The sequence below is a fragment of the Phocaeicola sp. RTP21198st1_B8_RTP21198_201120 genome (assembly GCF_040929485.1).
Classification (GTDB): domain Bacteria; phylum Bacteroidota; class Bacteroidia; order Bacteroidales; family Bacteroidaceae; genus Phocaeicola; species Phocaeicola dorei.
Genome location: NZ_JBCOCI010000039.1, coordinates 1 through 44,624 on the forward strand (window position 1 = coordinate 1; position 44,624 = coordinate 44,624).

Below are 44,624 nucleotides of genomic sequence, written 5' to 3' on the forward strand. Positions count from 1 at the left end.
ATTTGATATAACATCAACCTTTAAAAACAAATAGTGAGTTAATAAAGAAGCAAAAATGAAAAACATGAAGAAAAATCCAAAACAAAACAGGGAAAGCAGCCTTATGCGTAGTCCCCTTATTTTAGGATTATCAATGGTCCTATGCATACCGGTTGCCTATTCGCATGCAAAGTCAAGTAACATAGTGAACAATGAATCGGTTCAATCGATCCTGCAAGGACGTACTATCAAAGGTCAAATTATTGATGAGAACAATGAACCTTTAATTGGAGTATCCGTCACTGTAAAAGGCGCAAATACTATAGGAACCATCACTGACTTTGACGGAAATTATACATTGGATGTACCCGCAGGAAAAAACAGTCTTGAAATATCTTATATAGGATATAAAACCCAAGAAATAACCATTGGCAAAAACACACAATTGAATATCAAAATGCAGCCTGATACTCAAACATTGGATGAAGTGGTAGTGGTAGGATACGGCACTGTAAAAAAGAGAGATTTGACTGGAGCTGTTGCTTCCGTAAAAAGTGAGGATATTGTCCGAATGCCAACCAGCAATGTACTAGAGGCTATTCAAGGACAGGTGGCAGGTTTGGATATCACTCGCAGTAGTGGAGAAGCCGGTTCCGGAGTGAACATGACCCTACGTGGCACACGCTCCATCAATGGTGACAATAGCCCGTTATTCATCATTGACGGCATGGAAGGCTCTTACGATGAATTGAATCCGAATGATATCGCTTCTATTGAAGTACTGAAAGATGCCTCCTCTACAGCTGTTTATGGTGCTGCCGGAGCAAATGGAGTTATCATCATCACCACCAAAACTCCTAAAAAAGATAAATTCTCCATCGATCTGGATGCCTACTATGGTTGGAATGTCATCTCCAGCTTCCCCGAAGTAAATCGTGGAGAGGATTACATTAACTTCCGCAGAGAAGCACAAAGAACGGTAGGTGCCTGGAACAGCCCGGCCGATGACGGGAATCTTTTTCCCAGCTATATGCAAAAATATATAGACAACAATCAATGGGTGGACTGGTTTGATTTAGCTTCACAAACCGGTATCACCAATAGCTACAATCTAAGCACATCTTATTCTAATGACCGGGTCACCTCTTATTTTTCTTTAGGATATTACAATTTGGAAGGATTATTGAAAGGAGACGAACTGGAACGCTACTCGGCACGTGCCAAAATAGATTTTAAAGCCAATGAAATGGTAAAATACGGACTAAACCTATATGCCATGTATTCTGAAAATGACAAGCGTTACAGCCGTATATGGAACCGTATTCTCTGTATGCCACCATTGGGTACTCCTTATGATGAAGACGGCAATCTGGTAGACTACCCGTTGGGAGACGGCAACATGAATCCTTTGGCGGATATGGGAGAAGACCAATATGTAAATAATGTGAAGACATTGAGCGTAGCCCCACAGATTTATGTAGAATTGACTCCACTAAAAGGACTTTCATTCAAAAGTCTGTTAGGCGGATATTTCCGGAATGTGAAAGAAAGTAAGTATACCGGCACAAAATCATATCAGGGACTAGAAAGCGGACTAGTTCAGGCCACTATCCCAAACACCTTCACTTATAATTATAAATGGCAGAATATTCTGACTTATAACTTCAAAATAAAAGAGGATCACGATTTCACAATAACCGGAGTCACTGAATGGTCAAAAGACCAAAAAGAAAAAGCGACCGCCACTGCCAACAAATTTGATACGGATTCTTATCTATACCATAATTTAGGTGCCGCAACCGGTACACCCACAGTTTCTTCTTCTTATGTAGGTAGCCAAAAAATGTCCTATGTCGCCCGCATTAACTATAGCTATAAAGGACGTTACCTATTGACATTAAGCAGCCGCTGGGACGGTTCATCCATCTTGGCAGATGGAAACAAGTGGGATATGTTCCCCGCAGGAGCTATTGCCTGGCGCATTAGTGATGAACCCTTCATGCAGAATGTAAAAGCTGTTTCCAATCTGAAATTACGCGCCAGTTACGGTGTCACCGGTAATGCCGGTGCTTCAGAATACGCCACATTAGATTACAGCCGCACAGGCATTATCGGATTTCAAGATGTAGGAGTCCCTTATAGCGGTTATTCCCAATCTATCGCCAACAAGAGTCTGGGATGGGAAAAATCTTATATGACAGATCTGGGATTCGACTTGGGATTATTCAGTGACAGACTGAACGTGGCGTTCGACTGGTACCGGACAGATACTAAAGATATTTTATTCGAGAAAAACCTGCCCTATGCAACGGGAGGTTATGGCTCCTCTCCTTTCAAAATATGGTCTAATGTAGGCGAAACACGTAATACAGGTGTGGAATTAAGCATTACCAGCCGTAACTTTGTCGGACCTAAATTCCAATGGAGCACCACACTGGCATTCTCAACCAACAAGGAAGAAGTGATAAAAACAACCAGCGAAGGCCCGCTTCAGTTCGGAGACTACTACCTGATTCCCGGTGAGGCAATCAAAACTTATTACGGATACAAGTATGCCGGAATATGGGGTACAGCCGAAGCAGAAGAAGCAGCCAAGTACAGTCAGAAACCCGGACAAGTCCATATCGCAGAAAATGGTACTCCCGATTACAAACTGAATGCGGATGACTATTATGTTCTAGGAAGCGCTACACCGAAATGGTCGGGCAGTTTACTTAATAATTTCAATTATAAGAATTTCGACCTAAGCATTTTGTTGATTGCCCGGTGGGACTGGACAATCCCTTACGGTCTGACCGGATGGTATCGTACAGACGGTCTGACGCCTTCACCTACTGTATGTGACTACTGGACTCCTGAAAATCAAAGTGCCCGCTATCCCCGTCCGGATGCAAGTATTACAAACGGACAGGACCCGTATCAACAATGGGCTAATTATTTTGATGGTTCCTACTTGAAAGTAAAAACTATTTCACTAGGTTATACATTTCCCAAAAAATGGTTGGATGCCGTAAAGATTAACAAAATGCGTATATATTTTACCGCAAACAATCCGTTCATTTTTACAAAGTGTGACTACTTACAAAACTATGATCCCGAAAAGGGAGGAAATGATGACGACGCACCGTTGTCTAAACAATACGTATTTGGCGTTAATATCTCATTCTAAAAACTTATACTGATGAAAAAACATAAATTACTCTCTATATCAGCCGTAATCATGATGTTGTCTGTCTACGGCTGTAGCCTGGATGAATTTAATCCCTCCGGCATCTCTACAGAACAAGAATGGTCTACCCCGGCAGGCTATGAAAAGAAAGTGAACGACTGTTACTTTGACCTGGTCCGCATAGTTTATGGTCAGGCAGAAGACACCTATCTAATGGTTGCAGAAGGTGGAACAGACATTTGGCAAGATACGAATCCCGATGGTACCAACGGTAACTGGAGCAAACTACTCCGTTATGAAGATTACGGTGCTTCCAACGGTATGTTGAATGAAGGATATGCGGGTTTCTATGGTATATTGAGTGCATGTAATGCAGCTGTCCATTATGCCGACAAAGTGGAAGGTCTAAGCGAAACAAGAATCAACGAGTTGGTCAGCGAAGCAAGGTTTATCCGTGCCCATGCCTTATATAATATTGTAGAGCAATGGGGAGGTAAATACCTGCCATTGGAGCCTATGAACAGTCCTATTTCCGTTCTTCCTTGCAGTTCGGTTAATGATTTTTATAAAGTAATTCTGGAAGATCTGGAATTCGCCATGAAAAATCTTCCTATCACACAGGAAGTAAAAGGGCACGTGACACGTGCAGCCGCTTATCATTTATATGCCAAAGCCTGCCTCACCTTCTCGACCTACACAGATGGTTTAGGCAATACTACTGCCTTGACGGAAAGCGAAAGTAAAGCCTATCTGGAAAAAGCGAAGACAGCGGCAGATTATCTGATTCAAAATGCAGGCTCACTGGGGGTCAAGCTCTATGATAACGTAGAAGCTGTATTTGATGAGAACAATAACAAAAATAATGAAGAAGCACTGTTTATTGTCTGCCACTCTACCATTACGGCTTATAATCCTCGTGGAAACTATTTCAACCGTGTATGGAAACACTCCGAAGCATACAATAACAATACCTCAGGTATCTATCTTTCGGGCATGACACCCAGTTACGCCACAAATATCAACGGATACGAAGTTCCCAAACTGGCTAAAGGTAACTGCTATATGGAACCAAGCAAGTATATGCTTGATCTATATGGAGAGAAAGACGGTCGCTATAAAGCTTTCTTCAAAGACACTTATTATGTGAATAACGCTACGAACAGTACCAAGAACGGATATACATGGAACGAAGCCGATGCACAAAGATACGGTCTATCCACCAGCAGAGTCGGTAATTCTGCCTATGATATCACTTTAGGAGATACGGCTGTCTATTTATCTCGTAAGACCTATACACAAGCCGAAAGAGACGCTTGCCGCTATGCCATTTTCAACTTGGAAGACAACTATGCCAATACAAAAAGTCCTCTGAAGTTTTTCCCAAGTCTGAAGAAAGCAGATTGTCCTAGCCTATATGCCGGTTCAAATGCCTCCAAACCTTATTCCTCAGCAGACTGTATTGTTTATCGTTTAGGAGAAACCTACTTGCTATCAGCCGAAATTGACTGGAGATTAGGCAACAACCAAAGTGCTGCCGAAAGACTGAACATACTTCGGAACCGTGCCTGTAAAGGACATGACCATAGTATGGATATCACAGCTTCGGAAGTTACCCAAGATTTCTTGTTGGATGAATATGCGCGTGAAATGATAGGTGAATGGAACCGTTGGATGACCTTGAAAAGATTCCGTGCTTTCGAGAGCCGTATCACAAAAGCTAACCCGCAAATCACAAAATTCGATAAGAACATTCACTATTTACGCCCCATTCCCACAGCCGAATTATTGCTGATTGATAATGCTAATGAATATCAGAATCCGGGATATTAACCGGTAATGGCAAATATCATTAATAAAAAGACAGCTTGGATAAAATTCACTATCCAAGCTGCTTTTTTAAGAGGGATACTTCACTTACTGAACCATCCCCCTTCTGACCTTAAATTATTCACAAAAGGACTACCGCAAATAAGCAAACAATAATTATCAGCTTTCTTTTTGAACGAACCTATATTACTTAAAATTCAAATATTGCCGGTTTCCCGATACCCCATTCTGTTTTGCAGGACAGAAACGGAAGGAGAACGACATACGTTCAGCCGGAATCAAATAAGGCTGATGAGGATAAGCCCCCCAACTGGTGTCACCACCCACTCCCATCTGTTTCAGGTCAATGTTCCATGTCACCATATCCTTGAACTGGATATCAGATAAATGACGCTGCGATTTACGAAGACCTGGCTCATCTAAATCTTCTGTAGGGAACAGATAAGCACTGGTGCTGACATAAGGCTGTCCGACAACCATCAATCCCTGTCCGGCGGTATCTGTCAGGCTCATCCAACGGACTTCAGTCTTATTACCGTTTTCCTGCGGACGGTCATACGGGAAATACTGATCGGCCACACTTCCCTTGTACAGACCTACATAAGAAGAAGTATTCCGGTCTATATAATTCTCATGAGGACCACGTCCCAGCCATTCCATCTGACTAAACTGCCTGTTCAGTGTAATACTAACCCCCATCCGAGGCAATAAAGGCAATGTATCGTTACCCGGAATGAAAGTACAGTTCACATCCAAATACCCTTTTCCCGAAAAATGATAGGTAACGATAAAATCAGACTCTCCTACAGGCAACTTATAATGAGAAACAACCTCATAAACTTCTTTACCCAACGCCTTTTGTTTCATGGACAACAGTTTTGCCTGACGCCCCGCATCACGCCACGGACGCAAGGTTTTATTCATGCCATTTCCCATATCATTATCCGTCACAGGACGCCAGAAATTAGGACGTAAAGCTTCTTTTATCAGTTCCGTACTTCCCTCTTTATAAGAAATCAAAGCACCGGTTTCCTTATCAAAACCTACGCTCAGATTACCGGCTGTAAGTGTCAACAACGAAGCCGCATCATCTGCTATCACCGGTGAAGACTGAACCTCAGCAACAAACGGCTGATAAAATGGAAGACTCACCTGGGCATCAGCCAGTTTTGTTCCGGCTTTCAGCAGACCATCCTCATTTTTCAAACTGGCATAGAAATTCAAGAAATACTCCACACCGGGTTTTACCTGTATGGCTGGAAAAGAAGTCTTAAACTTACCCGTCTGCCGAGGAGCCAGGGATACATTATCAATAGTTCCGGTAGCCAAAAGTTCACCATTCCCCTCCAGCTTCCAAGTAAAATTGAAATCACTTAAATCCGTAAAGAAGTACTTGTTACGTAACTCTACCCATCCCTCATGATAATCCAATAAAGAGAATGCTATATTTTGATATACTTTTTTCACTTCATGGATATGCGGCTTCAAGGTACGGTCGGCGGCAATCAGACCGTTCATACAGAAATTGGCAGAACTTGGAGTACCTTTCGGAGCCAGGTCACCTCCGTATGCCCAATAGAATTTTCCATCCGGCGTCTTTGCATACAAGCCCTGATCTACCCAGTCCCAGATATGTCCGCCCTGTAAAGAGGGATATTTCTCTATCACATCCCAATAATCCTGAAGATTTCCTTCACTGTTGCCCATAGCATGGGCATATTCACATAGAATCAGCGGTTTGGACGGAAGATAGAGAGAATGATTGATCAATACATCTATCTTTTTATACATTGGACAGAAAATATCGGTATAAGGTCCCTTTATTCCGTCTTCCGAATGCACGGGACGCTGTGAACGGTCATTGGCATGTACCCATTTATAGGTAGCCGCGAAGTTACATCCCTCACCGGTTTCATTACCCAATGACCAGATAATGACACAAGGATGGTTTTTGTCACGCTCGAACATACGTTCCGTGCGGTCTATGAAAGCTTTCTCCCATTCGGGCTGGTTAGCTAGGCATTGATCGGGCTTATATCCCATGCCATGGCTCTCGATATTGGCCTCATCAACCACATACATACCATAAATATCACATAATTCATACCAGCGGGGATCGTTGGGATAATGAGAGGTTCGTACACTGTTGATATTATTCTCTTTCATCAATTGAATATCACGCAGCATGGATGCCTCATCTACCACATGACCGTTATAAGGATCGTGTTCGTGTCGGTTTACTCCTTTTATATAGACCGGCTTGCCATTTATCAGCAATTGAGCATGTTTGATTTCGGATTTACGGAAACCGACGTATTGGGAAATATATTGTTCCGGTTTGCCATTTACACGCAAAGTAATCAGCAATCTATACAGATTTGGTTTCTCCGCACTCCATAACAAAGGTTCTCTCACTTCCTTTTTAAAATGAAGTTCCCGATCGGCAGCATTCCAACGCTTACGCTCATTGTAGATACTTTTACCCGATTTCTCCAACAGGCTTACTTCCACTTCAGCCCCTTTTATTTTACCTTCTCCTGCTTTGCCCAACTCTACAAAAAGATGAAAGTCAGCATTCTTGTATTCCCCGTCAAGATCGGTAACCACTTCATAGTCACGCACATGAGTTGCGGATCGGGCATACACATAAACATCACGCTGTATGCCGGCAAAACGCCAGTAATCCTGATCTTCCAGATAGTATCCGTCACTGAACTTGAAAACCTGTACGGCTATTTCATTCTCCCCTTGTTTTACATACGGCGTAATATCAAACTCCGAAGGTGTTTTGGAATCCTGAGAGTAACCTACTTTTTCACCATTCACCCACACATAAAAAGCAGAAGCCACTCCTCCGAAATAAAGAATAATCTGACGTTTATTCCAATGGGCAGGAATAGTAAAAGTACGTCTATAAGAGCCAACCGGGCTGTTTTCCACTGCAATCAATGGTGGATTCTTCTTTATACCATACCCACTGCCTACATAAAAAGGATAGCCGAACCCTTGAAGCTCCCAATTGGAAGGAACTTTAATATCATCCCAACCTGAAACATCATATCCTTTTTGGAAGAAGTCCATCGGTCGTTCATCCGAACGGGGTACAAAATGAAATTTCCATGTTCCGTTCAAGGATTGGAAGTAAGGAGATTGTGATTTATCACCCTGCAATGCCAATTCTTTAGTGGGGTATCCCATAAAATTAGCCGCCGAAGGCAGACGATTGATATGAAGCACATCAAAATTCTCCCAATCATTATCCGAACGGGGGTATTTGTTTCTACGCACTTCTACATTGTCTGTGCTCGTTTCGTTAGCGCTCCTGTTTACCGGAGCGCCGTCATATTGGGATTGTGCCATACCTGCCAACGACAAAGATATGGCAATCCCTGTCAATATAGAACGAATTTTCATCATAAATATATCTTTTAATAAATTCGGAGTATCCGCATACTGATTTTTACTTCCACTATCATTGATCCAACAACAATCGCAAAATCAAAGCAGAAGACCAACCAAAGTTGGGTGCATTCAACACTTCACCTGTCAGTGGATTGTAGTTTTCATGAATCGGTCCGTCGGTCATCAGTCCTTGAGCATGTGCCATGAACTTGCGAGTCAGCAAGTCGGCTTCCTCCACATATCCGTAGCGCTTCAATCCGGTTATACCAAAATATACCTGGTTAAACCAAACCGGACCACGCCAATAACCGAAAGTAGGACGCAATGCAGGATGACTTACATCAAGAGTACCTAGCGGCAGGTAAGAGTTGAAATGTTTTTCATCCATCATGATGTTCTTCACACTCTCGGCTTGTTCCGGGGTAGCAATACCTGCCCACAAAGGCAACCACCCCTCAGCCCCCATCACCTTGACAGGTGTACGGTCATTCAAACGAATATCATAAAAGAAACCACTCTCGCTGTCATACATTTTAGTCTGTACATACAGCTTGATTACCTCAGCCTCCTTAGCCAACTGTTCAGAAAGCTCTTGCTTTCCCAAGATAGAAGCCATTTCCGAAAGTGTCAGTTTATCTACATAAAGGAAGGAATTCAAACAAATATTCTCCTGATCCATCGACCAAGCTTTCTCCATCTCATTCTTTAGCATCCGGGTGTCATCAAAACGCACACCGTTATCCATGCCGCTCTCCCAAGCCGCCGCAATCAGTGTACCATCAGTAGAACCATATTCGCAAATGCCATTGTGATCGTGGTCACGCTCAGCATACCACCATTGATGGAACCTATACAATTTATCAAATATTTCGTCCAAAAACGCTTTGTCTCCTGTAACCTTATAGACATTCATGGCTCCCCATGATGCTATAGGAGGTTTGGAGTCGCGCCAATTGTTACGTACCTTATTATAACCGATAAAATCAGGAACCATACCATTCTCTGCTTGATAATCGAACAAAGAAAGCATTTCACTCTTGGCCCCCTCAGGATTGTAGTACACATTACCCGATGCAATTTGCCAAGCATCCCACGACCAACATCCACCGATGAATCCTATATAAGAAGGGAAACTACAACCATGGAAGATATCACCAGCCGGAGTACGCCAATTGGAGTTTAACGTCATCAATGCTTTCACAGCAATGTTCCTGTAAGCGTTTTCTTTCATATAAGGACTGTCGGCAGATAGTACCCGTTGAAGCCCCTGATTCCAACGCTGCGCATTGTCGGCAAAACATTGATCAAAAGGTATGGACTTTATTGCAACATACTCCTTATCTGCCTCTTCGCCTTTCAAGGTCAGTGTCTGGCTGTATTCCGAAGTATAACTTTTGCCGGATTGCAGCAAATAGTCACTCTTCTCAACAACTCGCAAACTGTCGTTCCCCACAGTCATCACTTCATCGGCTGTATGGAAAAGCACGGTAGCCGTCACTTCGTCTACCGGCGGTTCGTTACGCAATGTGATAATCTGGCGATTGGTTCCCCAACGGCGACCGTAGAACGGACAATGGAACCGGACGCCCTTATCCACCTTAGAGGCAATAGTATTCTCTTCGAAAACACCGCCACTCCAAGTCAGCGACACATTCAAAGGTGTGTCACTAAGATTCGTAATAACAGAACGTACAAAAGCAGTGCGTGAAGTAGCAAAACACAACTCAGTAGTGAATTCCAACTGCGCATCTTTAAAATGTTGTATCAACTTTCCGGGTAGATACTTGGCAGTCTGCATATTGCGAACCAAGTCGTACTTTTCACCATTGACCACCAACGTAGGCTGTGCCAACGTTTGGGCAATCCATCCTCTTCCATGCATCGTCATAGGGCCGATGAAGGCACCCGCAAATGCCCTGCTTTGATTTACTGGCAACGCATAGCCACTCCATGCACCCAGATCAGAGAACAAATTGAGATCCCCATCTACAGATTGTTCCGGTACATTTTTCACATTCAACAAATTGGGAAAATCTTCCTGTGTCGTAAACAGGGACTTTTCTGGCTGTGTAGCGACCGGGGTACATGCCCCCAGCCAAAGAATGCTACACATTCCATATATAGGAAATAAATGTTTCATAAACGGTTCTTCCAAAATTATACAAACAAGATTACTTGCTATAGTTCGGATTCTGCTCCCAATCAGGATTCAACAGAAATTCACTATGAGGAATAGGAAACAACTGGTGCTTGGTATCTACATAATTCTCAACAAATGGTTTATTGTGAGCTTTCAGCGTTTCTTCTACAATACCCCAGCGAACCAAGTCATACCAGCGTGAACCTTCCAATGCCAACTCGCAAGGACGTTCTTTGTCTTGCAGATGTTTCAAGACTTCGGCTTTACCCATGGTAAGCGGCAATGCCGGTACATTGACACGTGCACGAACCTTATTTATTATGTTAATGGCCTCTGTTGTTTCACCCTTGTCATTTAGACATTCTGCATAAAGCAGCAATACATCGGCATAACGGATAACGGAAACATTAAAGAAACTATAGTCCCAATAATCACTCATACCCTCGGTATAAGTAACATATTTGTGCCAGAAGATTTCTCCTTCTTTGTGGTAATCCTTAAAGGATTTTCCATTCTCATAATAAAAGGGACGACACTCGGGATCGTCAAAAATAAGCGTATGAAGTGCACGGTCGCTAGACTTACCGTCTATAGTCTTATCAGCCAATAACGTCTGACACATCCAGTCCGTAGGATAAGCTTCTTCATATGCATCCAGTCCAGCCATAGGTCCCAAATGAACAGTAAACAAGTTATATTCATACTGTCCGCCTGAACGGTCTCCGGTAAACTGGATCTCAAAAAGAGACTCTTTATTGTTCTTGTGCATACCGTCAAAATTATCAGCCCAATTCTCCATCAAGCCAAAAAGACTTCCTTCTTTATCAATGATCTTCTTGAATTCAACTTCGGCTTTATTCAATTCTTTGCGAAACATATAGAACTTACCCAAAAGAGCCGCTGCCGTATAACGCGTGACACGTCCTTTTTCACTTTCCTCATAACTTTCGGGAAGGTCGTTCTGTACTTCTTTCAGTTCGGTCTCAATCAGACTTACCAATTCTCCCGGATTGGCCTGTGGCGGATAGAACTCTTCATCCGTACCTACCAATGCCTCCTTATAAATAGGAACTCTCTCACCAAAGTTCACATACAAACGATAATAAAAGTAAGCACGCAAAAAACGAGCTTCGGCTATGGACTGCTTCTTCAAGGCATTGAGTGATTCCGAGTCACCAGGTACAGTGGGAATGTTGGTCAAACATTGATTGGCATAGTTAATACCTTTATACAAATTAGTCCACTCCGTCTTGACTACGGAGTTAGTGGGTTCCACATTGAATGATGAAATATTCATCCAACTCGTCACATCATCTCTGTGGGTAATCTCATCACTTCTGTATCCGTCTATTACTATATAGCGTTCAAACGGTATCGCCCAAGATGCATTCGGCTGCAAAGCTCCGTATACACTAGTCAATCCTTTCATAATATCCCCTTCACTCTTCCAGAAAATACTAGGTGATAAAGCATTGGGATTAGAGTCTTCATCCAAGAAATCAGTGCAAGAGGAAAAAGACATTCCGCTCAGAAGAGCTGCATATAATAATATGTTTTTGAATTTCATAATCTTCGTATTAAATTTAATTAGAAACCGAATTTAAGACCCATCATAAAGTCACGACTCAAAGGAATGGCTGCATAGTCGTATCCCATCTGTCCGACTGAAGAACCGGTTGAAGGATCATAGCCTTTGTAGTTGGTAATAGTGAACAAACGGGTAGCGCCTACATAAATACGCAAGTTACTCAAGCCCATTTTCTTACAATATTTAACCGGCAGATTATAACCTATCTGCAAATTATTCAGACGCAGATAGTCACCATTCTCTACAAAACGAGTAGAAGTACGAGAGTTCTTATTAGGATCACCAGACACGGCACGTGGAATATCAGTATCAGGATTTTCAGGTGTCCAAGCATTCAAGGCATTCTTACCATAGTTGAACACATGGTCCATACGCTCCAACTGATATTTAGTATAGTTATAACGCTTAGCACCAAAGTCACCGTAGAAATTGGCTACCAAGTCAAAGTCTTTATAAGCCAAGTTAATGTTGAATCCCAATGACACCTTCGGTGTACCACTACCCACTTTCACGCGGTCGTTTGTATCAAGCATACCATCTCCATTCTGATCTATGAAACGGATATCACCCGGTTTAGCCACAGGTTGCAAAGGCTGCCAGTTGCCGTTTTGGTCCTTATAGCCATGAGCTGTGTTCCATTCGTCCACTTCCGCTTGATTTTGGAAAATTCCGGCAGTTTGATATACCCAGAATTCACCTATTTCACCACCTACATAAGTACGCAGAGCACCATACTCATAGAGATAATCAGGATTGGCCATAGATTTCAACACACTCTTATAGTGAGATAAATTCAAATCCAAATCGTACTTCAAACCTCCGGCTTTGCCATGATAAATAGCTTGCATTTCAAAACCGGTTGTGCGCAACTTACCATCGTTCACCAAGATAGAAGAATTATAACCGGTAGCCAAACTGATGTTACGGCTAGACAGCATATCACTGGTGTTCTTAATATAAGCCTCCGCAGAAAGCTCCAGTTTATTGTTCCATAAACTAATGTCTACACCGATATTCTTATACACCGTCGTTTCCCACTTGATATCGCTGGATGGAAAAGCAGTGATAGCATATCCCATAGAAGTTTCACGACCATCAAAAGGATAGTTCAATGCATGATTATTATAGCTCAAAGTAGGAATATATCGATAAAGACCTATGTTCTGATTACCTAAAGCACCGTAACTTAAACGAAATTTGAACATGGAAACAGTTTCTTTCAAATTTTCCCAAAATGGTTCATTAGCAATGTTCCAACCCAATGATACAGAAGGGAAGAAACCCCACTTGTTGCCTTTCGCAAAGCGTGAAGAGCCATCATAACGGAAAGAAGCCATAATCATATAGCGCATCATATAGTTGTAGTTCACACGGCCAAAGAGAGAGCGGAGAGCACTGCGAGTCTTAGTACCACCTACAGAATAGTTACTTTTAGCATGTCCCATCAAGCTCATACTATTATTCTCAAAATCAGAACCGGAAGCACTAAGATCTTCATACTTATTTTCTTCCTGAGAAAGTCCCAATAAAAGAGAAAGATTGTGTTTTTCAGCAATGGTCTTGTCATAATTAGCTGTCAATTCCAACAAATCGTTGGTAGTCTGCGAACGTGATTCAGACAAACTAGCCATCGTATTCCGTTTGGCCGCTCCAATCTCGTAGGTAGGTTTGAAAAGACGAGATTTGCCAAAGTACATATTGCGGCTAGCATTGAATTTCACGATAAGCCCTTTAATCGGCTCGTACTGCAAATAACCGGAAGCTGCGATATAATCGTTAGAGCTTGTATTATCAATCAATTTATTGAAAGCAACCTGATTACCGGCGTCAGACATGCCCATACCAGAGATGGCACCACCATAACCGCCATCATTGTTCTCATCATAAAGGAACGCTAACGGCTCCATATTCGTCACCTGATAAATGGAGGAGAAACCCGAATTGGATTCCAAATCGGCCGACCAACGACTATAACTTACCGATTCACCCATTTTAAACTTACCACGGGTAACATCAGAGTTCAAACGGAAACCGAACTTTTCATCTCCGGTAGCAATAGTCACACCGTCCGTCTTACTATAGAAAGCAGAAAGAGACACATTGGAATTAGCACTACCTGCCGTGTAACCGATGTTATATTTTTGTGTAAAACCACGTTGGTAATACTCTTTCTGCCAATCAGTATCAGCAAACTGGCTCGGGTCTCTCTCGTACTCGCTGATATATTTAGGCCAGCGGCTCTCGTCCGTACCTGCATTTATTAATGCCATCTTACGTACTTTAATAAACTCAGCTGAATTACAAACTTCCAGACGCTTCGGCACGGCACTCAATCCCCAATAACCGGAAAAAGTAATCTTCGGAGCTGAATTCATCGTACCACGATGTGTTTCAATCAAAATAACACCAGCTGCCGAACGTGAGCCATAGATAGCGGCAGTAGCAGCATCTTTCAATACGGAAATCGATTTAATATCTTCAGGATTAAGATAAGACATATTACCCGGGACACCATCGATAATCACCAGTGGACCGTTACTTTCGCTGTTCTCGCCATCATCATCTTTCCAAGAAGTCACACCGCGCACCTGCAAAGTGGCAGAAGAACCAGCAGCACCGCTGCCAAAGTTTACCGACAAACCTGGAGCCATACCTTGCAATGCCATCTCTGCATTTGCAGTAGGAATCTTAGACAATTTATCACCCGATACTGATGTTACCGAACCTGAAACATCAGACTTTTTCTGTGTACCATAACCAATTACAACCACCTCATCCAAAGTCTTGGTATCTTCTATTAATACGATTTTTATAGTAGACTGATTACCTATTTTCACAGTCTTTGTGGTATAACCTACATAAGAAACAATCAATTCAGTTCCCTTGCCGATAGATAAAGTAAAACGACCATCCAAATCAGTAATCGTACCGTTTGTAGTACCTTTTTCCAATACACTGGCACCAATGATAGGTTCACCCTGCTCATCGGCTACAATACCATTTATAGATTTCTGTTGTTTCACAGCTTCTACTTCGGAAGCCGCCTGCTTATATAATACAATATGACGATTTTCTATTTTATAATCGATACCTGATTTCGAAAACAACTGATCTAAAATCTGGTTTATCGTTTTATTTTCTACTTTAATGGATACTTTTCTATTGACATTGATTTGATTCAGATTATAGGTAAAATAGAATTCCCCTTTTTTCTCAATAGCATTAATCACATCATGCACCGTAGTATTTTCCATATCCAAAGACATCTTCACATTCTGTGAATAAGCGACACCTGCCCAACACGGGATAGTTCCCAATAATAGAAAAAGAACAAAGAATTTCATAATTAACAATGTTTTTCGTAGCCATAGTGATTTTTGCTCACCCAATGGTGTGCATTTCATAATATTATCCATACATTTGTAATTGATTAGTTTGTAATAAATTATAAGGTTACTCATTAATCCGGGTCGAAAGATGGTGGTGCGTCTTCGACCCTTCATTTTTTTGCAAGGGTTTTACTTCATAGGCATCCGTTGTTTTTCAAAGTTTCACATACTGTTATTTTTTATATAGGTATACCGTTTTCTTTTCAATTCTATAATCCACCCGTCTGGTTTCTTTCAGCAATTCCATCGCCTGGGCTATGGTCAAGTCTTTCCTAAAATGGCAAGTGAAATATTCTTCAACCAGCGAACTATCCATAATCCTGATTTTCACATCATACCGACGTTCTATAACCTTTGCCATTTCTTTCAAGGTCTTGTTGTCGAATCTCAGGTCACCAGTAGTCCAACTATCCACATTTGCCTGCGCCGAACTCCTTATTAACACCAAGCCGTCACTAACGGTGTAATATACCTGGTCATTGGGTGACATCCTTTCCTTACTTCTGTCATCTAAGGTTGACACTTCTACCGAACCTTCTTTCAAAGTAATCCAACTCGGTTCATCCAAGTAGGCTTTTGCATTAAATTTTGTACCCAACACCCTGATATTCAACATCGGCAATTTCACCGTAAACGGACATTTTGGATTATGCGCCACCTCAAAATAGCCCTCTCCTTCCAATGTGACCGTTCTATATTTTTCCGAAAACTTAGCCGGATAAGAAAAACGGCTCTCAGCGTTCAGCCAAACTGTTGTCCCATCACTCAGCAATAAAGAAACCCGTTGGCCTTTCGGAACCACTACCGTATTGTATGCTTCCGGTTCCTCTTTCGTGATATAGAACAAGTTTGTTGCAAAAAGACAAACAGTAACCAACACAGCCGCATACTTCCACCATTCCCCGATGGTGAATCTCTGTACCGGTTTCTCTCTTTTCTCTGCCTGCTTACTCAAGCCAAGCTGTCCGCTCAGTTGCCGATAAGCTTCATCCATACGTCCTTTATCCGAAAAACGCATTTCAGTTTTCAGACCCCAGATTTGCTCCAGCTCAAATAAACGCTGACGGCTATCTTTCTCCTTCAACCACTCTAAAACCTCTTTTTCTTCGGTTGCAGTACAATGCTTATTAATATATCGAATTAAAATATCGTCCTTCATTTACTTTCTTTATTGTCTTTCATTATTAAGACAATTAACCAAGAAAGAACTACGGGGTTAAAAAGAAGAAAAAATGCTTTTTTTTGCATTTTATTTTTTACAGACTCCAGAAAAAGCCTGCATGAAAGTATTAACGAAGCAAAAACAACAGGCAGAACAATACCTCCTTCAAATCCTCTCTCAAGAATTTTGTGGCTTTCTGTACATGTTCTTCCACCGTACGGGATGAAATATGCATAGCCTCCGCTATCTCTTTATAAGTCATCTCTTTAAAATAAGACAATTCGAAAGCCTGACGACATTTAGGAGGTAATTTAGAGATGGAAGCTTCCAACAATTTCCGGATGTCACGCTCAACCACCTCATTCCACAATTCATTGGCATCCGATCCTGCCAGCTGAAAGGCCATGCGTTCTTCCGCCAAACGCACCTCCTCCTCATGCCCCAGCACAACAGCTTGGTGCTTCAGATAATTCAGGCAATTATTCTGTGTACATTTATAGAGGAAAGAATGAATGGCATTAGGTGTCAAGGTAGACTTCTGTTCCCAATACATGACAAAAACACTTTGTACAATATCTTCAGCAATATGTTCAGGCACAAAACGGCAAGCTACAGACATCAGACGAGGATAGAAAAGATTAAAAAGAAGACGAAACTCCGCCTCGTCTCCTTTTTGTACTTTATTTATATCTATAGAAATTGTTTGCATCTCCACCTCCAATCCAAAGTTAACAGATGCAAAGCTAATTTATTTTTCCAACTCCTGCAAACTTTCCATTTTCTTTGTTTCCAGGAACTCATAGATGCCACAGAGATGTTCTTTTACCTTTTTATTCCCAAATTCATACACTTTCGTCACTAATCCGTCCAAAAAGTCACGGTCATGAGACACAACAATCAATGTGCCGTCAAAGTCCACCAAAGCTTGTTTCAGGATATCTTTGGTTTTCATATCCAAGTGATTAGTAGGCTCATCTAAAATCAACAGATTCACCGGTTCCAACAATAGTTTGATCATGGCAAGACGAGTACGTTCTCCACCACTGAGCACTTTCACCTTCTTCATGGAAGCTTCGGGGCCGCCAAACATAAATGCACCCAACAAGTCTCGTATTTTATTACGGATCTCCCCTTTCGCCACATCATCTATCGTTTGAAAAACCGTGAGGTTCTCGTCCAATAAAGAGGCTTGATTCTGAGCAAAATAACCAATCTGCACATTGTGTCCCAGCGTTAAAGTCCCTTCATGCTCTATCTCACGCATGATACACTTTACCAAAGTAGACTTACCTTCACCATTCTTGCCCACAAAAGCCACTTTATCCCCTCTCTCGATGGTCAATGAGGCATCCTTGAAAACTACATGGTCACCATAGGTCTTTCCCACCCTGTCCATAATGACCGGGTAATTTCCACTTCGTGGAGAAGGCGGGAATTTCAACCGCAATGCTGAGGTATCTTCTTCGTCCACTTCAACCAATTCTAATTTCTCAAGCATCTTCACACGGCTCTGCACTTGCAAAGTTTTACTATAAGTTCCTTTGAACCGTTCTATGAAATCCTTGGTTTCCTGTATCATCTTCTGCTGTTCCTCATATTGCTTCATCTGTTGCTCGCGTCGTTCTTTACGCAATATCAGATATTGGGAATAGTTCACTTTATAATCATAGATGCGCCCCATCGTCACTTCAATGGTACGGGTTGTGATATTATCTACAAATTTACGGTCGTGGCTGATGACAATTACCGCTTTGGCACTATTGACCAAGAAATCTTCCAACCACTGGATGGATTCAATATCAAGATGGTTAGTGGGCTCATCCAGCAATAATACATCTGGATTCTGGAGCAATAATTTAGCCAACTCAATACGCATACGCCAGCCACCACTGAAATCACTGGTAGGGCGATTGAAGTCCTCACGCATAAAACCAAGTCCCAGCAAAGCCTTTTCCACATCTTCTTCAAAATGGGTAAGATCAATGGAATAAAACTTCTCACTCATGGCAGAAATTTTCTCGATTAACTCCATATATGAATCACTTTCATAATCGGTACGCGTTTCAAGTTCCTTATTTATGGCTTCTATTTCTGCCTCCATAACATGAAGATGCGAGAATGCCTGAGAAGCTTCCTCGAATACAGTACGCCCATCCTCTGTCATCAGATGCTGAGGAAGATAAGCTATCACACAATCCTTAGGAGCCGACACCTTTCCACGACTAGGTTGCCGTACACCAGCCAAAATCTTTAATAAGGTAGACTTACCCGCACCATTTTTCCCCATCAAGGCAATACGGTCTTTCTCATTTATCTGAAAAGATATGTCACTAAACAAGGTGGTACCGCCAAACTCAACGGTCAATCCATCTACTGAAATCATATTTATTCTTTTAATCAGCAAGAGGGTGCGCCAAAAAATGATTCAAGCTACCATTTTTTGACACCCCCTCCTACAAGTTATACTTTATTGTTTTTATACTTTTTGCCAATATCAACTTGCCAATATTAATATCAATAATTGGGCAGTCAGAATACGAAGGAACATGGATACCGGATACACAGTAGAATAACCTACCGCCGGAGCATTATTACCTGCTGTCTGATTAGAATACGCCAATGCGGGGGGATCTGTGTTACTACCTGCAATAAGCCCCATCAACATGAAATAATTCATCTTGTAATGCCAGCGTGCAACCGCTCCCATTATTAATAAAGGTATAACTGTAATGAGGAAACCACAACCCACATACAACAGACCATCTCCATCGACAACCGTATTCACAAAATTCGCACCAGCCTTTATCCCCACACTGGCAAGGAACAAAGCAATACCAATTTCACGCAACATCAAATTGGCACTCATAGTGGTATAAGTCACCAATTTCAATTTATATCCGAAACGACCTATCAAAATAGATACAATCAACGGACCACCGGCCAAACCCAATTTTACCGGAGTAGGAATACCTGGAAATGCAATAGGCAGACTACCAAAGAAAATCCCCAAGAAGATACCCACAAAAATAGTCACGATATTAGGATGATCCAAACGTTTCAATGAGTTACCCATCAAATTGGCAACACGTTCCACCGCATCCTGAGGACCTACCACCATTACACGGTCACCTACCTGCAAGGTTAAGTTACGTGAAGCGAAGATATCCATACCTGAACGGTTGACACGAGTCACATTCACACCATACATACTACTGAAATGAAATTCCCCCAATTGCTTACCATTCATTTTAGGTTGTGTAATCAAAATACGGCGGGATACCATCGGAGTATCCTGCTTTTCCCAATCCACTTCAATTTTAGGACCGATAAAAGCAATAATGGCTTCCGCATCATCCTCTGCACAAACCACAAACAACTGATCACCAAGATGGAAAACAGTATCACGATTAGGAATACTGACATGACCGTTCTGCAAAATACGTGAACAAACAAAATCACGCCCCATGAAGTCTCTGACCTGAAGCAACGTTTTTCCTGCCAATGCCTCATTATGAACTTCCAGGTGCATCATACGAGGAGTCAGATGAGGATTTGCAGCTTCTTCTTTAGCGATATCCTCTTCCTCCTTTTTCAAATTAATCTGGCAAATGTAGCGGATAGCAATAATAGAACCAATGATACCCAGCACTCCCAATGGATAAGCGCACGCATATCCCATCGCTATCTGCGGGCCATTGTAATTCAGCTGGCTCAACGCTTCGTTGGCAGCACCCAGTCCCGGTGTGTTCGTTACTGCACCACAAAGAATACCCACCATCATAGGCAGCTCTATCCGGCCGTTCAAGCCATAATACAAAGCCACAGCCACAGCAATATTCAATGCGACAATCCCCATTGCTACTAGATTCATTGCAATCCCTCCTTTCTTGAAGGAAGAGAAAAAAGAAGGACCTACCTGAAGTCCGATACAGAACACGAACAATATTAGTCCGAAATCCTGTAAAAATGTAAGTATCTGTGTATTCCCCGTTAAACCGAAATGTCCGCAGACAATACCGGTAAACAAAACAAAAGTAACACCTAACGATACTCCGAAAAATTTAATTTTTCCCAGCAACACTCCTACTGCAATCACAAAAGAATAAAGCAGCACGATATGCGCTATTGAGTTTTCATCAAATAATAGATTTTGTAACCAGTCCATGATATAATACTATGTTTTTATAAAATTGCCGCAAAATTAATGAATTCCCCTCACTCAACCCAACAATTTGAAAACTATTATTTCATGATTCTTATTTATTTTGCAATATCCACTTTGCAATAAGAACATCTTTTGCTTTCGTCAGTTAACAAAATGACAGAAACCTCTCTTTCTCCTTTATGAAAATAGCTAAAAAAAGGATTCTATTTAAAAGGTTTTAGTATATTTGCCCATACTATTGAAAAAGTATGTGATATAATTCTTAAATATTAATACCGAATAAACTATGGCAGATAGTAAAGAGAAACTCTTTTCGGACTTCCCAGCCGTTTCTACGGAACAGTGGATGGAAAAGATTACAGCAGACTTGAAAGGCGCTGATTTTGAAAAGAAATTGGTTTGGAGAACCAACGAAGGTTTTAAAGTAAAACCATTTTATCGCCAGGAAGATCTGGAAGGTTTGAAAACAACCGAAGGACTACCCGGAGAATTCCCCTATGTAAGAGGCACGAAGAAAAACGACAATACTTGGTTCGTGCGTCAAGAAATCAAAGTAGAGTGTCCTAAAGAAGCCAATGCTAAAGCACTGGATATTTTGAACAAAGGTGTTGACTCATTGGGATTCTACGTAAAGAAGAAAGATCTCAGTCCTGAATATATCGAAACATTATTGAATGATATCTGTGCGGAATGCATTGAGTTAAACTTCTCCACTTGTCAAGGACATACGGTGGAATTAGCCAAATTGTTGGTTGCTTACTTCCAAAAGAAAGAATACGACCTGACCAAATTGCAAGGCTCCGTCAACTATGACCCTATGGGTAAAATGATGGTAAAAGGCAAAGACCTTAGCAATTTCATCACTACCGCCAAAGAATTGGTAGAAGTACTGGCTCCGCTACCTAAATTCCGTTGTATCTGTGTCAATGCGATAGAACTGAACAATGCCGGATCTTATATTTCACAAGAACTGGGATATGCATTGGCTTGGGGTAACGAATATCTGAGCAAACTGGTAGAAGCAGGAGTTCCTGCTGCACTGGTTGCCAAGAAAATAAAATTCAATTTCGGCATCAGTTCCAACTATTTTCTGGAAATTGCCAAGTTCCGCGCAGCACGTATGTTATGGGCGGACATCGTAAAAGAATATCATCCTCAATGCAACTGCCAACCCGAATGTCCGAACAAAGCGGAAGACGGCACTTGTTTCTGTGCCTGCAAAATGGTGGCACATGCTGAAACATCCACTTTCAACCTGACTTTGTTTGACGCACATGTAAACCTGCTCCGCACTCAAACCGAAGCGATGAGTGCCGCCTTGGCAGGAGTCAACTCCATCACTGTAACCCCGTTTGACAAGACTTACGAAACTCCGGACGACTTCTCTGAACGTATCGCCCGTAACCAACAGTTATTGCTAAAAGAAGAATGTCATTTCAACAAAGTAGTTGACCCCGCCGCGGGTTCTTACTTTATTGAAAATTTAACAATTTCTATTGCCACACAGGCATGGGAGTTATTCTTGAAAGTGGAAGACGAAGGAGGAATGCTGGAAGCAGTCAAAGCAGGAAAAGTACAGGAAGCGATCAACGCAAGCAACAAGGTCCGCCACGACTCCGTTTCAAAACGCAAAGAAATTCTACTGGGTACCAACCAATATCCTAACTTCAATGAAAAAGCAGGCGAAAAGGCTCCTGTAGAAGCCAAATGTTGTTGTGGAGGCAATCATGACAACTGTGAAAAACCGTTTGCCACATTAAACTTCGACCGTGCTGCCAGCCAGTTTGAAGTACTTCGTTTGCAGACAGAGAAATCCGGCAAACGCCCGAAAGCATTTATGCTAACTATCGGTAATCTGGCCATGCGCCAAGCACGTGCCCAATTCTCATGCAACTTCTTGGCTTGTGCCGGTTACGAAGTAATCGACAATTTGGGCTTCCCCACAGTAGAGGCCGGTGTCGAAGCAGCTATGAAAGCCGGTGCAGACATCGTAGTTATCTGTTCCAGCGATGATGAATACGCAGAATATGCTATTCCTGCATTCAAGGCATTAGATGGAAGAGCCATCTTCATTGTTGCAGGTGCTCCTGCTTGTATGGAAGAGCTGAAAGCCGCAGGCATCGAAAACTTTATCCATGTACGTGTTAACGTATTGGACACATTGAAAGAATACAACGCTAAGTTAGGAATTAAGTAAGGAAGAACAATGAAACCGAATTTTAAAAATATAGATATATATGCCGGATTCCAACCTCAGAATGGTATGGAGTGGCAAAAAGAAAACGGCATCACCGCCGACTGGAAAACGCCGGAACACATTAATGTGAAGCCTGTTTACACTAAAGAAGATTTGGAAGGCATGGAGCACTTGAACTATGTAGCAGGTATTCCTCCTTATCTTCGCGGCCCGTACTCCATGATGTACACTTTCCGTCCTTGGACTATCCGCCAGTACGCAGGTTTCTCCACTGCCGAAGAAAGCAACGCATTCTATCGCCGTAATTTGGCATCAGGTCAGAAAGGCTTGTCTGTCGCATTCGACCTTCCGACACACCGCGGCTATGACCCCGACCATGAACGTGTAGTAGGTGACGTAGGTAAGGCAGGTGTATCTATTTGCTCATTGGAAAATATGAAAGTTTTGTTCGATGGTATTCCTTTGAATAAGATGTCTGTTTCCATGACCATGAACGGTGCCGTACTTCCCATCATGGCATTCTACATCAATGCAGGTTTGGAACAGGGAGCTAAATTGGAAGAAATGGCCGGAACCATCCAGAATGATATCTTAAAAGAGTTTATGGTGCGTAACACATATATTTATCCACCTGCCTTTTCCATGAAGATCATCTCTGACATATTTGAATATACCTCACAAAAAATGCCTAAGTTCAATTCTATCTCCATCTCGGGCTACCACATGCAGGAAGCAGGTGCCACAGCAGATATTGAATTGGCTTATACACTGGCTGACGGTTTGGAATATCTTCGGGCCGGAGTCGCTGCAGGTATAGACATCGACGCATTCGCTCCACGTCTGTCATTCTTCTGGGCTATCGGCATGAATCATTTTATGGAAATTGCCAAAATGCGCGCAGCACGTATGTTGTGGGCCAAAATTGTCAAACAGTTCAACCCGAAGAATCCAAAATCACTGGCATTGCGTACCCATTCCCAGACTTCGGGCTGGTCATTGACAGAGCAAGATCCATTCAACAATGTAGGTCGTACTTGTATTGAAGCTATGGCAGCAGCATTGGGACACACCCAGTCACTGCACACCAACGCGTTGGATGAAGCAATTGCATTGCCCACCGACTTCTCTGCACGTATCGCACGTAATACTCAGATTTATATTCAGGAAGAAACATATGTTTGCAAGAACGTTGACCCATGGGGTGGTTCTTACTATGTAGAATCTTTAACTAACGAATTGGCTCACAAGGCTTGGGAACATATTCAGGAAATTGAAAGCTTGGGCGGTATGGCGAAAGCTATCGAAACCGGAGTACCCAAAATGCGTATTGAAGAAGCTGCGGCACGTACTCAGGCCCGTATCGACTCCGGTGCCCAGACAATTGTCGGCACCAACAGATATCGTTTGGAAAAAGAGGATCCTATCGATATCCTTGAAGTAGACAATACAGCTGTGCGTTTGGAACAAATTGAAAATCTGAAGCGTTTGAAAGAAGGCCGCAATCAAGCAGAAGTAGACAAAGCTTTAGCAGCCATCACCGAATGTGTAAAGACAGGTAAAGGCAATTTGCTGGAACTGGCTGTAGAGGCGGCTCATGTCCGTGCTACCTTGGGCGAGATTTCGGATGCTTGTGAAACAATTGTAGGACGTTATAAAGCAGTAATCAGAACTATATCAGGCGTGTACTCATCAGAAAGTAAAAAGGATACAGACTTCGCAAAAGCTTGCGAACTGACCGAAGAATTTGCAAAGAAGGAAGGCCGCCGTCCGCGTATCATGATTGCCAAGATGGGACAGGACGGACACGACCGTGGTGCAAAAGTAGTTGCAACAGGTTATGCCGACTGTGGTTTCGACGTAGATATGGGACCGTTGTTCCAAACTCCTGCCGAAGCTGCTCGTGACGCAGTGGAAAACGACGTTCATGTAGTAGGTGTTTCTTCATTGGCTGCCGGACATAAGACACTGATCCCGCAGATTATTGAAGAATTAAAGAAATTAGGTCGTGAAGATATTTTAGTTATCGCTGGTGGTGTTATCCCCGCTCAAGACTATGACTTCTTATACAAGGCAGGTGTTGTAGCAATCTTCGGCCCCGGAACTTCTGTTGCCAAAGCAGCTGTTCAGATTATGAACATTTTACTGGACGAAGAGGAATAAACTTTTTCACCTAAATAGTTTATCATTTTAAACAATAGTAAAGAATCTGTTTACACTTATTTTGTGTTTACAGGTTCTTTACTTCATTCAAAACAATGGATTATAGCAATTAGAACAAGTATAAATTAAATCCATTTCTTCTAAATTACTAAAAAAACATCAACAAAATTGATATTAGACAACACAAGTAACACAAAAAGAAAACCAGAAAAGCTATCGGCCTTGTAAAACAAAGGTTATGTTAAGCAAAAAGGTGGTACAAAACTTTCAAGAAAAAGTCTGCCCACCTCCTTTAAGAGAAAATTTATGTGTTAGAGAGAATTATTAATAGTTCTTCGTACAAAGTGAATTAAAGTCTGTTTCAATTTTAGGTATCTCCCACACCCAACCTTGTGCATCTTTATCCTTTTCAAGGAAAGTACAGAAAGCTATATCAAAATTTGATCCACGTTTAATAGACAAATGCAAACGTTTCAAATCATAAAAACGAAAACCTTCACCCCATAATTCCACCCGGCGACTATTCATAATTTCCTCTGCCAAAGCATCACCAGTATTACCTTTCGAGACATAAGAGGGATCGCGGGTTATCTGGAATTTAGTAAACACAGTCTGCGCCTCACTATCTTTTCCTGCACGAGCTAAAGCTTCAGCCTGGGTGAGATACATTTCTGCCAAACGCATAAATGCGACATCACCTACAGCATCGGCTGTAGAACGGGCAGTAAACTTACGGTTTTGATAAGCATTCTTTGCATAACTTGATGACGGAACAGATGCTTCCCCAGTCGGATCCCACCACGCACGCCGTAAGTCTGTTTCAGACATCGTTTCATAAGCATCCACATTTATGCACTTCACTCCCTGACGAATGGCACTGGAGTTAAAGTTCCATGACATATATGCATAATAAGAATAAAAATAAACAGTCTTATCATCGGGAGTCATTGCAGCATACATCGCTTCTTTAGTGTCCGTCGTAATATTGGCAAACCCACAATTCAACTGACTGCCAGTCATCAACTGGTGACCACCTGCTTCAGCTAAAGAAATAGACTTCCCTGCATAAACCGCCGCATTATTATAATCTTGCATGGTCAATGCTACACGTGCCTTCAATCCCCATGCCACCATCTCGCTATAATGATTGACATCATTTACTTTTATTCCACTCAAAAGTATACAAGCCTCATCCAAATCATTATTGATTTTAGCATAAACATCTTCTACGGAATTACGTGCCTGCTCTTCGGCCACAGCTTTTTCACGATAAGGAATTCCATCCTGTGTATTATCCTTGCCGGCTTCATAACGTTTTGCATAAAGCTGTACCAAATTAAAATGAGCCCAAGCACGGATACACAAAGCTTCTCCCTTTATCTGGTCAAACAATTCCTGGCTAGTTATTTCAACTTCCTCCAAACCCGCCAAAATTTTGTTAGCATTCAGAATCCATTGATAATAAATTTGCCAGAACTTATAATTATAACCATTCGTTTCATTCATATTGCATTGCCATCCTAAATAGGCCGCCTTCATCCATGTATTTGTCTGCCAATTCATATCATCAGCCTCTGCATCACGTGACATCATAAAACCGGGTTCACCGCCCAAACACTGATATCCACTTTCCTGAGAAACCATCTCTTTATGAATTCCATTCAATGCTATATAAAGATTATCCAACGAGGTGTTTATTGTCGTTTCTGAAACAGAGGTAGAGGGAATAGTATCCAGATAATCACCGGCACAACCAGATAGGAACATTACTCCAACTGTCGCTAATCCTAATGTTATATTTTTAATTGATCTCATAATTCTTTTATTTTTTAGAATGAAACATTAAGCCCTAACGTGATATTACGGGACGGCATATATTCATTATAAGTTACACCGGAATAATTAGCCATCGGATTCAATCCCTGACGGGCTTTCAACATGAACAGGTTTTCCGCAGTCAGATTCAAACGGGCGCTCTTAAGCATCACTTTGCTCAACCAAGCTTTTGGGAACTGATAGCCAATAGTGACAGATCTTAAATTAAGATAATCCGAACTGGTAAGCCAACGAGTTGAATAAGACTGACCAATATTCGTGGTATGAGCTGCACTATTGTCTATGCGGGGAACCTCAGTAATATCCCCTGCCTGTTTCCATGCTTTTAACAAATCCGGACTTTGTGCATAACCAAATTCAGTCATACTCATCATGGTAGCATAATTAGTATCCAAAACCTGACCGCCCAACTGGTAAGAGAATACAGCAGCCAAATCAAAGTTCTTATAACTTACTCTGACATTAAACCCACCAAACACATCAGGAATAGAAGAACCACTGAAGTCGTATTTAGCATAAGTATACGAATTGGTCAATTCCTTACCATCAATAGTCACTACTGTTTTTTTATACTCATCAAACTGGCTCTGTGTAATGTTTCCATCCCCTGTTCCAATATTCCCTTGATTATATTTACTTACATCAGCCACATATAAACCATCACCGGTCTGAGGGTCTACCCCATGCCATTGACGAAGCCAGAATTCATAAATGGACTTTCCTTCCAACCACTTTTTAGAACCACTGATATATCCATTTTCTTTCATTGTAGCCGGCAGGTTCTTTATCTTATTCTTCACAAAAGTAGCATTGGCCCCAACAGATACACTCCAGTCTTTATTTTTAAATGCATTATAATCCAACTCTATTTCCACTCCTGAATTAGTGACCTTACCAATATTCTGTATAATGGATGTTACTCCGACAGAAGCGGGCTGAGAAACATCAAACAACAAATCCTTGGAATCTTTCTTAAAATATTCAATAGTACCCGTCAAACAGTCAAACAAACCAAATTCAAGAGCAATATCCGTAGATATTTGTGTTTCCCATTTCAATGAGGGATTGGCTATCACCGTGAAGTAGGCTCCAGCTTCTGAACCATTTTTATATCCCAAACCATATAAGGTCTGATAAGGATAATAATCAGGATCACCATCACTATCCAATATATTATCATTACCTGTTTCACCGTAAGAAGCACGTAATTTCAAGTTATTCACCCATTTCACATCCTTCATAAATGCCTCTTCACTAATTCTCCAGCCTGCTCCGAACGACCAGAAATCCCCCCAACGGTTCTCTTTTGCAAAACGCGAGGAACCATCATGGCGATAAGAAAGTGAAGCGTAGTATTTATGAGCATAATCATAATTGATACGGCCAAAGTAACCTTCCTTTTTATAGGTATTTGTATAGGAGCTAAGTGAACTGATATTTACGAAATTACCAAATTCATACATACCCGAAACTGTTTCCTGAGTCTTCATACCATATAAATACTCATACTTATAAGAATAGTTTTCATGTCCTAAAAGAACGTCAAAGTTATGATTTCCGATAGACTTGTTATAAGTTATCAATTGATTAAAGGTCTGAGTCAGCGTCCGGGTAGACATCTGGTTCAAACGGCCCGGTCCTGCAGTACCATCGCCCACATAAGGATTTTCATAGACTTTACGACGATAATCAATATTATTGATAGAGTAATTGGCTGTAAGGTTCAACCCTTCAACCGGAGTCAAAGTGAGATAAGTATGTCCAGTCTGATTAACACGCACTAGTTCACGTTGATTGAACTCTGTTTCAGCTATCGCATCACGTCCATTATTCGACAAGCGAGTTCCTTCATAATCATAAATATATTCACCCGGATCAGTAGTTGCCTTACCATTAGCATCCAAATAAGCACCGGTTTCCAAATCATGTTTATGAACGGGATATATAGGAGCCATGGTACGAATAAAACGTGTAAGGTTACTATATGAACTCGAATTTCCCGAATCTGAAGTTGAATAATTGGATACCGTACGAGTTACTCCCAAATTCAAACCTGTCTTGAACCATTTAGTAGGGTACACATTATAATTCAAACGACCAGAATAACGTTCAAAGTCAGTCTTAATCATATAACCATCGTCATTTAAATAACCAACAGAAGCATAAGTATCACTTTTTTCTGTTTTTGTATTATAACTCAAATTATATTCCTGACGATAGCCGGTCTTGAAAGCTGCATCTTCCCAATCCAAATCATCTCCCCACTTCAATGCATCGGCTGAAGAATTCAGCTTTCCATCAGTTCCGACAATGGCATCATCTGCGACACCAACAAAAGGATTATATTTCAACGTACTTCCAATTTTAGATGTTGCCAATGAGGCCGCCGTTGCGACATCTTTACCAGATGTAATATAGGAATTCTTCAACATCTCCCATTGTAAAGGATAGTAATCATAAATTCCCACCTTTTTATAATCTTTATAAGCCCTGTTTGACCATCCTTGGTTAATAGTCAAGTTTACTCCTGTTCCACCTGACTCTTTACCTTTTTTAGTAGTAATCAAGATAACACCATTACCCGCACTTGAACCATACAAAGAAGTAGATGCCGCATCTTTCAATATAGTCATAGACTCAATATCTGCAGGATTAATATCACCTATGCTACCATTATATATAGTTCCGTCCACTACATATAAAGGAGCATTGGATGCATTGACTGAGCCAAACCCACGAATACGGATAGAAGAAGATTCACCAGGTTGTCCGGTGGCAGCAGTCACCTGAACTCCGGAAGCATTCCCTTCCAATGCAGCTGTAACATTAGTGATAGCACGTTTCTCTATGGATTTGGCCCCTACTGTGGAAGCAGCTCCGGTAAAAGATGATTTTTTCTGTGTACCATAAGCTACTACAACGACCTCATCAATCAATTCTGTATCACTTTGCATCACTACTCTTTGCTCACCACCCTTTATAGCCAATTCTTGTGTTTTCATACCGACAAACGATATTACCAAAGATTTTGCATTGACCGGAACATTGTTTATACTATACCGGCCATTCATATCGGTAATAGTTCCAAGGGTAGTACCTTTCACAAGAACCGAAGCTCCGACAATCGGCTCATTGTCTTCTGCCGAAACTACAACTCCAGTAATTCGGGATACCTGAGCCATTGCCATACCTGTCCATAGGAATAGACAAGTCAACGTAAACAAAACTCTCTTTTTCATAAAAAAACTTTTTAATTTAACGTTCATAAATGCTAAGTTCTCTTAGAACTTAGATAAAAACGTTCAAAAAGAGTTGTTTTGCTGAGTTTGGCAAGCAAAAAGTAAATCCTGTTAGAATAAAATTATTTATTATCCAACATTTTAGCTGCGATATCTTTGGTATTTAATATATTTTCATATCTTTGCAGCAATATTTAATATAAAGTTCTAAGAGAACTTAGGTCATGTTAAACATTGAACTATAAGGTATTGACAATACTCAAAACATATTGTAACACTTTTACATACATCACATATTCTCAGACAAAATGATTTCATTCCAAATATATTGCTTTATTTCCATCCGGAACGTAAGAACAGACAGTTTCTATAATTCTTTCCGTACCAGTTAAAAATCATAGATGCATAATATATGAAACAAAATGAAGTTCCTTGGGGTAGAATTACAATCTACCTTTGTCTACAATCAGCAAGGGCCACGCCGAAAGTCGACGAAGCCCATTCCTAAAATACTCCATTTACCCATCCTTACTCCCCAAAGATAAGTACAATATTTATTCTTCTATCAATTCGTACTTTCCTTCCGGAAACCAGCGTTCCAGTACATTATCCACTTCTGATTCAATCTCAGGAGTCACATAGCGGCACACCTTTTTATAAGCATAAACCAAAGATACCGCTTCATCAATCCAGCCGATAATTGGTAACCGCTTAGCCGAAATCAAATCAATCGGCAATACCAAATACGAAAGTGCCGCCACAATCAACATTTTATCCGAAGAGGGAGTTTCGGGGCTTCGCAATACATAATATAATAGAAGTACAGGACGAGCAGTCGTTCTACTGGTGGCCTTTACGTAATCCGTAATTTTCTCCCACAGGAGCTCATAATCAATCAAGTTTTTTTTCATTTTCATATATGATTTTGTTAAGGGTAATATATCTATTATTTCGATAAATTTATGAACTTAACTTCGTAAGCCAAGCAACTTATGTTCGTGAGCCAAGTTACTTAACTTACTTGCCCCATGAACTTAAGTTCATTAAAATGATTATCTTGTTTATTTTCCGGTACTCATCACTCCGGAATCGTTATCACTATTATTCACCCTCCGTTGGCCTGCTTTAAACTTACGGCCAAACGAGAAATTATAAGAAACACTTGCCAAAAACATTTGCGAGCTCTCCTTCACATAATTCGTTTTTTTATAAGAAGCATATTTATTCCAGTTCTCAGTCTGCTGTTTATAATTATCCGTAAACGGATTAAAAGCTCCCAACCCTACACGCAAATTCTTGTGCGTGTAATACATCACCAATACCTGAATATTCTCCCCCCCTGACAAGGTTTCCCCCCAGAAATTATTCCAATTAGTATTCATCTGCCAGTAAAGAGAGAACTGCTTGTAATTAAAGGATGCTTCAGCATTACAATACCAGTTTGTATAAGTATGAGAATATGTATTACCATGACTCATATAATGGTTTACTCCACCGGTAAACGAGAACTGTAGCATATCCTTAATAGGGCCAACACGCAAAGTCAGACGCCCTGATAATTTCTGCCAATCCTTTTGATTGTCCCATGTCTGTACAATCTTGTCACCGTCCTGATACTTCTCGTCCATAATGGCATTCGGCTGATAATCATACGCCCCCCAAAGATTAGAATAAAATATACCTTTCTGCCATTCGTATGTCAACTCTGTGTGATAACGCAAATAGGCTTTCAAGTTCGGATTGCCTCGTCTGATTTGCAACGAATCCACAATCTGTTCTACTGCACTTAAATCCCCCAATGACGGAGAAGCATTACTGATATCGGATTTCCAACGGACGAATGAATTTCCCGGCAACGTATAATGCAGTACCAAACGAGGATTAAAACTATAATTCTCATACGAATCATCACCACTTTGTTTGTAATAAGAACGAGTAACACCTACACCCAATCTGTAGTCCAATTTATTTACCTTTCCTCTATATTCCCCATAAACATATGTATCCCCTTGATTCATATCCGTCTCATAATAATGACCGTTACGGTATGCATTATTGGCGAAAGACTGGGTATGGCGCAACCCGAAACTCAACGAATTTCCTTTAGAAAATTGCTTCTCATAAACAGCCTCCCCAATTAGAGAATATTTATCTCCTAATACATTATTATTAATATCAGTCAACAACTCATCCTGCAAGCTTTCTTGATACAAACGGCGTGATTTTTCCCTATTATAAGTACCTACCACATTGAATACCAAAAGTTGCTTATTTTTCAATCCCTGTTGATAATAAAGATCCAACGAAGGACGAGACCAACTTTTTTTAGTACGGTCTATCATATCCACCTTATCATCAGAATCGGCAACATTAGTCAATACTCCTTGATAATCCCAATGAGGCTGGCTATTACTTCTCAAACGAAAAGTAGCACTGAACAATGAATTTTCAGTCTGCTGTAAATTATAATTCATACTTAAATTATTCATAAACACAGATCCGTGCCCCGGTTCACCTTCTTCTATACGATGTAATGTTGTTCCGTCCGCCAAATGGAATTCCTCTTCATTATCCCGATACATACCATAGAAATCGCGAGGTCCCATGTAATACGAAACACCAAACTCAGACTTCTTATGGTTCACTTTTCCAAAAACATTATATTCTCCCCACATGGCATTCATCCCCTGAGACAAATCCACTCCAAAGTTTCCCCCCGTTTCCGGACGACGGACAATATAATCAAGCACTACCTCAGCATTACCATAACGCAAACCAGGGTTGTCATGATACTCTATACGAATAATGTCTGATGGCTGTAATGCCTTAATCTCTTCAACTTCTGCTTTCGCTCCATTGATACGAAGCTGAAGTTCTCCTCCCCCTAACACTCCTATCTCATTATTCATGGGATTTATCTGAATACGGGGAAGCATCATCTGTTGCAACAGATTGACTCCATTTGTTGAAATCTTCATTTGCCGTTCAGAAGGAAAAATCAACTTACGATCCGAATGACTGATTTGTCCGGAAGCACTAACTGTTACACCTTCCATAGCCACAGCATCATCTTCCAATAAAATTTCCCTTAAATTTATATTCTGTTTAATTCCGTTTAATACAATAAATTGCGTACGATATCCCACACAGGATAATGCCAATAAATAATCGCCTGCATAGACCTTATTCAGTAAGAAATCGCCTTTGCTATTCGTAATAGTTCCTCCAACAAAAACCGAATCTGCTGTTTGTAAAACTACATTAACATATTCTGCAGCCTTTTTACTTGTCGCGTCTTTCACAGTGCCCTTTATAATTATTTGTTGGGCAAAAACTCCTTGTACCATACTGGCTACCAGTATGACTATCATTACTATTTTTCTCATTTTAAATATTATGATTTTATTCTTTTTACAAGATGGCCTGTCCTGCTTAAAAGTTATTGTTTTACAGTTTAGACGCTAGAAGATGAAAAAAAGTTGCACTTCCCGAACTTTTTGCTTAAAAAAAGGTTATATTTGCAGAAAACCTGTTTCAATAATGAAAAAAATTCTTCTAACATTAGCACTTGCCTTTTGTTGTGTTGCAGGGCAAGGACAAACTACAGCCATACCGGCAGGTGTCAATATTCAAGAGTTAAATACAAAGTGGGCAAAATTCACTCAGTATGCCGAACAAAAGCAAATAAATAAAGCGGTAGAAGAGGGAATACGGGTAAGTACGCTCTTTACTCAAAACAGACAATATAAAGAAGCCTTTGCCACTTGCCGACAAATGGACGCACTGATTTATTATAGTGAGCAAGAAAAAAAATCACCTGAGTACAAATTGCGTTTCATGGTGGGTAAAGAACGCCTGCGTATGTATACGAATCTAAAAAATACAGAACAATGCAAGATACTATTGAAACAACTTCACTCCTATACAGACCTATTAAAATCAGACTCTTTACAAGAAGAACTTCTAATGACGGAAGCCAATTATTATCAAACTTTCGGTATGACAGACAAAAGCTTGGAATGTTACAACATCTTATTCCAAAAGCGCTCTACCGGTAAAGATGAAAAAGGAATAGACCAATGCTATAAAGACATGTTGGGATATGCCGAACAGAATAATAATGCCCCATTGGCTATTGCAATGAGAAAACTTTATACTTCATGGCAAGATTCCATAAAAGCAGTAAAAACAGCCAATGAGCTAAACACACTACAACAAAAATATGAAACCAGTCAAAAAATTTTGCAGGAAAAAGAAGACAAGATTACCACAAATCTAATTATTATCATTGCATTATGTGTGTTATCTGCCATATTAGCTGCCGGATTATTATTTTTAGCTACCTTGTTATTTAAACATATCCGCCAAGTAAAGAAATTGAAACATAGCCTACAGATAGCGAATGAAAACAATGAGCAGAAGTCTAAGTTTATCGGTAATATCAGCGCCCAAATTGAACCAAGTCTGAATACAATAGATGAAGCAACAAAGGGAACAATATCTACCCCAATATTACATGAAAACATCAAGGCACTGAAAGAACTAATGACAGCTATCCAGACGTATATTTCATTGGAAGAAACACGTGAAGAACATTATCCGCTAAAGGAACTGAACATAAATACATTATGTGAAAGTATTATGGAAAAAGCGAAAATAAACTTCAAGTCCGGAGTAGAAGCAGTGGTAAACGTCCCACGTGTAAATATTAAGACAAATGCAGAAGAATTGGAACGCATATTAAACCATTTATTGAACAATGCAGCAGAATATACGAAAAGCGGTAAGATTTCACTGGAATTCAAAAAACGAAGCGCTCATACACATCAATTCATACTAACTGATACGGGAACGGGAATTCCGGTTGAAGCGCGTGAAAGACTGTTCAAGCCATTTGCAAAAATACGTGATTTAACACAAGGGAACGGACTAGGGTTGCCTACCTGCAGCCTTATCGCTTATAAATTAAATGGCACACTGACTTTGGACACTGATTATAAAAAAGGGACCCGGTTTATACTGGAACTTCATGTATAATAGTGTACATTCTCACATATTAACATGGATTATTCATTCTGACAATCAATAAATTTGATTTAATCCGTGTTAATATGTGATGATTTCCTGTATCTCTCCGTTAGTGAGATTATAAATTAATGAGAAGAAAGAGACAACACATCCAATCCTGAAGGGCTTTGGAATACCCTTAATCCGAATTCGGGAAGCACAGCCAACAAATGGTCAAAGACCTCTGCTTGCAAGCGTTCGTATGGAATCCAGTCTTTATTGGCAGAGAAGAAATAAAGTTCTATGGGCAATCCTTGCGGCGTAGGTTGTAATTGACGCACCATCAAAATCAATTCTGTATTCACCCGAGGATTATGACGCAAATAATATTCCAGATAGTGACGAAACACATAAAGATTCACTTCCTCCTTTCCCGTTTTTTCAAAGTCTGACATCCAAGCTTGTTTTTCAAATGTCTTCATTTGCTCCAGTGTACAGAAATGGACTGTATTCATATCTATATTAATAGAACGCTTCACCCTACGTCCACCACTTTCCCGCATACCACGCCAGTTCTGAAACGAATCACTGACCAATGCATAAGGAGGAACTGTGGTTATAGTATTATCCCAATTGCGTACTTTTACAGTGGTAAGGGTCACTTCTATTACTGTACCGTCAGCTCCATATTTCGGCATAGTAATCCAATCTCCCGGTCGAAGCATATCATTGGCAGAAAGCTGGACTCCGGCAACCAATCCCATAATCGTATCTTTGAAAACCAACATCAAAATAGCAGCAGAAGCACCCAATCCTGTAAGAATGTTCACAGGATCTTTATCTATCAATGTACTGACTATAATAATTACCCCTACACAAATCACAATCAGTTTTATCATCTGATATACTCCTTTCAGAGGATGATTTTTCAGCTTCTCATGTTCACTTGAAATGGTATAGAGAGAGGTCAAAAAAGAACAGATCAATTTCATGGCTACAGCCGTGATGTAAACCCAGCATAGCTTCAGTATGAATGTCAAAGTCACAGGCTCATGTGGAAAAGCAAAAGGAAGTAATACATACAATATTATAGGTGGAATAAGATGACACATATTATCCAGTACAGCATCATTGAATAAATAATCATCCCAAGTAGCCTGTGTTCTTGCTGTCAGTTTTTTTATAGTAGGAACTATTATTTTTCTACAAAAGTAATCTGCCACAAAAGCAATGATCAGAATCCCTGCTATCATGACAATACGCTGAGTGATGCCCAGACTTTCCTGATGCACCCCCATCTGTTGCAATAAGTTAGTAAGATCGTTGTTTATTGTATCCATATTTTATACGTTTGCTGCAAAGATAATAAATTCACCACAGACTATATATATCAACTCAGATTATTTATATTGACAATCAGCAATTTATATTCAATCTGTGTTAATTTGTATAATCTGTGGTGAAATATGAAAAGGAAACATTCACTGTTTCTTTGTCAACCATTTCTCTTGAATATTCTGCATCACTTCATACCAATTAGGAATATAAACGGTAGCAAAAATCGTATTCACGGCCATACCAAATACTACTGCCGCACCTAGTGCCACACGGCTTCCGGCACCAGCGCCTGTTGCAAACAGCAACGGCATCACACCTAATACAAAAGTAAATGAAGTCATCAGAATAGGACGCAAACGCACATGCCCCGCCTCATAAGCCGCCTCACGGATAGGATTGCCGGCCTTACGGTAATCACGGGCGAACTCCACAATTAAAATACCATTTTTCGCCGATAAGGCTATCAACAGAATAATACCGATTTGTGTATAAATGCTGACTGGAACTCCCATCACCCAACAACCGAGCATCGCTCCCAAAATAGCTACCGGTAATCCCATTACGGCAGCCACCGGGCTTGTCCAACTTTCATACTGAGCTGCCAATACTAAATAAGCTACCAACAAAGCCATGATTAAAATAATAGTAGTAGTATTACCAGCCTGAGTTTCTTGATAAGCAACAGAAGTCCACTCATATCCAAACTCTCCTCCTAGCTGATTTTTTATCAAACTCCCCACAGCCTCTATCGCCTGACCGGAACTACTCCCCGCAGCCGGAGTAATAGTGATAGAAGCTGCCGAATACATATTATATCGGTTTATCTGATCCATTCCCAGTTTTTGCTCTATTTGTGTAAAACTACTGAAAGGAACCATCTCTCCTTTCGAATTGACCACACTCAGTTTCAACACATCATCAATCACCTTTTGGGCCTGTTCACCAGCCTCCAATTTTACCTGGTAGATACGGCCGAATTCTACAAAATCATTTACATAAGCCTGCCCCATATAATACCCTAATGTAGAGAAAACCTGATTCAACTGCAAGCCCATTAACTGAACTTTATCACGGTCTATATTCAAAAAATACTGAGGTACATCCGCTTGATACATACTGCTTATAGAAGCAATAGCCGGCTCATTGTGATAATTAGCCAATAACGCCTCAACCGCCTTTTGCAGTTCTTCTGCACCCAAAGACTTGCGATCTTCCAGTTCGAGTTGTAAACCACCTGTATTACCCATACCAGGGATAGCAGGAGGAATAATACCAAAGACTTGGGCTTCCTGTATCATGGCATATGCCTGTTCATTAAAACGATTAACCACCGCTTGAGCGGTATGCTCCTTACCCGCACGCTCTTTCCAATTCTTCAGCACCACAAAATAGGTAGCCGCATTAGGCAACTGACCACCTCCCATGATACTGAATCCGTTTACTCCCAAATAAGTCTTCACTTCGGGATACTCTGACAAAATAGCATCAATCTGCTTACCCACCATTTGTGTACGTTCTAAAGAAGAGGCAGCCGGAAGCTGAATGGCAATCATAAAATATCCGTCATCTTCTTCGGGAATAAAGGTGCTGGGCCATTTTACAAACATCAGAATAGCAATGACTGATATTACGATATAAGAACCGATAGCAATAACCGGACGTGCCAACAACCATTTTACTGAAGCGTCATAAACCCGCTGCATCCAGTCATTCATACTATCAAACCAACGGAACAAACGCGCTTTATGCATCGGAGTAGGACGGAGCAACAGAGCACAAACAGCCGGAGTCAATGTCAATGAATTGAAACCACTTATAACCGTAGAAGCCGCAATAGTCAATGCAAACTGTTTATAAAGCTGCCCGGAAATTCCACTAATCAGTGTAGTAGGGATAAAAACGGCAAGCAGTACCAGCACCACTCCGACAATAGGTCCGGTAATCTCTCCCATAGCCTGCTCGGTGGCCGCCCGGGCGTCCAGCTTCCCTTCATCTAGAATACGGGTGGCATTTTCAGTCACCACAATGGCATCATCCACTACAATAGCTATAGCCAATATCAAGCCGAACAGTGTCAATGTATTGATAGAAAAGCCTAAAGCAGCCATTACCGCCAGTGTTCCGATAAGAGAAACAGGGATAGTAAGACATGGAATAAGAACTGCCCGCCAGCTTTGCAGGAAAAAAAAGATAACCAGCACCACTAGAACAATCGCCTCCACGAAAGTCTTCATCACTTCATCAATAGAGTCATGAACCACATCTGTAGTGTCCAATGTTACATTATACTTCACCCCTGCCGGAAATGTTTCAGCCAATTCCGCCATGCGTGCACGAACTCCTTTAGACACATCCAATGAGTTACTCCCCGGTAACTGATAGACAGCAATACCTGCTGTAGGTTGTCCCTTCAATTTGGAAACAACTCCATACTCGGCACTTCCCAACTCAATTTTGGCAACATCTCTCAGACGAAGTACCTTCCCCTGGTCTTCCACTCTCAATATGATATCCCCAAACTCTTCAGAAGTAGAAAGCCGTCCCTTCACATTCAGCGTATATTGAAAATCATTATTGGCCGAACTACCGATAGGCTGTCCCACATAACCGGCTGAAACCTCCATGTTCTGACTTTGAATAGCAGAGTAAACTTGCTGCGGAGTAATATTGCGGATACGCATTGTTTCAGGATTCAGCCATACACGCATGGAATAGTCTCCGGCTCCCATCACATTCACCGCTCCTACTCCCGGCACACGTGTCAACTGGTCTACCAGATTCAAATTGGCATAATTGGTCAGATAAAGGCCATCATAAATACTATCACCACTCAGTGTAAGCATCATCACAATATTGGATGACTGCTTCTGCACCGTCACTCCCTGTACTTTCACAGCTTCAGGCAAAGAATTCAACGCTACACTAACTCGGTTTTGTACCATTACAGTTGCCATATCAATATCCGTTCCCACTTCGAAAGTCACAGTCAGCGAATAAGCACCCGATGCGGAGGAATTGGAGCTCATATACAACATTCCATCCACACCGTTTACCTGCTGTTCAATGGGGATACCGACAGTTTGAGCTACAGTTTCAGCATTGGCACCCGGATATACCGCACTGACTTGCACGGTAGGCGGCGTAATATCGGGATATTGCGCCACGGGCAATATATTCAGAGTTACAAGTCCGGCCACCACGAATAACAAAGCCAGCACCGTGGCAAATATAGGCCGTTCTATGAAAAATTTTGAAAACATAAGGCTATTGAAGTTTATTGGTTTGTTCTATCGGTTTAATTTTCATGCCTTGGCGCACTTTCAACAATGCCTTGGTGACATAACGTTCGGAAGGTGACAAGCCACTTTTTACAACACGCATATTATGATCCGCCAATTGCCCGACTTCAATATGCCGATAATTCACTATATCACTATCATTCACTACATACAAATACTTGCCCAACTGATCTGTTCCGATAGAAGCATCATTAACCAGCACTGCATTCCGCGCTTCACCGTATGGTAACGTGACACTGACAAATAATCCGGGACGAAGCTTCCCGTCAGAGTTATCTAATTCCGCACGCAAACGGAGAGTACCTGTAGTTAATGTCACATTGGGAGAAAGATAATCTAGTTTCGCTTTCCATGCCTGTGCCCCGTCAGTCCCCAAGCGCAAGGTTACAAAATGAGTTTCTGCAGGAATCTTGCTGGCAGCCTCCTGGGTCAGCTCATATGTCAGATATTGGTTATCTGCAATATTAAAATAGGAATACATACGGTTATCCTTATAAACAGTAGCCAATTTAACCGGTTGCAAAGCACCACCGATGTATGCTCCGACAGAATAAGCTGATACATCAACCACTCCATCACAAGGAGCCTTGACATAGCAATAACTCAAGTTGGTACGCGCAGTTTTCAAAGCTGCTTCAGCATTACTTACGGCAGCCTCACAAGCAACGACATGGCTTTCTGCCTGCAAATATTGTATACGGCTCACCGCATCACTTTTTATCGCTTCTTTCATACGTTGATAACTACTGACAGCATATTCAAGATTGGCTTTAGCCGTTTTTAATTCAGCTTCCGCTTGTTTCACTGAATTTTCATAAAGTGTCGGTTCTATAACAAACAATACCTGTCCCTGACGTACCCGGGAACCAGGTGCAAAATTCTTGGATTGTAAAATTCCATTTACTCGTCCCACCAAATCTACAGTGGATTCCGCTTCCAAATAACCGGGATAATCTTTGGTCAGCGTCACATTTTCCACCAAAGGTTTCGCTACATCTATAGGCAATGCCTGCATTCCTGTCTGAGAAGGTTTATTTTTATCGCAGGCGGTGAGCACACATACCGTCCATGCGAAAGTTATCATTATTCTTTTCATATCTTGGGTTAGGTTTTTTATTATTTCTATAGTTCAACAACTTTTCCGTCACAGTCTACCAGCCTCCACCCAATGCCTGATACATCTGAATCAGACAAAGCAATGAATATCCCTGTGCCTGCACCAATGAATTCTCGTATGACAGTAACGAACGCTGTGCATCCAACACATTTTGGAAAGGGCTCAGCCCCTGTTTGTATAAGTCCAATGAAAGTTTAAATGCCTCTTTCCCCTGATTCAGCATCTCACGACATGCCACAATCTGTTTAATGGAATTCTTATAACTACTCATGGCATTATCCACCTCCTGCACTGCTGTAAGAACCGTAGTATTGAACTGATTGATTGTCTCATCCAGTTGTGCACGCTGCAAGCGTACATTATTCGCACGCTGGCCACCATTAAAAATCGTCCAGCTCATAGAGGGAGCGATGCTCCATGTCATACTGCTACGTTTAGTAAAGTCTTTCATATCATGTGAAGCATAGCCGAAGGAACCGTTCAGAAAAAATGAGGGAAGCCAATCGGTCTTAGAAGCTCCCAACAGGGCTGCTTGTGCATTGACTTGACGTTCGGCAACCCGTACATCGGGACGTCGTAAAAGTAATTGTCCGGGAAGACCAACCCCTACCGGCTCTATATAATCGGGTAACGGTTTTCCCGTTTCCAGTGCAGCCGTCACATCCTGAGGATAAAGCCCGAGCAATACAGCCAACGCATTCATATATTGAATAATACCGGATTCTGTAGCAGGAATAGAAGCCAATGTACTATAATAAACCGATTTAGCCTGAGCCACATCCAGTTTGGAAGCCAATCCGGTATTATAACGCACTTCAGTTATATCCACTACCGCCTTTTGAGATAAAGCATTGCGCTGTAACACACTGAGTTCCTGTTGGGCCTCACGCAAATTAAAATAGGCTGACGCCACTTCTGCACAAAGACTTACCATCGTCGCATTGTACTCTTCACGACTTGCCGCAAAATTTTCTTTCTGCGCTTTCACCCGTTGGCGGATGGAACCGAACACATCCACCTGCCAGCTCATATTAACCGTTGCATCATAATACCCCACTCTGGATTGAGGCTGTCCCGTACCGGTATTACCACTAGTCTGTTGGCGGTTCCACCTGGCATCCAATGACAAAGCCGGATAATAGCCTCCTCTGGCTATCCTCAGATTCGCTTTCGCCATATCTATACGATTCAAGGCAGTAAGGACAGACGGATTCTGCCTGACAGCCACATGAATCAATGAATCCAGTGTGGCATCCTGAAATACAGTCCACCAATGGTCATCCACCGGAAGCTGTTGTTGAAACATCGCATCCTCTTCTTGCCAATGTTCCGGCAAGGGTACATTCAATAATTTTTCGGTCCGCTGCTGGGCATTCAGTGCCAAAGGAATGATTAAAAGGAGCCATGCTCCCCATCTACGTATTTTCCTCATAAGTTTATCACATTAAAAAACATTAGGAAAACACATGAAGCAACGTTTTGTTTAACCCTTTGACTTTCAAAAACAAAACAGCCTCTCCTTCTGAGAAGAAAAGGCTGAACCATAAAATATGAAAAGAGAAGTTATTTACCAAACATATTATTTATTAATGACATAGAACCAGTCAGCATACTTCCCAAGACATCCTGATTAAATGCAATGGAATAGTTTTCGGGAGATAACTGTATATCCATTTGTACAATACCGTTTTTGCTGATTTTCTTCAATTCTTTAGCCTTTATATTATAATAGGCAAAACGGCGGAAACTTTGATACACATCACTCATCTCCACATCTACATGCTGCAATACGGAAGCGCCGCCTGCTACCGTAGGCAGCTCTAATGTCTTTCCATTATCCAACGTCAGGACACACTTACTGTCATTAAGAATTTCCACCTCATGCCCCGACCCGATAGTAACAGCCAGCGAATAACGTATGGTACTTTTATACTGAAATCCAGCGAGTGCCACATATACGTCCATATTATTGGAAACACCCAGATTCATACCCTCGCATACCACTGTACGCACTCCGGTCTGGTTGGTTTCATCGTAAATTACCTTTTGCGCCATAGCTCCTACACTCAGAAGCAAAAAGACGAATAAAAACAATACTTTCTTCATAATTCTTCAGTTATTATTTCATCATACAACAAAAACAAACTCATAACGATGACAATATTAACAAAAACTTTTCATACAACATATATCACAACGCATCATTTATACGTTTTTATCCGAACAAGCATAGAACTATAACCTTTCGCATCTCTTATTTCAATCTACTCTACCGATTCGATTCCAACGAATTGAATTTTGCTCTTCATCTTTTGAATACCAAATCCATTGTACTACACCCACAATGAAATCATCAGGCACCAATCCCCAATGTCGTGAATCCAATGAATGGTGTATATTGTCTCCCAGCATAAAACAGCTCTATCATGAAAGAGAATTTCTTTTCGAGTCCATTCTTTCATCAAAAAAGTCAACTGCTCCTTTTCTATCCTTTTACACGAGAAGAAACAAAATACCCCAAAAGCCAACAACACATAAAGCAGGATTTTCATAATTTTGCTTTCAGGATATCATCCATCTCAAATATTTCAACATTACATTCCGATTCACAATTTAACAAGTACAACCGAGGGGTATATTGAGAAAGAAGCACACTCATGCTTTGGTGTTCCAATGCGTACTTGCCTACCAGTTCACCATCGGTGAATCAGCACTCTTTTCCTCCCGTGCATACAACAGGACAGTAGAAGGCAAATTAACAAAATATAAAGTATCGTCCCCCTCTGTTTTTCCAATAAATTCAGCAGCTACAAATTCTCCAGGCCCTTGTCCACTGCTTCCAAAGCTACCCACTCTTTCGCCTGTCTGTTCCTCTAGAATCTGACAAATAGGTTCACCGGAAAATTTACAACGTTGAACCATAAGAATTCCACAATCAAGAGAAGAGAATGTAACCAACTCATTGGAGATAATTTCTTTATCATAATAAAAGCCATAGATCGGTTTGGTGGGAATAGATAAAAAGTCATTTCCTTTGTTACTGACACAGGAAATAAAAAAAGGATGGCAACAATCGAATAATACAATTTTATTTTAATCATAATTTTAATACTCTTCAAACGGGACAAAACAAATGCTTAATGCCTATTTATTTTGTCCCGTATTACATAAATGTCTAATTACTCAGGAATGGTATATCGATTTACCCAATTTGCTTCCTTACTTGTCTCAATAATAACAGGTTTTCCCGGAGGACCTACAACGAGTTCATAACAACGTGAATTACGTTGATACATACAATCCTTCGTACCTAAAGTCAAGGCCTCCACATTTGACAAAGCTAAATCGGACAATTCTTCTTTGTTTTGAGAACCATACAAAACATAACTTCCACCAACTGCCAATGAGGCAATCAATGCCATTTTAAGTGTTCTTTTCATAATATATTTTTTTAAGTTTAAAATAGGGATATCTCATGATGATTCAAAGATGTATGATGAAAAAGATACCGTCTGTCCCTATCATCAGAAACAGACAGTCCACGAAGGCCATTTAGTTTGATTGCATTTGGAGGTGAATGTTTTCATTGTATCACTTTTTATAAAGAACA

25 protein-coding genes are annotated in these 44,624 nt (G+C 41.0%); 5 read left to right on the plus strand and 20 right to left on the minus strand.

Translation table 11 applies throughout. The features are described from left to right. Positions 1 to 55 precede the first annotated feature (55 nt). Complete coding sequence (locus tag AB5935_RS14360; RefSeq protein ID WP_007843444.1) at positions 56 to 3,148, plus strand: SusC/RagA family TonB-linked outer membrane protein; 3,093 nt, start codon at positions 56 to 58, stop codon at positions 3,146 to 3,148. A 12-nt stretch (positions 3,149 to 3,160) separates the two neighbouring features. Then, the gene (locus tag AB5935_RS14365) at positions 3,161 to 4,978 is read left to right on the plus strand and encodes a RagB/SusD family nutrient uptake outer membrane protein (protein ID WP_007831112.1); all 1,818 of its coding nucleotides are present in this window, start codon (positions 3,161 to 3,163) and stop codon (positions 4,976 to 4,978) included. A 183-nt stretch (positions 4,979 to 5,161) separates the two neighbouring features. Here the strand turns inward: AB5935_RS14365 and AB5935_RS14370 are convergent, their stop codons facing one another. The 8 genes from AB5935_RS14370 to AB5935_RS14405 form a co-directional block, all read right to left on the minus strand. Continuing rightward, positions 5,162 to 8,392, minus strand: coding sequence for a glycoside hydrolase family 2 TIM barrel-domain containing protein (locus AB5935_RS14370; protein WP_008674159.1), 3,231 nt, complete (start codon positions 8,390 to 8,392; stop codon positions 5,162 to 5,164). 55 nt (positions 8,393 to 8,447) lie between these two features. Next, positions 8,448 to 10,517 carry an MGH1-like glycoside hydrolase domain-containing protein gene (locus AB5935_RS14375; protein ID WP_022185901.1) on the minus strand — a complete coding sequence of 690 codons (2,070 nt, stop codon included), beginning with the start codon at positions 10,515 to 10,517 and terminating at the stop codon, positions 8,448 to 8,450. 31 nt (positions 10,518 to 10,548) lie between these two features. Beyond that, a complete protein-coding gene (locus tag AB5935_RS14380) occupies positions 10,549 to 12,084 on the minus strand; it encodes a RagB/SusD family nutrient uptake outer membrane protein (RefSeq protein ID WP_038611493.1) in 1,536 nt (511 codons plus the stop codon). Between the two features lie 20 nt (positions 12,085 to 12,104). Next, on the minus strand, positions 12,105 to 15,521 hold the full coding sequence (locus tag AB5935_RS14385; protein WP_007846909.1) for a TonB-dependent receptor: 3,417 nt from the start codon (positions 15,519 to 15,521) through the stop codon (positions 12,105 to 12,107). 145 nt (positions 15,522 to 15,666) lie between these two features. Then, positions 15,667 to 16,653 carry a FecR family protein gene (locus AB5935_RS14390; protein WP_007846908.1) on the minus strand — a complete coding sequence of 329 codons (987 nt, stop codon included), beginning with the start codon at positions 16,651 to 16,653 and terminating at the stop codon, positions 15,667 to 15,669. 130 nt (positions 16,654 to 16,783) lie between these two features. Beyond that, positions 16,784 to 17,365 (minus strand): RNA polymerase sigma-70 factor, encoded by a 582-nt coding sequence (locus AB5935_RS14395; protein ID WP_007831098.1) that lies wholly within the window; start codon positions 17,363 to 17,365, stop codon positions 16,784 to 16,786. A 39-nt stretch (positions 17,366 to 17,404) separates the two neighbouring features. After that, complete coding sequence (locus AB5935_RS14400) at positions 17,405 to 19,039, minus strand: ABC-F family ATP-binding cassette domain-containing protein (protein WP_038611496.1); 1,635 nt, start codon at positions 19,037 to 19,039, stop codon at positions 17,405 to 17,407. A gap of 111 nt (positions 19,040 to 19,150) precedes the next feature. Continuing rightward, positions 19,151 to 20,821 carry a putative transporter gene (locus AB5935_RS14405; protein WP_007831096.1) on the minus strand — a complete coding sequence of 557 codons (1,671 nt, stop codon included), beginning with the start codon at positions 20,819 to 20,821 and terminating at the stop codon, positions 19,151 to 19,153. Between the two features lie 286 nt (positions 20,822 to 21,107). Between AB5935_RS14405 and mutA the strand changes: the two genes are divergently transcribed. Both mutA and scpA read left to right on the plus strand, forming a co-directional pair. Then, a complete protein-coding gene (mutA, locus tag AB5935_RS14410; protein ID WP_038611499.1) occupies positions 21,108 to 23,018 on the plus strand; it encodes a methylmalonyl-CoA mutase small subunit in 1,911 nt (636 codons plus the stop codon). Positions 23,019 to 23,027: 9 nt separating this feature from the next. Then, the gene (gene scpA / locus AB5935_RS14415) at positions 23,028 to 25,178 is read left to right on the plus strand and encodes a methylmalonyl-CoA mutase (protein WP_007831094.1); all 2,151 of its coding nucleotides are present in this window, start codon (positions 23,028 to 23,030) and stop codon (positions 25,176 to 25,178) included. Positions 25,179 to 25,502: 324 nt separating this feature from the next. Here scpA and AB5935_RS14420 read toward each other — a convergent pair whose 3' ends face one another. From AB5935_RS14420 to AB5935_RS14435, 4 genes are all read right to left on the minus strand, one after another. Continuing rightward, positions 25,503 to 26,993, minus strand: coding sequence for a RagB/SusD family nutrient uptake outer membrane protein (locus AB5935_RS14420; protein WP_007831093.1), 1,491 nt, complete (start codon positions 26,991 to 26,993; stop codon positions 25,503 to 25,505). 14 nt (positions 26,994 to 27,007) lie between these two features. Then, positions 27,008 to 30,253, minus strand: coding sequence for a SusC/RagA family TonB-linked outer membrane protein (locus tag AB5935_RS14425; RefSeq protein ID WP_007843455.1), 3,246 nt, complete (start codon positions 30,251 to 30,253; stop codon positions 27,008 to 27,010). A gap of 554 nt (positions 30,254 to 30,807) precedes the next feature. After that, complete coding sequence (locus AB5935_RS14430; RefSeq protein ID WP_007831089.1) at positions 30,808 to 31,170, minus strand: YkvA family protein; 363 nt, start codon at positions 31,168 to 31,170, stop codon at positions 30,808 to 30,810. A 144-nt stretch (positions 31,171 to 31,314) separates the two neighbouring features. Then, positions 31,315 to 33,639 carry a TonB-dependent receptor gene (locus AB5935_RS14435; RefSeq protein ID WP_007831088.1) on the minus strand — a complete coding sequence of 775 codons (2,325 nt, stop codon included), beginning with the start codon at positions 33,637 to 33,639 and terminating at the stop codon, positions 31,315 to 31,317. 154 nt (positions 33,640 to 33,793) lie between these two features. Here AB5935_RS14435 and AB5935_RS14440 point away from each other — a divergent pair, with 154 nt between their 5' ends. After that, positions 33,794 to 35,290 carry a sensor histidine kinase gene (locus AB5935_RS14440; protein ID WP_007831087.1) on the plus strand — a complete coding sequence of 499 codons (1,497 nt, stop codon included), beginning with the start codon at positions 33,794 to 33,796 and terminating at the stop codon, positions 35,288 to 35,290. Positions 35,291 to 35,406: 116 nt separating this feature from the next. On the opposite strand, the gene AB5935_RS14445 is transcribed toward AB5935_RS14440, so the two are convergent. The 8 genes from AB5935_RS14445 to AB5935_RS14480 form a co-directional block, all read right to left on the minus strand. After that, a complete protein-coding gene (locus AB5935_RS14445) occupies positions 35,407 to 36,600 on the minus strand; it encodes a mechanosensitive ion channel family protein (protein WP_007831086.1) in 1,194 nt (397 codons plus the stop codon). A 141-nt stretch (positions 36,601 to 36,741) separates the two neighbouring features. After that, positions 36,742 to 39,858: an efflux RND transporter permease subunit gene (locus AB5935_RS14450; RefSeq protein ID WP_007831085.1), complete on the minus strand. Its 3,117-nt coding sequence runs from the start codon at positions 39,856 to 39,858 to the stop codon at positions 36,742 to 36,744. 4 nt (positions 39,859 to 39,862) lie between these two features. Next, positions 39,863 to 40,993, minus strand: a complete 1,131-nt coding sequence (locus tag AB5935_RS14455; protein ID WP_007831084.1) for an efflux RND transporter periplasmic adaptor subunit — start codon at positions 40,991 to 40,993, stop codon at positions 39,863 to 39,865. A gap of 55 nt (positions 40,994 to 41,048) precedes the next feature. Beyond that, positions 41,049 to 42,446, minus strand: coding sequence for an efflux transporter outer membrane subunit (locus AB5935_RS14460; RefSeq protein WP_007855686.1), 1,398 nt, complete (start codon positions 42,444 to 42,446; stop codon positions 41,049 to 41,051). 131 nt (positions 42,447 to 42,577) lie between these two features. Then, the gene (locus AB5935_RS14465) at positions 42,578 to 43,120 is read right to left on the minus strand and encodes a hypothetical protein (RefSeq protein WP_007831078.1); all 543 of its coding nucleotides are present in this window, start codon (positions 43,118 to 43,120) and stop codon (positions 42,578 to 42,580) included. A gap of 153 nt (positions 43,121 to 43,273) precedes the next feature. Next, a complete protein-coding gene (locus AB5935_RS14470) occupies positions 43,274 to 43,426 on the minus strand; it encodes a S26 family signal peptidase (protein ID WP_008674139.1) in 153 nt (50 codons plus the stop codon). A 273-nt stretch (positions 43,427 to 43,699) separates the two neighbouring features. Continuing rightward, positions 43,700 to 43,936: a hypothetical protein gene (locus AB5935_RS14475; protein ID WP_008655313.1), complete on the minus strand. Its 237-nt coding sequence runs from the start codon at positions 43,934 to 43,936 to the stop codon at positions 43,700 to 43,702. A gap of 257 nt (positions 43,937 to 44,193) precedes the next feature. After that, positions 44,194 to 44,454, minus strand: coding sequence for an NVEALA domain-containing protein (locus tag AB5935_RS14480; protein ID WP_007855684.1), 261 nt, complete (start codon positions 44,452 to 44,454; stop codon positions 44,194 to 44,196). Positions 44,455 to 44,624: the final 170 nt, after the last annotated feature.

What these genes read in the sequence shown, in the direction of transcription:
- AB5935_RS14360 (WP_007843444.1), top strand. Translation starts at nt 56, where the DNA reads ATGAAAAACATGAAGAAAAATCCAAAACAAAACAGGGAAAGCAGCCTT.
- AB5935_RS14365 (WP_007831112.1), top strand. Translation starts at nt 3,161, where the DNA reads ATGAAAAAACATAAATTACTCTCTATATCAGCCGTAATCATGATGTTG.
- AB5935_RS14370 (WP_008674159.1), bottom strand. Translation starts at nt 8,392, where the DNA reads ATGATGAAAATTCGTTCTATATTGACAGGGATTGCCATATCTTTGTCG.
- AB5935_RS14375 (WP_022185901.1), bottom strand. Translation starts at nt 10,517, where the DNA reads ATGAAACATTTATTTCCTATATATGGAATGTGTAGCATTCTTTGGCTG.
- AB5935_RS14380 (WP_038611493.1), bottom strand. Translation starts at nt 12,084, where the DNA reads ATGAAATTCAAAAACATATTATTATATGCAGCTCTTCTGAGCGGAATG.
- AB5935_RS14385 (WP_007846909.1), bottom strand. Translation starts at nt 15,521, where the DNA reads ATGGATAATATTATGAAATGCACACCATTGGGTGAGCAAAAATCACTA.
- AB5935_RS14390 (WP_007846908.1), bottom strand. Translation starts at nt 16,653, where the DNA reads ATGAAGGACGATATTTTAATTCGATATATTAATAAGCATTGTACTGCA.
- AB5935_RS14395 (WP_007831098.1), bottom strand. Translation starts at nt 17,365, where the DNA reads ATGCAAACAATTTCTATAGATATAAATAAAGTACAAAAAGGAGACGAG.
- AB5935_RS14400 (WP_038611496.1), bottom strand. Translation starts at nt 19,039, where the DNA reads ATGATTTCAGTAGATGGATTGACCGTTGAGTTTGGCGGTACCACCTTG.
- AB5935_RS14405 (WP_007831096.1), bottom strand. Translation starts at nt 20,821, where the DNA reads ATGGACTGGTTACAAAATCTATTATTTGATGAAAACTCAATAGCGCAT.
- mutA (WP_038611499.1), top strand. Translation starts at nt 21,108, where the DNA reads ATGGCAGATAGTAAAGAGAAACTCTTTTCGGACTTCCCAGCCGTTTCT.
- scpA (WP_007831094.1), top strand. Translation starts at nt 23,028, where the DNA reads ATGAAACCGAATTTTAAAAATATAGATATATATGCCGGATTCCAACCT.
- AB5935_RS14420 (WP_007831093.1), bottom strand. Translation starts at nt 26,993, where the DNA reads ATGAGATCAATTAAAAATATAACATTAGGATTAGCGACAGTTGGAGTA.
- AB5935_RS14425 (WP_007843455.1), bottom strand. Translation starts at nt 30,253, where the DNA reads ATGAAAAAGAGAGTTTTGTTTACGTTGACTTGTCTATTCCTATGGACA.
- AB5935_RS14430 (WP_007831089.1), bottom strand. Translation starts at nt 31,170, where the DNA reads ATGAAAATGAAAAAAAACTTGATTGATTATGAGCTCCTGTGGGAGAAA.
- AB5935_RS14435 (WP_007831088.1), bottom strand. Translation starts at nt 33,639, where the DNA reads ATGAGAAAAATAGTAATGATAGTCATACTGGTAGCCAGTATGGTACAA.
- AB5935_RS14440 (WP_007831087.1), top strand. Translation starts at nt 33,794, where the DNA reads ATGAAAAAAATTCTTCTAACATTAGCACTTGCCTTTTGTTGTGTTGCA.
- AB5935_RS14445 (WP_007831086.1), bottom strand. Translation starts at nt 36,600, where the DNA reads ATGGATACAATAAACAACGATCTTACTAACTTATTGCAACAGATGGGG.
- AB5935_RS14450 (WP_007831085.1), bottom strand. Translation starts at nt 39,858, where the DNA reads ATGTTTTCAAAATTTTTCATAGAACGGCCTATATTTGCCACGGTGCTG.
- AB5935_RS14455 (WP_007831084.1), bottom strand. Translation starts at nt 40,993, where the DNA reads ATGAAAAGAATAATGATAACTTTCGCATGGACGGTATGTGTGCTCACC.
- AB5935_RS14460 (WP_007855686.1), bottom strand. Translation starts at nt 42,446, where the DNA reads ATGAGGAAAATACGTAGATGGGGAGCATGGCTCCTTTTAATCATTCCT.
- AB5935_RS14465 (WP_007831078.1), bottom strand. Translation starts at nt 43,120, where the DNA reads ATGAAGAAAGTATTGTTTTTATTCGTCTTTTTGCTTCTGAGTGTAGGA.
- AB5935_RS14470 (WP_008674139.1), bottom strand. Translation starts at nt 43,426, where the DNA reads ATGCTGGGAGACAATATACACCATTCATTGGATTCACGACATTGGGGA.
- AB5935_RS14475 (WP_008655313.1), bottom strand. Translation starts at nt 43,936, where the DNA reads ATGGTTCAACGTTGTAAATTTTCCGGTGAACCTATTTGTCAGATTCTA.
- AB5935_RS14480 (WP_007855684.1), bottom strand. Translation starts at nt 44,454, where the DNA reads ATGAAAAGAACACTTAAAATGGCATTGATTGCCTCATTGGCAGTTGGT.